Raw genomic sequence first — 55390 nt, 5'->3', positions numbered from 1 at the left:
ATATCCGACGCCGATGCCGGTGACCAACAGCACGCCCAGCGCGCCGTTGATCACGAGGGATCTGCGTCCGAGTAGACGTTTCACCTGACACAAGCTGGCGGAGGAAGGTTGGATCACCCTAATTTAAAAATGAAAATACGATGAGAGATCTTCCCCAGGAAACTCTCATTTAAGGCCCAGATTGGTCTCATCCGGGCTCGTCATCATGGCACGCCATGAGCTTTCGGGTGTCCGCGCCGAATTTCCGGCTGAAACGTACCCAGGTGGCGACCGGCCTAATCGGCGTCGCCGTGATCGGCGCGGTGACGGCCGTCGCCGTCGGCACCGGCGGTGGGAGCGGGGCGGCACCGACGTACGCGACGGTGGCCGAGGGCGAGGTGACCGCCACGGCGGGCGCGGCGGGGAACGTCACGAGCGCCGACAGCCGCGACCTGGCGTTCAGCACGTCCGGCACGGTGAAGAGGGTGTACGTCAAGGTCGGCGCGAAGGTGCACGCGGGTACCCGCCTGGCCCGCGTCGACCAGACCGTGGCTCTCGAGGACGTCGCGGCGGCCCGCGCCGCGCTGGCCGCCGCCGAGGCCGCCGAGTCCTCCGGGAGCGGTACGACGAGCGCCGACGCGGCCGCGGCGACGACCGCGGACCGCGCGACCATCGCCCTGGCCGCCTACCGGCCGACGGTCTCGCCGACCCCGACGCCCTCGGCGAAGACGAGCACACCGAGTTCGACGAAAAGCCCGTCGACCCGGCCGAGCACCCCGCAGAACACGCGAACGTCGAAAGCGCCGGCCTCCGGAAACTCCTCCGGCGGTGGTACGCCCCAGGGCGGCACGACCTCGGCGGCGCAGCTCGAGGCGCGGGTCATCCAGGCCAAGAACACCCTCACCCAGGCGGAGCGGGCGCTGGCCGGAACGGTCATCAAGGCGCCGATCGACGGCACCGTCCTCGCCGTGAACGGCCACGGCGGTGACACGGTCTCGGCGTCGAGCACGTTCATCACCATCGGGGACCTGAACGAGCTTCAATTGCAGGCGACGTTCTCCCAGAACGACGTGGCGCACATCCACGTCGGTCAGGAAGCCAAGATCACCCTCAGCACGGACAGCACGAAGACCTACGCCGGGTCGGTCACGCACGTCGACACCAACGCGACGACCAGCGACCAGCTCGTCAAGTACGGCGTGATGATCGCCTTCGACGACGTGCCGTCCAAGGTGCTGATCGGCCAGTCCGGAACCGTGTCGGTCACCACGGCGTCCGCGGCGGACGTGCTCCACGTGCCCTCATCGGCCGTACGGACCGCGGCGAACGGCACCTCCACCGTCCGGGTGCGGCAGGGCGACCGCACCGTCACCCGTACCGTCAAGGTCGGCGTGCGCGGTGACACGTACGTCGAGATCACCTCGGGCCTGTCGAAGGGCGAACGCGTCGTGACGTCCGGCTAGGTCACTCGATGGGCCGGCCGTGCTCCTTGAGCAGGCGCACCAGGTTCTGGATGAACGACGTCCGGTCGTCGGCCATCTCGTCCACCCATTCGAGTCAATTGATCGCGGACAACCGAAGCATAGGGTCGCGGTGAAACCGAATCACCGTTTCGTCCGCCAATCCGTGCTCGCCGATTCGCCGTTTCGCGTACACAGCCGGAATGTCGCGACGCAAGGGCCGGACGTGATCACAGATCCGCGCCACGGCCGTTGCCACTCGGTGGTGACGTGCGGCGGATCCCGGCCGCGGTGAGGCCGAACTCCTTCTTGAGGGCCCGGCTGAGGTGGCCGGAATCAGGAATGCCCCACCGAGCGGCGATGAATGCGGCGGTACGGGTCGCGAGAGCGGGGTCGGCGGGTGATCGAGCGGCCGTCTCGGCCGTGGCGACCCGTCCTCGCGACGCCTGCCCGAACCACTGGTGACCGAACCGCGCGCAGGCGCGACCGCCCGTGGCGCTCAGCCCGCCACCCGGTAGGCGCGCGAGACGGTCTCCGTCACCTGGTTCCCCGCGCTGTCGACGGCCGTCGCCCGCAGGTCGACATAGCCCGGCTCGGCCGGATTGGTCACGGACACCGTCCCGTTCACGACCGGGAGGGTCTGCCAGGTCTTGGACCCGTCTGTGGACGCCTCGACCGTCAGCGTCGTGACCGCGTGCGCGGTCGCGCCGGGGTTGGTCACGACGCGGACCGGGATCTCGGTGGTGGAGCCGGGCGCGGCGGCGTTCCGGTCGTCGAGGCCACGCGGCGCGAACCGTACGGTGCTGAGCGGCAGCACCGTCTTCTTCGACGTCCGCGCCGATGTGAACACCCAGCTCACCTGGACGCGGTCGGACAGCGTCGCCTCGGCGGCGTCGCGGGTGGCCGTCACGTCGAGGTGGTAGGTCGTCGCCGACTTCCCGAGGGTGACGTCCGGTTCGTACGCGTCGAGTCCGAGCGTCTTGGTGCCGGCCTGGAGCTTCACGTTCGCGATGGTGAACTGGTCGAATCCCCAGTTGCCGGGAGCGTCGGACAGCAGGTTGACCGGCGTGTAGTGCAACTGGTCGCCCGTCCGGTAACCACCGGGTGCGGCGGGCCCGAACACCGCGGCGTTCCAGGTCTCGGCGGGCGCCGTGCCCTTGGCGTACGTCCGGGTGGCCAGGGTGACGTTGCCGAACAGCGGGTGGGACGACGACTCGTACCACAGCTCCCGCTTGCAGGCCACCCCCGGCTGGACGTACTCGGTGAGGGTCGTGGGCGCGTCGAACCACAGCTCGTCGTCGCCGCCCCAGGCGGTGCCCTGGCAGCGCGGGTTCGCCTTCATCCCGTCGCCGAAGGACCGGTAGGTGACCTTGACCTCCGCGAGGTCGGCCTTGGTGACGTGCTGGGTGACGCCGGCGGGAATGCCCCCGGAGTAGGAGGTGCCGAGGCGGTACAGCGTGCCGGACCCGGTCCAGGTGCTGCCCTGCGTGAACGTCACCCCGGAACGCGTGACCGGCACCGCGTACAGCCGCCCGGGAACGTCGTCGGTGGTGAAGTCCATCGCGCCGTGCCGTACGTGCACCCGGATCCGGCCCTGCACGGACGGGTCGCCGACCGACAGGTCGATCGCCTTCCCGCCCTTGGCGCTGAGCGTGACGTGGTCGTGGCCCTTGGACAGCTTGTACGTGGCCAGGACCACGGTGTTCTCGGGCGACTCCCCCGGCTCGTTCCGCGCGAGCGTCGCGTAGATCTCGTACGTCCGCTTGTCCGGCAGCTTCGCCACGGCGTTGTCGCGGCCCATCACCGGCCAGGACTTCTTGGCCGCCGGGTCGTAGATCTGCGCGGTGATCCAGGGCACCTTCCCGGCGCGGCTCAGCCCCTTGATCGTGAGGTACCGCCAGGTCGTCGCCGAGGCGGTCGCGGGCAGCGAGCCGAGGACGAGAGCACCGGCGACCCCGGTGATGAGCGCACGTCTCGCCGACCCCATGGCCACCCTCCACCACACCGCAGAATGAAGATCACAAACCTTACATTCCGGGCATCACGCACACAGCGTTTGGCCGAACCAGGCCAGGTCTGCCGTCACGCCGCGATCGGCGTCAGCGGATAGGCCGGTGCGTCAACACGACGGCGCGGCTTCGGCGCGCCGAAGGGTGCCGAACACCGGCGGGGTCGTCCAGCCCCGCAGCGTCGCGAGGATCGTCGATCGAAATACCGTCTCGGCCGTGGCGGCGTCGAGCGCCCCGCCCAGTTCGAGAGTCACGAGTCCGTGCAGGGTGACCCAGATGGAGATGGCGATGGATGTCGCGTCGCCGGCCAGTACTGACGCCGCCACGGCGCGACCTATCGCGTCGATGAGCGGTCGTACCGGGTCGGCGGCACCGACCGCGCCCGACGGATCGAAGGACTGCACGCCACCGAACAACACGGTGTAAAGGTGGCGGTGCTCGCGCCCCCATCCCCGGTAGGCGACGGCGAGCGCATAAAGGTCGGCGAGGGAGTCGTCGGAGGCGGGCACCGCCGACAGGTCCTTGAACAGCCCGGCGACCGCCCTGTCGCGCACCTCGCCGATCAGCCCGTCCTTGTCACCGAACAGCGAGTACAGGGCCGCGGTGGATGTCCCGGCGGCGGCGGCCAGGGCGCGCACGGTGATCGACTCCCGCGGGCGGGTGGCGAACATCTCGGTCGCGGACTCGACGAGCCGCTCCTTGACGGTGTCGTCGTTCGTTCTCGGCCTACCCACGACGACCAGCTTAGCGAAGCTGCTAACGTTGTTTTGAAACAGTGTTTGGAAACTATTGCGAGGACCGCCGATGCCGAAACCGTTCATCCGTCCTGTCCGCTTCGCCGGTCGTCTCGGCCTGAGCCTGGTTGCGGTCATCGCGCTGGTCGTCCTGTTCCTCGCACTGATCGTCCTGACGGACGGGGCGGGCTCGGGACTCGCCGCCTGGCTGACGACGCTCGGCATCGGCGCGGCCGTCGTGCTGTGGCGGAGCCGTCGGCGTACCTGGCCGACCCGTCTGGTGCGGCTCCTGCCGGTGATCGTCGTCGCGGCACTGACGGCATCGGTCTGCGTTCCGACCGTGCCCAGAGAACGGCGTTATCCGAGCGCCCTACCGTTCGTGGCGACGCGGTATTGGAGCCTGGCCACCGGAAGCCGGGTCGCGGTGTACCACTATCCGCCCGCCCAGGACGGCACCCGGCATCCACGGCCCCTCGTGTACCTCAACGGCGGACCCGTCCGCGGCATCTCGGTGCTCGACCACCGGTTCCTGCAACTCCTGGCACACCAGGGTTACGACGTCTATACCTACGAACAGGCGGGCGGCGGACGAAGCCATCTGCTCCCCATGGGGCAGTACACCATTTCCAGGTCGGTCCGCGATCTCGGCGCCTTCGTCGACCGTCTGGGCAAGGGCCCGGCCGACGTCCTCGGGTTCTCCTCAGGTGCGGTGGTGCTCACCCGGGCGCTCGCCGACCCGCACGTCGCCGCCCACGTGCACCGGGCGATCATCGCAGAGCCCGGCCCCATGGACGGACCCACCGCGCGGATCACCGGGCAGCGGGGGCGGCCTTCCGCGCGTGGTCTCGCACCGGCCATGACCGGACCACGATCGACGCGTGTCCCCCGATACGCCGTCGCGTTCGGCCTCATGCGACTAGGGCTCCTCAGCCCCAGCACCGGCCTGATCGGGCAGGCCGAAGGCGACAACGCGTTCAAGGCCGCCGATCTCGGCAGCGACACCGCGTCCGGCTACTGCGCACGGGACGCGCACCGCATCCCCACCGAGGACACGGCGGCGAACTTCTCCTTCAGCGCCGCCGCGAGCCTCCACGTCGATCAGACGATCAAGGACTCGCCCTCCATCGCTCCACAGCTGGGCCGCTCTCACACCCCCGCGATGCTCATGATCGCCGAGTGCTCCGCGCAAATCCGCCAATGGGAGACCACCGTCCTCGCCGACGACCCCGCCATCCAGCGCACCCAGTACATACCCGGCGTCGGACACCACATGTGGAACGGCCTGGACGACAACAACGAACGAGCCGCCGCCGTCATCACCGCATTCCTTGCGAACGAACCGGCCCCCTTGCCCAACTACCCGACCCGCGCCGACATACCCGCGTTCCTTCAGGCTCACAAATGATCCCCGCAGCAGGAAAATGTCTCGCGCGCAGGGCTCTCAGCCGAGCCAGGCCAGGCCCGCCGCGAACGGCGGTGCCCCCGGCATCGCCGATGCGGCCGAAAGCCAGCCTGTTCCGCCGATTGCCCTCTGCGCTTCCGGCGTCGAGCCGACGCCGACGGAGCTGAGCGCCCTGACCGCTCAGGCAGATCTCTTGAGCTCGGCCCGCGCCTCGCCCGCGAGCTCGTGGATCTTCCTTTCGGTCTCCCGCAGTCTCGCCTCGGCCTGGGCGGTCCGCTCGGCGGCGCGGCGCTCCCGCCTCGTCGGCTTACGATGCGTCCGGACCTTCGACTTCGAGCGGGTGAACAGTCCCATCACACTCACTCCTTCGGCTGTGCCGCGCTGGTGCCGCCAGGAGATTCCCCGTATCGAACCGTTCATTCCGATCGCGGGTCACCCGACGCGGGCCCAGAAGCCGGGCCGAGATGTGCTCCTGGGCCAGGAGCCGGAGGGCCGTGATGAGCCTCTCCCCCAGGATGGTCCCGATGACGACGCTCTCGGCGATGCGGTCGGGGTCCGGGCGGGAGGCGACCGCCGCGACCTCGCGCTCGGCGAGCCGTTCGACGGCATCGGCGTAGGAGTCCAGGTCGGCGGCCAGGTCGCCCTGGCCGAGCGTGTGGAGAACGGCGATGGTCTCGGCCAGCGTCGCGATGGCGGGCGCGTCCGGCTCGATCGCCCAGCCTCTCTTCTCGATCAACTCACGGACCTGGGCCTCGGCGCGGGTGTCGTCACTCTCGACCGGTTGGCGCGGCGGGGCGAGGGCGCGGTGCACGGCCCCGATTCGGTGGTGCAGGGCCTCATCGCCGGCGTCGAGCGACTCCAGCACCTCCTTGACGCGCACCACCGGAAGACCGGCCAGATCGATGAGGGCCCGGATCAGCCGGAGCCTGCGCAGGTGCCCATCGGCGTAGTCCGCCTGGTTGGGGCTGGTCAGCTCGCCGGGCGGCAGCAGGCCCTCCCGCAGGTAGAACTTGATCGTCGGCACCGAGACGCCCGATCGCCGACTCAACTCCCCGATACGCATCCTTGCCATCCTCTCCGACTTTATGGATAGTATCACTACCCATATAACGGATAGCGGGACTATCCACTCTGATCGGAGGGGTCGTGGTCTACCTAGTCCTCGGCGGTTCCCTGCTGGGCTTTCGTCTCCTTGGTGCGCTCGGTGTGCGACGGTTCGCGGGCTGGTCCGTCAGCGCGGCGCACGCGCTGGCGGTCATGCTCGTCGTCACGGCGAGCGCGCACTTCGTCCCGGCGAGCGTGACCGTGATGCCGAACCACGGCGACATGGTCCGGATGGTGCCGCCGTTCGTCCCGTTCGCCGACGCGATGGTGTACGTGACGGGCGTTCTGGAACTGCTCGGCGCGGTCGGCCTGGTGGTCACCGCCACGCGGTGGGCGGCCGGGGTCGGACTGGCCGCGCTGTTCGTCCTGCTGCTTCCGGCCAACATCTACGCGTCCGTCGCTCACGTGCCCTTCCACGGCGGCGAGGCGACTCCGCTGTGGCAGCGGATCCCCGAACAGGCGCTCTACGTCGCGGTCGCCGTCTGGGCGGTCCGGGCGTCCGACGGCGCGGCGGCCCGGCGTCTCGCGCGCCGGCTCCGCGTCGTTCCCGCGAGGCCCGCCTCCGTGTCCCGATAGCCCTCTCACCACCAAGGACTTCGCCATGCACACTCTGGCCCTCAGCACCGAGTCCCGGATGATCGCCGGGGCCGTGCTCCTCACGATCGTCACCATCGAGTTCGGCGGCTGGTTCATGACCCGGATCGCGCGCGGCGGCGTGCCGATGACCGACTTCCAGCGCGCCTTCGCGCGCGCCGGACACGGCCACGCCGGCGTCCTCGTACTGCTCAGCCTGATCGGCCTGCTCTACGCGGACGCCACCGGCCTGACCGGCGTGCTGCTGTGGACCGCCCGGCTGGGCGTACCGGTGGCCGCCATCCTGATGTCCGGCGGGTTCTTCGCCGCCTCCGCCGGTCGCGGCGCCACCGCGCCCAACCGATTCGTCTGGATGCTGTGGATCGGCGCGCTGTCCCTCGCGGCGGGCGTCCTCAGCCTCGGCCTCGGCCTGCTGACGGCATGACCTGGTGCAGTGATCACTGGCGATCGCTGCGCATAGGGCGCAATGATCGCCGGTGATCAGGAGCCGAGGTAGCGCAACACCACGAGGACGCGGCGGCTGTAGCCGCCACTCACTGGGATGAACGGGAACACGGTGTCGACCGCGTTGGCCAGGCCGGCTCCGGGCGCGCCGAGGGACTGCATGATGTCGGCGGCCAACCCGGCGATCCCGCCGGCCGGCTCCGCCGCGGTGCTCATCTCGATCATGCCGACGACGCTAGAGACCGTACGGACGTGGCGTAATGCGGGCGGCCGCCCGGCCAGGGTGCGGAAAACCGCAGGGTCTGTCCGCCCCGCTCTGCCGTGCCGGCCGGTGTCCTAAGCTGCGCGGAATGGACATCCCCACGCTGCCCCCGACGGAAGAAGACCTGCGGCTGGTCGAGTTCGCCCGGCGGATCGTCGAGGAGAACGGTGACGGCGAGGTGCACACCGTCGGGGCGGCGGTGCGGGATGCGCGGGGACGGGTGTTCGGCGGCATCAACGTGTACCACTTCACCGGCGGGCCCTGCGCGGAGCTCGTGGCGCTGGGGCACGCCCGCGCCGCCGGCGCCCGTGAGCTCACCACGATCGTGGCGGTCGGCGGGCAGGGGCGCGGCGTGCTCGCCCCGTGCGGCCGGGACCGGCAGATCCTGCTCGACCACCACCCGCGCATCCGCATCCTGATCGACACGGCCGAGGGCGTCCGCAGTGTCGCCATCGGCGACCTGCTGCCCTGGGCCTATGTCTGGGCGGGTCACGCGGGGGCCGCCGGGCAGGAGCCCGCCGCTCACGCGGAGGCCGCCGGGCGGGATCCTGCGGCCGTTCCGTCCCTGCACTTCCACCGCGACTACCTCGACGCCGTACGGGCGGGCACGAAGGTCACCACGATCCGGTTCCGAGACCCGGGGACGATCGGGCCGGTGAACCTGGTGTTCGAACTGGACGAGGAGGTCACGCTGCCGGGCCTGATCACCGAGGTCGTCGGCAAACGCGTCGCCGAGCTCACCGAGGCGGACGCCGTCGCGGACGGTTTCCGCGAGCTCGCCGAGCTACAGGCCCGGCTCCGGTACCACTACCCGGAGATCCAGCCGACCGACGAGATCGTGATCGTCCACTTCCGGCTGACGTGACGGGCTTCTAGCGCAGGCCGTGGCGGTCCGCCCAGTCGGAGACGGCGGCGGCGATCTCCTCCGGGCGGTCCTCCGGGGCGTGGTGGCCGGACTTGCCGCAGGCGACGATCTCCAGGGCGGCGATGTTGGCCGCGCACCAAGCCGCCAGCTCGTCGCCGATGAGCAGCGTCGGCGAGCCCTCGAAGGTCATGAGCAGCTTCGGGACGTCCGGGCTGGTCGCCAGCCACTCGTCGTACGCCTCGATGCGGGCGACCAGCTCGGCCGGCTCACCGCCGAGCGGAAACTGGCGAGCCCAGGCGAGGATCGGGCGACGGCTCTCCGGGGTCGGGTACGGGGCGAGGTAGGTGGCCAGGTCCTCGTCGGAGACCGGGGTGAGGACGCCGCCGGTGAAGGCCTGGCGGACGAAGAGGTTCTGCTCGAGGACCATCTCCTCGCCGACTCCGGGAGTGCGGATGGTCTCGGAGCGCTTGCGGGCCTGCGGCGACAGGTCCTCCCAGGCCATCGGCCTGACGAAGGTCTCGAGAAAGGCCAGGCCGAGGACGCGGTCGGGATGGCGGGCCGCCCGGTCGAAGGCGAGCGCGCCGCCCCAGTCGTGGCCGACCAGGACGACGCGGTCCAGGCCGAGGGCGTCGAACCAGGCGTCGAGGTACCGGGCATGGTCGGCGAAGGCGTAGGGGATGTCGGGCTTGCCGGAGCGGCCCATCCCGATCAGGTCGGGGGCGAGCAGGCGGCCCGGCCCCACGGCGCGCATCACGTCGCGCCACAGGTGGGACGAGCCCGGATTGCCGTGCAGGAAGACGAAGACCGTCCCGTCACCTCCCGTGTCCTCGTAGTGCATGGTCGAGTCGAGTACCCGGATCTCTGGCATGTCAGGAGTCCTTTCGTGGCAGGTCGAGGGGGGCGTCCAGGAGGGCGCTCAGGTCGCGGACGAACGCCGCGGCGCGCGGATCGTCCTGGCCGCCGAGCGGGGTCAGGAGCCGGTCGAGCAGCTCCTGGACCTGGCTCAGGGCCGGCCGTACGGCCTCGCGGCCCCGGTCGGTGAGGGCGAGACGTACGGCGCGGGTGTCGGCGAGGTCGCGGGTGCGCTCGATGAGGCCGTCGGCCTCCAGCGTCCGGGCGAGCTTCGAGACGTACAGCGCCTCCAGGCCGGCGTGGTCGGCCAGCTCACGCTGGCTGGGCCGCCGCCCGGCACTCTCGATGCCGTACAGCGAGGCCAGCAGCACGTACTGCGCGTGCGTCAGGTTCAGCGGCGCCAGCGTGCGGTCGACCGCGACCCGCCACTTGTTCGCCAACCGCCAGACGAGGTAGCCCGGCGTCGGCACCATCGGTGTCCCGCTCATGAGAAACAATATACATGGCTACTATGTACATGGCAACTGTTCTCCGCCATCGGTCGCGCGACGGAGCGCCGGCGGCCCGCCTCCGCCGTACGGGCGAGGGGGAAAGATCGGTGGTCTCGGCGATCCGTCGGCCGCTCCCGGCGCGGAGCATGAGGCGCATGAAGAGACCGCTGTCCCTCCACGGCCTTCGGGCCGGGCCTCGGCTAGCGGTCCGCGTCCTGGGCCCGCACGAGGCGCTTGGGGGCGGTGAGGCGCCAGGCGTCGGTGAGCAGCTCACGGAGATGGTCGACGTCGACCCGCGGCACGTCGACGCCGATCCAGCCGTGCCGCCCGACGTACGCCGGGAAGGAGAAGATCTCCGGCTCCTCGGCGAGCAGCGCCGTCTGCTCGTCCTTCGTGGCCTTCACGCTCGCGAAGGCGCCGTCCTCCGACAGCATCGCGAAGATCCGGTCGCGGACCCGGAAGGTCGGCCTGCCCCACGTCTCGCGCTCCTCGGCCTCGGGCAGCGCCAGCGCGATCTCACGCACCTGTTCTGTGGACGCCATACGCCCCTCCCGTCTCGGTCAGCCGCCGCACGAAGCATGGCAGCCGCCACCGACACTCAGATGCGCGAGGCGTGCCGGTGGTCGTTCTCGTCCTCCGGGCCCTTCGGCACGCGGCAGGAGTACTCCAGGAAGAGCGCCGCGCCGATCAGCGCGATGCCGGCCAGTGCGGTGCCGCCGCTGACGAAGAAGTCGCGCCGGGGCGTCGGCTTGTCCAGCGACGAGATCAGGTAGACGGCCATCCCGGCGAAGCCGCCGGCCAGCACGGCGGCGGCGTGCGAGCTCGCCTTGGCCAGGGCCGCCAGCCGGGCGGCGACCAGCGGCTCGATCGGCTTCGTGCCGGACCGGCGCTGGATGCGGGCGCGCGTGAAGAACGCCGTGTACAGCTCGCCGAGGGCGAGCAGCAGCAGCGACGGCACCATCGTCCAGGGCAGGACCGGCAGCGAGGTGTACAGAAAGCGCACCACCGCCCACACGACGACGGCGACGCCGATCAGTACGGCGGCCAGGACCGTGATCCGGGTCGGCTTCACGCGGGCGGCTGCAGGGAGAGGTCGTCGCGGCGCCGGAGCTCCTGCCCGGCGACCGCCGGCAGCAGGTCCGCGACGCGGCCCCGGCCCGGCAGCAAGGCGTCCGGGTCGACGTCCGCCCAGGGCACCAGCACGAACGCCCGTTCGTGGGCGCGCGGGTGCGGCAGGACCAGCTCCGGGGCGTCCGAGGTCACGTCGTTCACGGTGACGATGTCGATGTCGAGCGTGCGGGGCCCCCAGTGGACGTCCCGGACACGGTCCATCGACTCCTCGATGTTCAGCACGCGTTCGAGCAGCGACTGCGGCGCCACGCTGCTGTCCGCGACGATCACCACGTTGAGGAAGTCGTCCTGCTCCGGGCCACCGACCGGTTTGGTCTCGTAGACCGGGGAGATCGCGATGAAGTCGAGGCCGGGTGCGTCGAACAGCGCGTCGATGCCCTCCTGCAAATTGTCGAGGCGGTCGCCGAGGTTGCTGCCCAGCGACAGCACGGTCCGGCTTTTCTGCTCAGAAGTCGTCATGAGCGGCTCCGGTGGATGGTCACGGCCACGTCGGTGAAGGGATGGGGCACAGGGGCGTTGGGTTTGTGCACGGTGATCTCCACGCTCTCGACCTGTGCCACGTCGAGACAGCGGGCCGCCAGTCGCTCGGCCAGCGTCTCGATCAGGTTGACGGGTTCGCCTTCGACCACGGACACGAGCCGGTCGGCCAGTGCCCCATAGTCGACGGTACGCAATAGATCATCTCCGGCCGCGGCCGGGCGGATGTCAAGACCCAACGTGACATCGATGACGAACTCCTGCCCGAGTTCGCGTTCGGCGGGCAGGACGCCGTGCCGGCCCCACGCGCGCAGGCCGCGCAGCACGATCCGGTCGCCATTCACTGTCACTCGGTCTCTTCCTCCCTGCCCAGGACGGGCGAGCCGTGGTGAAGCCACAGCCGCCACCCGGCCTCCGTACGTACGAACACGTTGGTGGTCACCACGCTTCCCCCGGAGGTCAACCCGATGTCGGTCTCCTCAGCGGCGGTGATGATGTTCTCCGCGCAGCTGACGACGGCCTGATCGCCGGAGATCTTGATCTGGGTGTCGGTCAGCACGAACTGGATGTACGGGGTGTTTGCCATGATCAACGCCCATGAGCGCAGGACCGCGCCACGGCCCCGGATCACCGGCCAGCCCGGATGGACGCAGACCACGTCGTCGGCGTACGCGCCGTCCGCCCAGACCGCGCCCATCCGGTCGAGGTCCGCGGACTCGAACGCGGCGTAGAACTCGGCGTGCACGCCCTCGATCGCCCGTACGTCCAGCTCGGTCACCGGGCGGCTCCCCAGGCGGCGGCGACGCGTACGGCGTCCGCGCTGGGCCGGACCTCGTGCACGCGGACGCACCATGCTCCGGCGGCGGCGGCGAGCGCGGTGATCGCGACCGTGGCGTCGTCGGACTCGTCGAACGGGCGGGGCGTTCCGTCGGGGGCGGCGAGCAACCGGCCCAGGAACCGTTTGCGCGAGGCGGCCACCAGGATGGGGTGGCCCAGGGCCAGCAGGGCGTCCAGATGGGCGAGGAGCGTCCAGTTGTGGTTGTCCTCCGGCCGCTTGGCGAAGCCGAGACCGGGGTCGACAATCAGGAGGGCCGGGTCGACGCCCTCGTCGACGACCGCGTCGATGCGGGCGCGCAGCTCGTCGCGCACCTCGCGTACGACGTCGGCGTAGACGGCGCGCTTGTCCATGTCGTGGCTGTGCCCGCGCCAGTGCATGACGACGTACGGGACGGCCGCCTTCGCGACCGCGCGCGGCATGGCGGGGTCGGCCAGCCCGCCGCTCACGTCGTTGACCAGCCGGGCCCCGGCCGCGACGGCCGCCTCGGCGACCTCCGCCCGCATCGTGTCGACGCTGACCGGCACCCCCTCGGCGGACAGCGCCTCGATCACCGGGACGACCCGGCGCAGCTCCTCGCGCAGGGACACCCGCTGGGCGCCGGGCCGGGTCGACTCGCCGCCGACGTCGACGATGTCGGCGCCTTCGGCGACGAGATCGAGGCCCCGGCGGATGGCGGCGTCATGGTCGAACCAGGCGCCGCCGTCGGAGAACGAATCGGGCGTGACGTTGACGACGCCCATGACGAGGCAGCGCCCGGGATCGGGCAGGCCGGCGACGCTCATGGTCATATCGCCAGACTAGAGGGTCCCGGTGATCATGGTCGTTTCAGACCGGGGATGCGCAGGCGCGGCCAGACGATGAACGCCTCGGCCTCCAGCGCCGCCAGCGCGATGCGGGGCGCGTCGTTGAGGCTCGGGTAGACGAAGAACCTCGGCTGCCACTCCGGCTGGAACTTGGCGTTGAACTTGTACAGCGACTCGATCTGGAACCAGCGGGACAGGAAGATCAGCAGGCCGCGCCACGCCTTGAGGACGGGACCGGCGCCGATCCGCTCGCCGCGGGCCAGCGCCGCGCGGAACACCGCGAAGTTCAGCGAGATCCGCTTGACGCCGAGGTCCGGGGCGGCCTTGAGCGCCTCGACGATCAGGAAGTCGTTGAGGCCGGGCTGGGCGGACCGGTCGCGCCGCATGAGGTCGAGGGACAGCCCGTCGGCGCCCCAGGGCACAAAGTGCAGGATGGCGTGCAGCTCGCCGTCGTTCTTCGCGGTGGCGACCACGCACTCCTCGTCGCCGGGCTCGCCCACGCGGCCCAGCGCCATCGAGAACCCCCGCTCGGTGTCGGTGCCGCGCCAGGCGTCCGCCTGGGCCCACAGCGCCGTCAGCTCCTCGGGTGCGTAGTCCTTCTCGCGGCGGACCTCGGCGGTGTAGCCCTGGCGGGCCACCCGGTTCACCATCTGCCGGACGTTGCGCATCGTCCGGCCCTCCAGGGAGAACTCGGCAACGTCCACGATCGCCTCGTCGCCGAGCTCGAGCGCCGACAGGCCCGTGTCGCGGCACCAGACCTCCGCGGCGAGCTCGCTGCAGCCCATCACGGCGGGCGCCCAGGCGTGCCGGGCCGCCTCCTCCAGGAACGCCTCGATCGCGCCGGGCCACGCCTCCGGGTCGCCGATCGGGTCTCCCCCGGCCAGCATCACGCCGGACACCACGCGGTACGTGACGCACGCCTTGCCGGTCGGCGACCAGATCACGCTCTTGTCCCGGCGCAGCGAGAAGTAGCCGAGCGAGTCACGGGTGCCCTGCCGGGCGAGCAGGTCCCGGATCCGCTCCTCGTCCTCGGCGGACATCGAGGGGGCGGGCTCGGCCGGGCGGAGGAACAAGAAGGCGGTCGTCCCCGCGGTGAACAGGCCGAGCGTGCCGAGGATCAGGCTGAACAGGTCGTTCCGGCGGTCGGAGACGAACGTCACCGGGCCGGAGGCGCCGAACAGGCCGGTGACCACGTGCCACAACTGCTCGGAGAGGGAGTAGTCGCGGACGAGCCCGTGCCGGTTCACCGCGATGAACAGCAGGCCGACCCCGACGCTGGCCGCGGCCAGGAACGACCCGACCCACAGCGCCCGCCACCGGGTCCGCGGGTCGCCGGTCGCGTAGAACTCCCGGCGGAAGTAGATCAACGCCCCCAGCAGCGCCGCCGCGACGATGGCCGACAGCGCGAAGTCCTTGACGACGTGGGAGACGATCGTGAAGGCGAGCAGGCCGACCACCGCGCGCCACGCGCGGCGCTTGCGGCGGCGCAGGCCGTGGGACAGCAGGAGCAGGAGCAGCCCGGCGACGAGCGTCGCCGTACGGGCCGCGTTGTTCACCGAGCCGGGGACGTACTCGTCAAGCCGCACCATCCGGCGGTGCCACTCCGGCAGCAGCGCCCCGACGACGTCGTGCAGGCCGATCAGGAAGGACAGCCAGCCGGCGACGGCCGGCACCCAGCGCCGCTGCCGGCGGCGCTCCGGCGCGCGCCCGCCCGGCTCCGGGCGGGTCGGCGCGTTCTGCTTCGTGTCTCCCATCACGGCCCCACAGCGTCGTCGTCACCCGGGTTCGCCCGGTTCGCCATCAACACCGCCATCGATTCCTCGGAATCCGGCCGCAGCAGTCTCCCGCAACGCTGAACTACTCGTTCGACGATTGCTCAAGGCGTGGAGTTCGCCACTCGCCCGCTCGGTCAGGAGGTCGTCACCTTGAGGGCAGGTGCCGCCGGCCCGAGGCCGACGGCACACGTGTCAGCCGCCCAGGTGTCAGCGGCCGAGGATGAGGCTCATCGCCTCCGCGCGGGTGCTCGGCGACTCGCGGAAGTCGCCCCGCACCGCCGAGGTCACCGTCCGCGCGCCGGGCTTGCGCACCCCGCGCATGGTCATGCACAGGTGCTCGGCCTCGATCACGACGATCACGCCGCGCGGCTTCAGGATCTCCATCAGCGCGTCGGCGATCTGCGACGTCATGCGCTCCTGCACCTGGGGTCGCCGCGCGTACACGTCGACGAGCCGGGCCAGCTTGGACAGCCCGGTGATCTGCCCGCGGGCGTTCGGCGTGTAGCCGACGTGCGCGACGCCGTGGAACGGCACGAGGTGGTGCTCGCAGGTGCTGTACACCTCGATGTCCTTGACGAGCACCATCTCGTCGTGGTCGGCGTCGAAGACCGTGGTCAGGACGTCCTCAGGCTCCTGGCGCAGCCCCGCGAACTGCTCGGCGTACGCGCGGGCGACCCGCGCCGGGGTGTCGAGCAGCCCGTCGCGGTCGGGGTCCTCCCCGACCGCGATCAGGATCTCCCGTACCGCCTTCTCGATCCGTGCCTGGTCGACCGGCGGCCCGTGGAGAACGGGCTCCTCACTCACGCCTTGCCTTCGGTGTCGCTGTCCTTGTGCTGCTCGCCCAGCGCTGGGCGGGACGAACCGCTGCCGTTGCCCTGGGTGAGGTCCTGGACGTCCTTCGGGCCGAGCAGCGCCAGCTCCTTCGGCGTCAGCACCGGCGGGCGGTCCGACGGGAGCCGCTTGCCGTAACCGCTGTACGACGGGGCGGCCGGGCGCTTCTGCACGGGCTCGAAGATCTCCAGCACCTGCTGCTTGGAGAGGGTCTCCTTCTCCATGAGATGCAGCACCAGGTCGTCGAGCACGTCGCGGTACTCGACCAGGATCTCCCACGCGATGTCGTGCGCCGACTCGATCAGCCGCCGGACCTCGTCGTCGATCGCCGAGGCGATCTCCTCGGAGTAGTCACGGTTGTGCGACATCTCCCGGCCCAGGAACGGCTCGCCGTTGCCCTCGCCGAACTTGCGGGCGCCGAGACGCTCGGACATGCCGTACTCGGTGACCATCTTGCGGGCGATCGAGGTGGCCTTCTCGATGTCGTTGGCCGCGCCGGTGGTCGGCTCGTGGAAGACCAGCTCCTCGGCGGTACGACCGCCGAGCAACATCGCCAGCTGGTCGAGCATCTCCGACCGGCTCGCGAGGAACTTGTCCTCCATCGGCAGCGTCATCGTGTAGCCCAGCGCCTGCCCACGGGACAAGATTGTGATCTTGTGCACGGGGTCGGCGTTCGGCAGCGCGTGCGCCACGAGCGCGTGACCGCCCTCGTGGTAGGCGATCGTCTTCTTCTCCCGGTCGGACATGACCCGGCTCTTGCGCTCCGGGCCGGCCATGACCCGGTCGATCGCCTCTTCGAGGGTGTTCATGTCGATCTGCTTGCGGTCCATGCGCGCCGTCAGCAGGGCCGCCTCGTTGATCACGTTGGCGAGGTCGGCGCCGGTGAAGCCCGGAGTACGGCGGGCGATGGTGTCCAGGTCGACGTCCGGCGCGAACGGCTTGCCGCGGCCGTGCACCCGCAGGATGCCCTTACGGCCCTCCAGGTCCGGCCGGTCGATGACGATCTGCCGGTCGAAGCGGCCCGGGCGCAGCAGCGCCGGGTCGAGGATGTCCGGCCGGTTGGTCGCGGCGATCAAGATCACGCCGCCCTTGACGTCGAAGCCGTCCATCTCGACGAGCAGCTGGTTCAGCGTCTGCTCGCGCTCGTCGTGACCGCCGCCGAGCCCGGCACCACGGTGCCGGCCGACCGCGTCGATCTCGTCGACGAAGATGATCGAGGGGGCGTTCGCCTTGGCCTGCTCGAACAGGTCACGGACGCGCGAGGCGCCGACACCGACGAACATCTCCACGAAGTCCGAACCGGAGATCGAGTAGAACGGCACACCGGCCTCACCCGCCACGGCGCGGGCCAGCAGCGTCTTACCGGTACCCGGCGAGCCGTACAGCAGCACGCCCTTGGGGATCTTCGCCCCGATCGCCTGGAACTTGGCGGGGTTCTGCAGGAACTCCTTGATCTCCTGCAGCTCCTCGATCGCCTCGTCGGCCCCGGCGACGTCCGCGAAGGTCGTCTTCGGCGTGTCCTTGGTGACCAGCTTGGCCCGCGACTTGCCGAAGTTCATCACCCTCGAGCCGCCGCCCTGCATCTGGTTCATGATGAACAGGAAGATCAGCACGACGACGACGATCGGCAGGAAGCTGAACAGCAGGCTCAAGAAGACGTTCTGCTTCGGCACCGAGGTGTTGTAGCTCTTCAGCTGGCCCTGGTCGGCCTTCTGCTGCAGCAGCTTGGCCAGCTCGTTACCCTGGCCGCTGACCCAGTTGGCCTGGAGCTGCTTGCCGTTGTTGAGCTTGACCTCGATCCGCTGATCCTTGTCGATGATCTGGGCGGACTTGACCTGATTGTTCTGGATGGCCTGGACGACCTTCGAGGTATCGGCCTTCTCGTACGAGCCGCCGGGATTGATCCCGTACATGACGAGGAGCACCAGCGCCCCGAAGGCCAGAATCCACAGCAACGGCCCACGAAAGTAGCGCTTCAGATCCATTTATGCGGTGCCCCACGATGGGGCCCGTCCCTCCTGACCAGCGTCTCCAAGACCCCGCCGCGTAATGCGACGAGGCGGCCTTCCCGAGTGTGGCTCCCCGCATTGCAGCCGGGATACCGAAGGTACACCGGTCTCACGGAAGACCGCAGCACGACGACCGGTGTCCTACTTCGCAACTAGCAACGTACTGAACTAACCCTCTTGTTCCCCACTTCCACCGTAGACGTGTGGGGCAAGTGTTCCCACGAACGGAAGGTTGCGGTAGCGCTCGTCGTAGTCGAGGCCGTAGCCGATCACGAACTCGTTCGGGATGTCGAACCCGACGTACTTCACGTCGACCTCGATCTTGGCGGCGTCCGGCTTGCGCAGCAGCGTGCAGACCTCCAGTGACGCCGGGCCGCGCGACTCCAGGTTGCTCATCAGCCAGTGCAGGGTGAGCCCCGAGTCGATGATGTCCTCGACGATCAGGACGTGGCGGCCCATGATGTCCGCGTCGAGGTCCTTGAGGATCCGTACGACGCCGGAGGACTGGGTCCCGGAGCCGTACGAGGAGACGGCCATCCAGTCCATCGAGATCGGCGCGTGCAGGGCGCGGGCCAGGTCCGCCATGACCATGACCGCGCCTTTGAGCACTCCGACGAGCAGGATCTCCCGGCCCGCGTAGTCGGTGTCGATCTGGGCGGCGAGCTCCCGGATCTTGTCCTGGAGCTCCTCCTCGGGGATGAGCACCTTCTCCAGATCTGCCCGCATGTCCGTTTCGTCCACCGCAGAGCCTTTCGCGATCATGCCGTCCGCTTCACGCCTGTCCGAAAACTGCAGGTTGCCTAGATTTCTGAGGATTCGGACGGTCCGAAGAGCAGCTTTTCATACCGGCGACGAGCCTGAACGCGGCCGGGTAGGTCCACGTGGGACTGGCCCCGCCAGGCCGTGACGAGGGCGTCCACCGCGTCGACGTGGACGGCCGCCAGAGTGCCCGGCGGGCTGCCCGCGGCGATCGCCGCCCGGCGCAGCACCCGCGTCCGCACCGCCCGCGGCAGCCCGGCCAGCACCTCGACGGACAGACCGAACCCCCCGGCGCCACCGCCGGTCTCGGCGTCACCGCCGGTATCCGCCTCCTGGAACGCGCGGTCGGCCCAGGCGTCGAGGGCGTCGGCGTCGTCGCGGAGCATCCTCGCCGTACGGGCCAGCGCGCCCGCCACGCCCGGCCCCAGCTCCTCCTCGAGCAGCGGCAGGACGTCCTGGCGGATCCGCGCCCGGGCGAAGGCCGGGTCGCCGTTGTGCGGGTCGTCCCACGGGTCCAGGCCCATGGCCAGGCAGGCGCGGCGGACCAGGTCGCGGTCGAGGCCGAGCAGCGGCCGGCGGTAGCGGCCCGCCGCCCTCGGCATCCCGGCCAGGGACCGGGCACCCGACCCGCGCGCGAGGCCGAGCAGCACGGTCTCGGCCTGGTCGTCCAGCGTGTGCCCGAGCAGGACGGCGGTGGCGCGATGGCGCGCGGCGGCGTCGGCGAGCGCGGCGTACCGGGCGTCGCGGGCGGCGGCCTCGGGGCCGCCGGACGTCCCGACGGTCACACGCACGGCCTCGGCCGGCTCGAGACCGAGCCGCGTCATCGTCCGTACGACCTCGGCCGCGCGCTCGGCCGAGCCGTCCTGCAGGCCGTGGTCGACGGTGACGCCACCGGCCCGATGGCCGGATCTGGTCGCCTCGAAGGCCAGCGCCCCGGCCAGCGCGAGCGAGTCGGCACCGCCGCTGCACGCGACGAGCACCAGATCGCCCGCGTCGATCTCGCGGAGGGCGCCGCGGACCGCGAGGCGTACCGCCGCGACCGCCGGATCAGGTCCCACGCCCCCATTCTCCAGCGCGACGGCCGCCCGAGGAGACGGTCCCCGCGAAAGGACGGCCGGCGGGGCCCCTCCCCGGGACAGGCGGGGTCACTCGGCGGACGGCAGCTCCGGCTTGCCGACCACCCGGTTGATCCACAGGGCGGGGTCGGAGATCTCCGCGTGCGTCGGCAGGGTGTTCGGCGAGGTCCAGACGCGGTTGAACTGCTCCATCCCGACCTGCTCGATGACGGCCCTGACGAACCGGGAGCCCTCGGCGTACTGCTTCATCTTCAGGTCGAGGCCGAGCAGGCGGCGCATGACCCGGTCCACTCCGGAACCGCCCTCGCGCCGGTGCTGGAACTTGGCGCGGATCTCCGCCACGCTCGGCACGACCTCGGGACCGACGGCGTCCATCACATAGTCGCCGTGCCCCTCGGCCAGCGTCATGACGGCGGTGAGGCGGTCGAGGATCTCCCGCTGCTCCGGCGTCTGGATCGCGTCGATGAGGTTGCCCTCACCGCCGCGCACCGCGTCGGCGACGGCCTCGCCCACGTCGCGCAGCCGGTTGAGCAGCGCGCCGGGATCGAGGTCGGCGGCGAGCAGGAAGGCCGTCATCTGGTCCTGGACGTAGGCGCGCAGCCACGACACGGACGCGAACTGCGCCCGGTGCGTCTCCTCGTGCAGGCAGACCCACAGCCGGAAGTCGTGGGTGTTGACGTCCAGCTCCTGCTCGGCACTCACGATGTTGGGCGCGACGAGCGTCAGGCGCCCCGTCGGCGCGCGGCCGGCCGGGTCCGGCGGCAGGAACAGCTCGTACTGGCCGAGCACGCGGCTGGCCATGTACGCGAGGATGGCGCCGACCTGGGCGCCGGTGACCCGCGAGCCCACGGCCTGGATGACCGCGCCGCCGGCGCCGCCGCCGAGCCCGTCGAGCATCCCGCCGCCACGGCGCTCCTGGAGCTGCTCCATCAGGGGCTCGAGGACGACCCGGAAGCCGTCGACGTTCGCCTTGATCCACCCTGGACGGTCGACGACCTTGGCCGGGGACGGGTCGAGTCCGCCGTCCATCCCGGTGAACTCACGGACGTGGCCCTGCGCGATCCGCGACAGGTCCCTGAGCTCGGCGACGACCTGGTGGGCCTCGGCGGGGCTCACCTGGGGTCCCGAGCGGACGAGACGGGTCCCCGTCTGTACGGCGACGTTCCAGTCGATCATGGATGCTGGCATCACGTAACCTCTCCGGCCGGGCACCTCTACCGTACGTCCCCGCTCTTCGCGGGGGCATGCCCATATTCGCCCAACGCGCGAAGGGGCCGGATCGACTCCCGGCGGCAGCCGCAGGTCACGCCCTCGCAGCCGGATCGACCGCCGAAGACCGCGGTCGGCGGCGGCCACCAGTCGCGAGCCCGCTACCGGAACGGCCGCCGGGAACCGGTCAGCGGCGGCCGCGCGTCGGCGAGGCCGCCGGCCGGGTGCTCTCCGCGGCCGGCCGGTCAGTGGCAGCCGCAGGTGGCGAGGCTGCCGGCCAGGCCGTCCAGCGCGGCCAGCGCGGCGCTGGGGTTCGCGACGTTGTTGGCCATGAAGGCGAACGCCAGCAGCCGGCCGTCGGCGTCGTACACCACGCCGGCGAGGGTGTTCACGCCGTTCAGCGTGCCGGTCTTCCCGCGGACGAGGCCCATCCCGGCGGCGGAGCCACCGGTGCGGTAGCGGCCCGCGAGGGTGCCGGAGAAGCCGCCGATCGGCATCCCGGACATCACCGAGGCCAGCTCCGGGTGGGCCCCCGAGGAGGCGGCCACGAGGATCCGGGCCAGGGCGTTCGGCGTGATCCGGTTGTCGGGCGACAGGCCGCTGCCGTCGACGGTCGCGACGCCGTTCGCGAGGCCGAGCCCGGCCAGCACCTCATGGACGGCCGCCGCTCCTCCCGCGAAGGACGCCGGCCGATGGCGGGCGAGGGCCACCTGGCGGGCCATCGCCTCGGCCATGTCGTTGTCGCTGTTGGTCAGCAACTCCTCCACCAGCGCCGAGACCGGCGGGGACTGCACGGCGCCGAGCTGCTGGGCGCCCTGCGGCGCGGTGGTCTGGGAGCCGATGGTCGCGGAGATCCCCTGTTTGCGCAGCAGCTTGGCGAACGCGTCAGCGGCGATCCGGGGCGGGTTCTGCACGCGTACGTGCGAGGACGGCGCGACCCGGCCCTCGTCCACCTCCAGCGCCCACACCGGGGAGACATCGCCCTCGGTGACGTAGTTGGGCTTCCAGCTCGGCCCCATCTGCTTCCCCGGGAACAGGGACACGTCGTAGTCGACGCGCACGCTCCGGGTGCCGGCCGCCTTCAGCGCGGCCGCCGTCTGCTTGGCCAGGTCGGTCAGCGAGGCCGGACGCGGGTAGGCGTTCTTGGCCGGTGACCGGGTCAGGAGCGAGTCGCCGCCGCCGACCAGGATGACGCCGCCACCGCCCTTGACCACCTTGGTGGTCAGCTGGTGATCGGGCCCGGCGGCGGCGAGCACCGCCGTCGAGGTGACCAGCTTGGTCGTCGAGGCGGGGACGGCCGGCCGGTCGGCGTTGCTGGCGTACAGCGCCCGGCCGCTGCTCGCGTCGATCACGGTGCCGGTCAGGTTGGCCCCCATCCCGGCATGCTGCATCAGGCCGTCCAGGCGCGAGGTCAGGCTGCCCGAGCTCGGCACCGGGGCCGTCGCGGCCAGCGAGCCCAGCGCCGGCGCCGCCGCCGTCACGAGCGCGCGCTGCGCGACGGTTGGAGGCCGCAGGGCAAGGGAACGGTCAGGTGTGAGCTTGACCACTGCCAGCGCGGCGGTGACGAGGAAGACGTTCAAGAGCGCCAGTGTGAGCATGGCCACAACGCGCTCGGGCCTCGGCACGTGCGCCCCTCCCCCATCGTCGTGCACTCGCTACGGTGCGAGATCCTTGTATGAGCCAACATCCAACCAGAACAACCTCGGCCCGCCCCGGGGAGCGGAGGACATTGTGGAATTCGACGTCACTATCGAGATTCCGAAAGGCCAGCGCAACAAGTACGAGATGGACCACGAGACCGGCCGGATACGGCTGGACCGGATGCTGTTCACCTCGACCCAGTACCCCGCCGACTACGGCTTCGTCGAGAACACCCTGGGCGAGGACGGCGACCCGCTCGACGCCCTGGTCCTGCTGCAGGAGCCGACGTTCCCCGGCTGCCTGATCCGCTGCCGCGCCGTCGGGATGTTCCGGATGACGGACGAGGCGGGCGGTGACGACAAGGTGCTGTGCGTGCCCGCCACGGATCCGCGCTCGGAGCACCTGCGCGACATCCACCACGTCCCCGAGTTCGACCGGCTGGAGATCCAGCACTTCTTCGAGGTGTACAAGGACCTGGAGCCCGGCAAGTCCGTCGAGGGCGCGAGCTGGACCGGCCGCGCCGAGGCCGAGGCCGAGATCGAGTTGTCGATCAAACGGGCGGCACAGCACGGTCACTGAGCGGCGATCGGGCGGGTGGCTCCGGCGTAATCCGGACGGAACGCCGGAGAGATCCGCACCCGCGCGCCGGTGAACGGCGCCTCGACCATCTGCCCGTTCCCGATGTAGATCCCGACGTGGTGGATCGTGTTCGGGTCTGCGGGGCTGTGCGCGAAGAAGACCAGGTCCCCCGGGCGCAGCTCGCCGCGTGACGGGTGCGGTCCGGCGTTGTACTGCGTGGTCGCGTAGTGGACCAGCCGGACCCCGGCCTTCGCCCAGGCGTACGTCACCAGGCCCGAGCAGTCGAACCCCACGGTGCCCGCGCCCTGCGCGATGCCCCGGGTCGGCCCGGTCTCGTTGCCCCCGCCCCAGGAGTACGGCGTACCGAGCCACTTGAGCGCGGCGGACGCCGCGACGGAGCCGAGGTCGGTGCCTCTGGCGAGCGCGCGGACGAGCGCCCGATCGCCCGAGCCGAGCCGGGTTCCGGCGGGGACGACCTGGTGCGACGATACGGTCCGCTCGGTCCCCGGAGTGGCGACGCGAGCCTGATCGAGGGCCGCGGTACGGGCCTCTTCGAGCGCCGCGACGTTCGTCCGGGCCGCCTCCAGCTCGGCAACGAGGGCGGCCTTCCGCTGCTGAATGAGCTGGACGGCCTCCTGCTGCCGCGCCACCGCCGCGTCGGCCACATGCCAGGCGTCCTCGGCGCTCCGCGTCGCCTCCTGGCGGGCCGCGAGGGCCTCGCGCGCCTGACGTTCGAAGACGTCCGCGACGGTCTTGACCGCGGTCTCCCGCTGGAGCACGGCGTGCCGCCGCTCGGTCAGCGCCTTCGTCGTCGCCCGCGCGAGGAACCCGGCCGGTCCGCCGGGCCCGCCCAGAGCGGCGGCCCTGGACAGCAGGCCGCCCTGGCCGCGATAGGCGTCGACCGCCAGCCTGGCCGCGTCGTCCCGTACCTGGGCGAGCCGCCGTCGCGCCTGCGCGGATCGCCGCGCCGCCGCCTCGTACGCGGCCTTGGCCTGGTCGAGCCTGACGCGCTCGCCGTTGTACTGCTCGACGGCGCTCTCCGCCTGGCCGCCGAGGTCGTCGAGCAACGCGTCGGCCTCGGCGAGCTCCGCGCTGATGCGCCCGACCCGGGCGGTCTCGGCGCGTACTCGCTCCCTGCCCCGCGCGAGATCACGGGCGCTGGGCCCAGGGCCCTCATCCGGCGCGAACCGGATGCCGGGCGCGTCGTGGAGAAGGACGTCGGCGCCGGCCGGGCCGGCCGACGGACCGGCCACCGCGCACGTCGCGAACACCACGGCGCCGAGCCGGCGCCGGACAACAGCTGACAAAGTGCCCCCTCGGATCCCGTTCCGCGTGAGCGATCTGTCACTCAGTTAGCCCCAGGAGTCACAACAGAAACACCGGTCACAGTCCGGATTCGCTCATGAAGGCCCGCAGCGGGACCCGGTGCGGCGCACCGGCCACCCGGCACGACCAGCCGATCAGGCACACCTCAGGAGGCGGCCGATCCACGGCCGTACGGCCGACTTGGGCGGCAGCGGCCCCCGGGGATACGTGAAGATCGGGACCTCGCCACCGTGGCCGGCGCGCAGCTCGGCCGCCTTGCACCAGTCGGCCGGAGTACGGGTCGCGGCCCACGCCAGGGCGAGCGCCTGGCGCACCTCGGGAACGCGTTCCCAGAGCTGCAGCAGCGTCACGGTCGCGTGCGCGGCGGCGTACCCGTCGTCGGGGTAGGCGCGGCTGGCGAAGAACGGGGCGGTCACCCGGCCGCCGTGGGTGGTGGCCAGCACCCACGTCCAGTTGGCGACGACCAGCTCGCGCACCGGGTCGGCGAGCCGCTCGGCCGCGTCGTACATCCGTTCCTGGCGCCGGCCCGTGAGCCGGTGGGTGTCCAGCAGCCAGTCGATCTCGCCCGGGGCGTCGCCCTCGGCGAGCCAGGCGAGCACCGTCAGGCCGCGCGCCGACTGCAGCCGGCACAGCTCGGCCACCTCACGGCGCATTCGGACGCCGGGCTGCAGCCACTGCGGCCACGGCGCCCGCTGGATCCGCTCCACCACGTCGACCAGCCGGGGCGGCACGGCGAGCGGGGCGACCAGGTCACCGCGCAGGTCGCCGGGGCGCAGGGTGTAGGCCGACACTAGGTGTTCTCCGCGGCGGACGGCGCCGGGTTCCGGGCCGGGTCGGAGCGCCGTTCGCCGACCTCCGACTGCTCCGTGCGTCGTTCGTCGCCCTGGCGTTCGTCGGTCTGTCGCTGGGGAGCGGGACGCCGCTCCGGCGGGCCGGACTGCGAGGAGCGCGCGGTGGCCGGCGGTGAGTCCGACGGGCGGCCGGACGGCGGCTCCGTCGACGGTGGCGGGGCCGGGGTCGCCGACGGTGGCGGGGCCGGGGTCGGCGGCGGGGACGACGGGGGCTGCGGCTGGGTCGGCGAGGGCGAGGGCGAGGGCGGCGACGGAGTCGGCTGCGGTGAACCGGGAGGCGGGGCGGACGGCGGGGTCGGCGGGGCCGGCGCGCTCCAGTCCACGACCACCCGCATCCCACCGGGCGAGAAGGTGATCACCGCCTCGCCCGGGCCGTCGCCGGGTGCCCGTACGACGGTCTTTCCGGTCGCTCCCGGGCCGAGTGAGCCGTCGGAGGGTTCGACGGTCACCGCGCCCGTCGTCGCGGCATGCCACTGCACCGCCCCGTCGACCGCCTGGAGCACGACCGTGCCCGTGCCGCCGGAGCCGAGCCTCAGCCGCCCGGGCACGGCATAGACCCATCCGTTGTCGGCGGCGGGCACGAGGGGCGCCGGCCGCGCGGTCGGCGCCACCGCCCCGTCACGCGGACCGAGCGCGAACGTCGCGGCCACCGGCCGTCCGACCGCGGGCGGCCCGATCAGACCGGGGCTGGGCACGCGGGTGCGTGGCCTGGAGGCGCCGCCACCGGCGACGACAGGCAGGTGACGGGTGTCCCGGCCGATCAACTGGCACACGGTCGCGACACCGACCGCCGTGACGACCGCGCCGGCCGCCGCGATCACTCCACGCGGCCAGCGTGCCCCGCGGGCGGCCGGGTCGGCGCGGCCCGGCCCCTGCTGCCTGGGGAAGCCCCGGGCGCCGAAGGCGCGCAGGCGGGCGGCGGCGAACAGCCGATAGCCGGCCAGCCGCGGGTCGGTGAAGCAGCCCGTGACCTGCCGGCGCAGCGAGTCGGACGGGACGGCGTGCGGCAGCAGCGCGCAGACCTTGGCGGTGGAGATCGTGCGCGGCAGGTGCGCCGCGCAGACCTCGCATTCGATCCCGTGACTCACGAGAGCCGCGCGTACGTCGTCGCCGAGCTCGCCCCGGCGGTGGCGCAGGATGGCCGCCCGGCCGTCGCACTCGAGCGTGTCCTCGTGGGCGAGGATCTCCGCGATCACGGCCGCCTCGAGCAGCTCCTCCGCCTGGCGGAGCAGGTCCGTGACCTCCCGGACCGGCAGGCCGACGACACCGGCGAGGTCGGACGTCTCGAGGGAGTGGCGGTGGTGCAGGTCGAGGAGCTCCTGGCTGAGTGCCGGCAGCCCGGTGACCGCCTGCCAGGCGATCACGCGCAGGTCCACGTCGTCCTGGTCGTGGCGGGCGATGGGCAGGTCGGGGTGCGGCACCCCGAGCGGCCGCCGGCGGCGGCACTCGATCCGCGCGAGGGCGTACAGCCATGGCCCGAACCGCTCGGGGACCCGCAGCTCGCCGATGTGGGCCTCGGCGGCGAGCAGCGTGTCACGGAGCGTCAGCTTCGCCGCCTCGCGGTTGCGCAGCTGGAACCAGCAGTAGTCGTAGAGACGATCGGCGTAGGCGTCGTACACCGCGCCGATCGCGCCGGGATCGCCCGACCGCAGGCCACCGACCATGAGGCGGTCTTCCATGGCGCGAAGGTAAAGCCTTTTCCGCCTCGCATTCAACTGTTTCCCGGAACCCTTGCGTAGATAATTTGGCCACGCCAGATAAATGATCTCCAAGCGCCTAACAAATAGACGAAAAAGACGGATTTCAGCGATTCGCCGGAAAGGTGCGGCGAAAGGCGTCTCGCCGTGATTCGGCGGCGCGATCGGCCCGTACAGAGCTCGACGGCACCCGTGCGGCCAGGGGTTCAGCCAGTGCCGCGCGACATCCGGCACCGGGCTTCAGCCGGTGATACGCGACATCCGGCGCCGAGGCTCATCCGATGACACGCAGTATCCGGCACCGGGATTCGGCCGGTGATACGCGACGTCCCGAGCCGGTGACGCGCGACTTCCCGCGCGACGGGTTCAGCCGGTGACGCGCGATATTCCGGCCATGGCGCAGCCGGCTTCCAGCTCGGACAGACCGAAAGCCGCGACCGGCCCCAAAGCCCCTGTTTCCGTCATTCCGCCGGCGGCCTGGCGGGCGCCCCAAGCGACGATTCCGGCCGTGAAATCGTACGGATCGCCGCCCGAGAGGTGGATCTCCGTGAGGAGCGTGCCCTGCGCGTCGTAGGCGGCGGCCACGATCCGCGACGTCAGCGTGCCCTTGCCGGCCCGGCGGCGCGCGATGCGGGCCAGCCCGCCTCCGCAGAACCCGATCACGGCGGACGCGGCCCGGCCGCGCGGCAGCCGGGCGGCGATCCGCGTGGCCGCGCCGAACCAGCCGAGATGGACGTTCACCTCGCGCAGCCCGGGATAGGACGCCGGCAGCGTGAAGTGCTCGGACGCCCCCATGGACATGGCGGCCCGCGACCGGCCCGCCATCTCGAAGTCCCGCACCCGCGACCGCGGCTCGTCCACGACGCCGTCCTGGTAGGTGAACATCCGTGTGGCCAGCAGGCCAGGCGCCGAGTCGAAGGTGCCGGCGGAAAGCCCGCGCGCGAGGGAACCGCCGCCGAGGAAGTAGCCGACGTCGACCCGTACGGCGTCCTCGCCGACCCGGTCGAGGGCGAGGGCGCCCGCGAGGTTGCCGGGCACGTGGTGGTAGCCGAAGGCGGGCAGCAGGGCGGAACTCGCCTTGGCGCCGTACTCCTCGAAGACCTCCCGTACGAACCGCGGCTCCCCCGCCGTGTCGAGGTAGTGCGCTCCCGCGTCGACCGCCGCGGCGAGGGCCGCGTGACCGTGCCGGGAGAACGGGCCGACCGTGGTGACGAGCACGTCCTCGCGTTCGACAAGGGAGCGGACCGTCCACGGATAGGCGGCGTCCGCGTACGCCGTCTCCAGGCCGCCCAGTTCGGCGGCGAGCGCGGCGAGGGCCTTGGTGTTCCGCCCGGCGAGGACCGGGCGTACGCCTTGGTCGATGAGCGCTCGGACGGTCAGCGTGCCGGTGTAGCCGGAAGCGCCGAAGATCACGATGCGCCCCGCCATGCGACCTCCCCGGCTGCGAAAAGATATCCGCCTGTCGCGCTGAGCGTACTAATCCGTCACCAAGCGTGCTGGTTTTTCGTTATATGTCGATCATCGGGGGAAGGATGCGTTCCGCCGCGGCGGCGATCGCCGCCACCTCCGCGGTGGTGAACAGCACGGGTTGCCGCTCGATGAGGCGCTTCACCCGGTCGGCCCGGTGCAGCAGCACCCCGTCGTACACGATTCCGCCGCGCGGCAGCCGTCCCCCGTGCACGGCGATCACCGGTGAGATCTCGACCTCGTGACCGGTCTCGGCGGCCAGGCGGGCCGCGACCGCCGAGGCGGCCCGGCGCGTCCGGGCGTGCAGGCGCGTCAGCGGCCGGGGCCCGGCCCACAGCCGCCCGTCCACCCGCAGCCGGGTGAGCGGCGGCCACCGCCGCGAGGAGATCGCGTACACACCGGTGTGGCCGACGACCAGGTGATCGAGGTTCTCCCGGAACCCGTCGGGGAGCGCCCGGTCGTGGAGTACGTGGAAGTACGCCGGGTCGAGCCGGGACAGCCGGCGGCCCATCCGCCGCTCGGCGGCCGCTCCCCGCCGCCAGTCGGTGAGCACGCCCGGCCGGATGCGGAAGTAGAGGAGTTGCGCGAGCAGCAGACCCAGGCCGACCGCCAGCCCGAAAGGCCAGCCGAACAGCCCGGCGGTCATCGACCCGGCGACCCCGGAGATCACGACCCGCGCGAGGGCGCGTTCCTGGCGCCGTTCCGCGCGCAGGGCGCGGTACCTGGCCTGCGCCGACGCGCCGGCCATGGACGCAACTCGTCCGGACACGGCACTCCTCCTCATCGGACAGGGTGCTGCGCGGACGTCGACCGTTCAAGGCACTTGAACGGCCTGTGCAAGCCGCTTGACGAAGTGCCGACCCGCCGGACATTGACACTGCAATAATTACAGTGTCATCGTGAGAGGCATGGACGGACCATGGACGCTCTCGGAGCTGACGACCAAGGCCGCCGCCGCCCTGGCCGACGGGCGTTCGCCACGGCCGAGCGGACGGGGCCGCGACCTGCCCAACGAGCGCACCATCCGGTGGTATGTCACGATCGGCCTGGTCGACCCACCACTGAGCCGACGCGGCCGCGTCGCCGTGTACGGTCCGCGGCACCTGCTCCAACTCGTGGCGATCAAGCGCCGCCAGTCGGAGGGCCACTCCCTCGCCGACATCCAGGCCGAGCTCACCGGCGCCACCGACGCGACCCTGCACCGAATCGCCCGCCTCGACCCCACCGCCGACCACCCGGCGGATTCCCGCGCAGCCGCCTCGACCTCGGCGCCCCGCACGCCGATCCCTGGATCCGGCCCACCGGCCCCGAATCCCGGCGCACAGCCGCCGGAGCACGCCGGAGAGCCGTCGATCCGGAAGTCCGACGTACGGCCGCCGACGCCGGGCGCCCGGCGGTTCTGGGCCGAGCGCCCGGCGTCACCAGCCGGTCCGCCGGCCCCAGCGCCGGCTCACCCATCCGGCCCGCCCATCCCAGAGCCGGCGTCGCCGGCCGGTCCACCGGCTTCGGAGTCGGTGTCCCCAGCCGGTCCGCCGGGCCCGGAGTCGGCGCCCGGCGTGCTCGTCCGGGGGGTCCGGCTGGCCCCCGGCGTGACCCTGCTCCTCGACTCCTCACCGTTCCCGGAGGACGCCGCCGCCATCGCGGCAGCCGCCGCTCCCCTGCTCGACCTGCTGACCGAAAGAGGTCTCCTATGAAGATCGAAACGTTGTCCGGCGAGGTGGAGCCGGTGCTGGACGCCGGGCTGGGCGCCCTGCGCACCGAGCGCGGCAACCTGCCCCTCGAGTCCGTCGACATACGGGCGGCGGTCACCGGGCTGTCCGCCCGCGTCACGATGACGCAGGACTTCCAGAACCCCTTCGACGTGCCGCTCGAGGCGACGTACGTCTTCCCGTTGCCGGACCGTGCCGCCGTCACCGGCATGCGGATGGAGGCCGCCGACCGCATCGTCGAGGGGGTGCTGAAGGAGCGCGGGCAGGCACGCGAGGACTACGCGGCGGCGCTCGCGGCCGGGCAGCGTGCGGCGCTGGCCGAGGAGGAGCGCCCGGACGTGTTCACGATGAGCGTCGGCAACATCCCACCCGGCGAACGCGTGACCGTGCGCCTCACCCTGAGCCAGCCGCTGCCGTACGAGGACGGCGAGGCGACGCTGCGATTCCCCCTCGTGGTCGCGCCCCGCTACATTCCGGGCACCCCGCTGGACGGCCCGCCGGTCGGCGCGGGGACGCGATCCGACACCGACGCCGTGCCCGACGCCTCGCGCATCAGCCCGCCCGTGCTGCTGCCCGGCTTCCCGTACCCGGTGCGACTCAGCCTGTCGGTGGACGTCGACCCGGCCGGCCTGTCCCTCGACGGCGTACGGTCGAGCCTGCACACCGTGACCACCGACGGCCGGACCCTGCGGCTGGAGCCGGGCGAGCGGCTCGACCGGGACTTCGTCCTGCGGCTGCGGTACGACGCCGGGGCCTCGTGCGCGGTGTCCGGCGAGACGTTCACCGTCACCGTGCTGCCGCCCGCCGGCCCGGCCGTGCCCCGTCCCCGGGACGTCGTCATCCTGCTCGACCGGTCGGGAAGCATGATGGGCTGGAAGATGGTGGCCGCGCGCCGCGCCGCGGCGCGCATCGTCGACACGCTGCGCGGCGGCACGGAGGGCGGTGACCGGTTCGCCGTGCTGTCGTTCGACCACGAGATCGAGCGCGCCCTCCCTGGCGAACTGTCCGCCGCGACCAGCCGCGCCCGGTACCGCGCCGTCGAGCACCTGGCCCGGCTCGAGGCGCGCGGCGGCACGGAGATGCTGCGCCCGCTGGAGGAGGCGGTCGCGCTCCTGTCCGGCGATGGCGACCGCGACCGGATCATCGTCCTGGTCACCGACGGCCAGGTGGGGAACGAGGACCAGATCCTCGGGCGACTGTCGCTGGACGGCATCCGTGTCCATACGATCGGCATCGACCAGGCGGTGAACGCCGGATTCCTGGGCCGCCTCGCCGCCGCAGGCGCCGGCCGGTGCGAACTGGTCGAGTCGGAGGACCGGCTCGACGAGGTGATGGACCACGTCCACCGCCGCATCGCCACGCCCGCCGTGACCGGCGTGTCCCTGGAGATGCCCACGGCCGTCCCCGGCACGCAGGCGCCGGCGCGGCCGGGCGACCTGTTCCCCGGCGTGCCCCTGGTCGTCCGGGGCCGGTGCACCGCGCCCGGTCCCGTGACCCTGCGCGGCGTCGCGGCCGACGGTTCCCCCTGGGAGCAGCGCCTCGAGCCGGTGGCGACCGAGAACCCGGCGGCCACCGCCATCTGGGCCCGTGCCCACCTCCGGGAGCTGGAGGACCACTACTCCTCGGGCGTCGCCGCCGCGCACCCGGACGTCGAGCGGATCATCGACACGTCCCTGCGGTACGGCGTGCTGTGCCGGTTCACCGCGTTCGTGGCCGTCGACACCCGCGTCGTGACCGACGGCGCGCCGACGCACAAGGTGATCCAGCCGGTGGAGTCGCCCGCCGGCTGGGACACGACCCTGGCCGCGCACACGCTCGGCGCCCCGGCACCCGCCCCAGGCGCATACGGGGCCCCGCCCGCAGCTCCGGGTTCCTACACGCCCCCGCCCGCCCCGGGGTACATGGCTCCCCCCGCACCGGCCGCTCCGCCGGCCGGCGGGGGGCCGGGCGGTCCGGCGCGGGGCTTCGTCCACGCCCGGGCGCGCATGCCGAGGCGCGAGCCGGCTCGGGCCGTGGACACCCACGGCCAGGTCGCGGAGGAACTGCGGCGGCTGCGCGCGGCCCGGCCCGCCTCGGAGGTCGAACGCCGCCAGGTCCTCGCCGACCTGGGCAGCCGCCTCGAGGTACTGGTTCCGGGCGAGTTCACCGAACTCGTCGCCGCGCTCCGTACCTGCGACGACCCGGCCGGTCCCCGAGGCCATGCGCTGGACGAACTGTGGGACCGCGCGCTCAGCGAACTCGCCGCCTACGCGGAGCCGAGCGAGCGCAAACCGTTCTGGCACCGCCGCCCGCGCTGACCAGAACGCCGTTATCGCCGAGGATTTCCGTCGCTACAGCAGCGAAAATCCTCGGCGATAACGGCCACCCACAGCAACGGGACGAGCTCCGCGACCAGAGTTACGACGCCCAGGTACAAATCCGGCGGCCCCCCGGGGGTCGCCGGCCGGTCTTCGTCGGCGGCGACGGCGGTCGGTCGGGTTGTTGTCAGCGGTCGGCTGCGGTGGTGGTGCGGATGCGGCGGGCGAGGGCGCGGTTGAGCGTGCGCGGCCAGAGTGGGCCGCCGTAGATGAGGCCGGTGTACGCCTGGACGAGCGTCGCCCCGGCGCGGAGGCGCTCCCAGGCGTCGTCGGCGGTCTCGACGCCGCCGACGGAGATCAGCACGAGATGGTCGCCGGCCCGGTCGCGCAGCCGGCGCAGTACCTCCAGGGACCGCCGTTTCAGCGGTGCCCCCGACAGGCCGCCGCCGCCCGCCGCCTCGACCTCGGCCGGGTCGGTGGCCAGTCCGTCGCGGGAGATCGTCGTGTTCGTGGCGATGATGCCGTCGAGGCCGAGTTCGAGTGCCAGGTCGGCGACCGCGTCGACGTCGGCGTCGGCGAGGTCCGGGGCGATCTTCACGAGCAGCGGCACGCGCCGGTCCGACACCCGGTCGGCGGCCTCCCGTACGGCGGTGAGCAGCGGCCGGAGGTGCTCGACGGCCTGGAGGTCGCGCAGGCCGGGAGTGTTGGGCGAGCTGACGTTGACGACGAGGTAGTCGGCGAGTGCGGCCAGCGCCTCCGTGCTCGCGACGTAGTCCGCGACGGCCTCGTCCTCCGGCACGACCTTGGTCTTGCCGATGTTCACCCCGACGATGACGTTCCGTGGTCCCCGGAGGCGGGCCGCCGCGGCTCGTGCGCCGTGGTTGTTGAAGCCCATCCGGTTGACGATCGCCCGGTCCCGTACGAGGCGGAACAACCGGGGCTTGGGGTTGCCGGGCTGCGGGCGCGCGGTGACCGTTCCGATCTCGACGAACCCGAAGCCGAACGCGCCGAGCGCCTCGTACGCCTCGGCGTCCTTGTCGAAACCGGCGGCGAGCCCGAGCGGCCCGGGGAACTCCAGGCCGAGGGCACGGACGCGCAGCGCCGGGTCGCGGGGGCCGAGGGCGCGGCGCAGCAGCGGCAGCGCGCCGGGGACCGCTCCGAGGAGGCGCAGCGCCGCGAAACTCATCCGGTGGACGGTCTCCGCGGGAAGGCGGCGCAGGATCAGCGAGAACACGAGTCGATACATCGGATGCGATTCTCTCAGCGTCCGCCGGTGCCGCGCCGGGCGGCCCGGCTCGCTATGTTGTGATCATGGCACCTGCTACTCCCCTCCGTGTCGAGGTGGACGGCGGGCCGGCGACCGCAGACCGGCTACAACACCTCGCGCTGGTGAACTACGGGCACCTGACCGTCATGCAGGTCCGCGGCCGGCGCACCCGCGGCCTGGGGCTGCACCTCGCGCGGCTGGATGCGGCGAACCGGGAGTTGTTCGGCACGGGTCTGGACGGCGACCGGGTCCGCGATCACATCCGGCACGCGCTCGGCGACGACTTTCCGGACGCCACCATCCGGCTCGTCGTCTTCCGGCCGGACGAGGCGGAGGACGTCTCGATCCTGGTGATCGTCCGCCCGCCGCACGACATGCCCGCCGCGCCGCAGAGCCTCCGGACGGTGCGCTATGAGCGACCGGTCGCGCACGTCAAGCACGTCGGGTCGTTCGGGCAGATCCACCATCGGTCGGTGGCCGAGCGCGCGGGCTTCGACGACGCGCTGCTGACCGGGCCCGGCGGCGTGATCTCGGAGACGTCGATCGCCAACATCGGGTTCTTCGACGGCGACTCGGTCGTCTGGCCCGACGCTCCCCTGCTGCCGGGGATCACGATGCAACTGCTCGAACCGGCGCTGGCGGCTCGTGGCCTCCCCTCGCGGCGGCGCACCGTCCGGGTGGCCGACCTGCCGTCGTTCGACACGGTGTTCGTCAGCAATTCCGGTGGCGTGGCACCGGTCGGCCGGGTCGATGACGTGTCGCTCTCGATCGATCCCGGGCTGGTCAAGACCCTCTTCGAGACGTACGAGTCCGTCCCCTGGGACGTGATCTGACGTCGCCCTTCCCGAGGCGTCTCACGGCATAATGCGGTGATTCACCGGGTATCAGGGCCGATTTCGGTTAATGCGGTTTCTGCGGTCGTTTCAAGGAACGACGAGTCTTTACCGTAGGAAACTTGACACGCCATGGCAAGATCGCCGACAGTACAGAGACCAGATCTGTCGCCGGGAGGCAGTAAGGCAATAACCGCCACGATCACCTTAAAGCACCATTTTAAGGCTGGTCATGGGACGCCCGGATGGGCGTCTTTTCTACTTTTCAGGGGGGACCCGATGAAAGCAACCACCGCCCAGGAAGTAGGGAGGACGGTGCGGCTCGCGCTGCGCACGTGGGGCCACACGTTCCGCCTGGTCACTCTGGTGATCGTGGTGACATGGCTGTTCATGGCCACCGAGCGGCTCCCGTTGATCACCTGGTGACGCCAGGTTCCGGGCGCCATTCCGCCGCCCGGAACACCGAATTCTTTGGTCTTCCTCCTCGACGCCGAGGAGGAAGACCGGTCCACGAACCCCGCCCCCGATGACCGTCACCGCAGGACCGCTCAGCGCGGTTCACCCCCATCCCCCTCGCCATTGAGCCGCATTTCCCGTCGCCGGATTCGGCGCCCTGACGCCCCGCTCCGGATGAGTTTCAACCGTGATCGCGCGTCGTACGGTTCCGGGCGGCCGGAGCCGCCCTCCAAGGATCATCGGCGGCGGCCGTCGACCGGGCCGTCGACGAGTGACGGCCCGCACACGCACCGCCTCCGCCGCACGAGCCGGCCCGCCTCGGCGTTGGCGTGAGCATCTGCTGTCATGTGTTACGTTTTGGCAAATTTCTAACTTTAGACCTTATGTACCTGATTGTCCGTAACGACAATCTGCCCTGGTTCACCATCGGCCGGGCTCCCCTCCCTCATGCCCGGCCCGAAAGGGGTCTCGTGAAGAAGCTTGCCGTCGTCGCCGCGACGGCCGGTCTCGGTATGACCGGGCTCGGCCTGATAGGCGCCACAAGCGCGTCCGCGGCCACGGACGCGTCCGATACCTTCCGCCCGGCGAGCCTGAGCTGGCACGCCTGCCAGGCGGACATCGTGAACGGAGCCAAGGCGTACGACGCCCTCGGCCCGGTCAAGGTGTCCACGATCATCCAGTGCGCCGAGCTCCAGGTTCCGCTGGACTACGCCCACCCGAACGGCCAGAAGATCACCCTCGAGGTGACCCGTACCCCGCACCAGGGCTCGGGCCCCGCCAAGGGCGACATCCTGGTCAACCCGGGCGGTCCGGGCGGCGAAGGCGCCCTGTTCGGCCCGCGCGTGTACGCGCAGAACTCGGCCGCGATGCAGCAGGCGTACAACGTCATCGGCTTCGACCCGCGCGGCATCGGATTCAGCACGCCCAAGCTGACCTGCGACGAGAACTACAGCAACGCCCCCCGGCCGAACTACGGCACGGGCGGCAAGGCGACCGACGCGGCCTGGCTGAGCAAGACCAAAGCCTACGCCCAGGCGTGCGCCCAGAAGTGGGGCAAGGGTTCTCAGCTGGACCTGCTCGACCACATCAAGACCATCGACTCGGTTCGTGACATGGACACGATCCGCAAGGCGCTGGGCAACAAGAAGCTGGACTACTACGGCGCCTCGTACGGCACCTACCTCGGCCAGGTGTACGCGACGGTCTTCCCGAAGCGCGTCGGCCGGATGGTCCTCGACGGGAACGTCAACCCGAAGCACGTCTGGTACGACGCCCAGCTCGACCAGGACCGCGCGTTCGACAAGAACATCGAGTACTACTTCGGCTGGATCGCCAAGTACGACAACGTGTACCACCTGGGCAACACCCAGCAGAAGGTGCACGCCTACTTCTACGGGCTCGAGAACACGCTGGCCAAGAAGGCCGTGACCTCCCAGGGTTCCGCGGTCGGCCCGGACGAGCTCGTCGACGGCATCCAGACCGCGGCGTACCGGCGCAGCCAGGCCGTCTGGCACACGTACGCGGCCGCGCTGTCCGCCTACAAGACGGGCGACGTCGCGACGTTCGTCGGCACCTACGGCGTCCAGACGACCGGCGGCAGCGACGACAACGAGTTCGCGGTCTACAACGCCGTCCAGTGCACCGACACCCAGTGGCCGCTGAACTGGAGCAAGTGGCACAACGACGCCGTCAAGGTCAACAAGACCGCGCCGTTCGAGACCTGGGGCAACGTCTGGTTCAACGCCCCCTGCCTGTACTGGGGCGCCAAGGCCGGCACGCCGGTCAAGGTCGGCCAGACCAAGGACCTGCCGAAGAACATCCTGATGTTCCAGGCCACCGACGACGCGGCCACGCCGTACGCCGGCGCGCTGGAGCTGCACAAGGTCCTCAAGGGCTCGCACCTCGTCGTCCAGGACGGCGACCGTACGCACTGCATCGTGCACCGCGGCGACCTGCGGCCGGGTGGCGTCGACTCCTACTTCGACGCCTACTTCCTGAACGGAACGCTGCCCAAGCAGGACACCGTGCACGTCTCGCAGCTCGGTGACCCGACCCCGCCGGCGTCCACCGCGAAGACCGCGGCGACCGCCCACAGCGAGGTCGTCAAGTAACACCCTCCACGGAGAAGGGGCCCTCGACCCGAGGGCCCCTTTTTCGCGCTCTCGCCCGAGGCACGGCCGCCGCCCGACGTGCGGCCGGGTCAAGATCCGGCAAAAGCGTCGATCCGCCCAGAACTGGGCGGTAAGGTCCCACCGGCCAAGATCATGTCCTGAGGAGCCCCCGTCCCATGCGGAAGACCCCCCTCGTCCCCCTCGGCCTCACCGTGGCCGCGAGCCTCGCCTGCGGCGCGCTGACCGGATGCTCGTCGAACGCTCCACGGACGGCCGGCGCGCGCCAGGACTCCGCCGTCGTCCAGCCGCAGGACGGCAGCGTACGCTCGGCGTCCCGGCCCAAGGGCCTCATCCCCGGCGTCGACGTCAGCGCCTACCAGCCCAAGGTCAACTGGGCGTCGGTCAAGGCGCGGGGGAACAGGTTCGCGTACGTCAAGGCGACCGAGGGCGTGCGGTACGTCAGCTCCACCTTCACGGCGCAGTACGCCGGCGCCCGCAAGGCCGGGCTGGACCACGGCGCCTACCACTACGCGACGCCGAACACCTCGAGCGCGAAGCGCCAGGCCGACTACTTCATCGCGCACGGGGGCGGCGGCAAGGCCGACGGTCACACCCTGCCCGGCGTGCTCGACATCGAGGACAACCCGTACGGCAAGAACAAGTGCTACGGCCTGAGCCACGCGAAGATGGTCGCCTGGATCGGCGCGTTCCTGAAGGAGTACCACGCCCGTACGGGCCGGCGGGCGGTCATCAACACGTTCAAGGACTGGTGGATCGACTGCACCGGGAACTCCACGGCGTTCTCCGCCACGGACCGGCTCTGGGTGAACGACCACAAGGCCACCGCGAGCAAGGTCCCGGTCCCGTCGGCGTGGAGCTCGTACACGATCTGGCAGTGGACCGACAAGGGCGTCTACGGCGACGAGGACTACGTCAAGTCGGCCACCGTCTACCGGAAACTGCTCACGAGCTGACCGGGCGCCGCGTCCTGGCTTCGCGACCGGCCCGTCAGGGATCATGATCCGGTGGCGTGGGGCATCGGCGGGGTGCCGCGGCCTGGCAGCCGACCGGCGACCAGGCCGCTGCTGTACGTGGACATCGACGGGGTGCTCAACCCGGCGGCCACGGACACCGAGGGCTTCACGGCACACCGGATCGGCGGGCTGACCGTCCGCCTCTCCCCGGCGCACGGGGACTGGCTCAGGGAGCTCGCGGACCGGTACGACCTGGTCTGGGCGACCACGTGGGAGCACGAGGCGAACGCCCACGTGGGCCCGTTGCTCGGTCTGCCGGAGCTACCGGTCGTGGAGTTCTCGGGCTACCAGCGGCGGCGTGACGATCCGAGGTTCCCGATCGTCCATCTCTTCGAGATGGCCAAGTGGGCCCCCATCCTCCGGTACGCCGACGGACGCCCCTTCGCCTGGATCGACGACGTCATCCCGGCGCGGATCCGGCGTCAGGCGTGGCCGTACCGCGGAATCCTGCTTCTTCCGGTCAATCCCCGCGAAGGTCTCACCCGGCGGCACGTCGACCGGCTCCTGGCCTGGCCCCGGGCGAACCGCGGAACGGGCAGCCGAAGGCTCGGTCAACGGCGTTGAGAACAAGGACATGGCGCCCGAATCGCCCGGCCGGCGCGTCGTTCGCCGAGCGTTCCGTACGCCGAGGAGCGGGCCGCGCTCGCGTGGGTAGGGACGGGGACGAGCCGGTGCCCCGCTGCCGGCGGATCCGGGGGACGCGATGCAGACCTTCCTTCCCTACGCGGACTTCGCCGCGACGGCGCGTGTCCTCGATCAGCGCCGCCTCGGGAAGCAGCGAGTCGAGGCGCTGCAGGTGCTGCGCGGGCTGACCGTGCCCGGCTACGGCTGGCGGCACCACCCGGCGGTCCGGATGTGGGCCGGGTACGAGGAGGCGCTGACGTGCTACGGCCTGGTGATCTGCCGCGAGTGGTGCAGCGTGGGCCGCCGGGACACCTGCGCCGCCAGCCTGCGCACCGAACTGCGCACGGCGAGATTCATCCCCGCCGCCCGCGACCAGGCCGGGCTGGCCGAGGCCGACGCCCTGCCGCCCTGGCTGGGCGATCCGGCCTTCCACCGCAGCCACCAGTCCGCGCTGCTCCGCAAGGACCCCGACCACTACGCCCGGTTCTTCCCCGGCGTCCCCGACGACCTGCCGTACGTCTGGCCCGTCGCCGACCGCCTGGGCACGGCGGAGCGCTCCGGCGACCCGTAGCAGCGGCGGCTCAGCTCTGCGGGACCGTGGCCACCGCCCGCCTCCGTCCGGCGGTGGCCACGGCGATCATCCAGATCGCCGACAGCAGTCGCCACAGCGGCTCGAGCCGGGTGACGGGCGTCACGACGATCGAGACCAGCGACACCGCGAGCAGGGGAGCCAGCACGAGACCGAACCGCAGCGCCCACCGGGGCCGGAAGCCCGCGGGGAGGCCGGTCCGGGAGACGAGCCAGACCAGGACCCCCAGCGCGGTCAGGTGCAGCGCGCCGCCACACGCCAACGTGAGCCGGCCGAGCGCCTTCAGCGTGCCGTCCCCGGCGTCGTCGGCGATCGCCACGAGCAGCAGCGACAACGCCACCGAGGCGCCGAAGGCCGCCGCCGCGGCCCCGCCCGCCCACCGGACGCGCCTGGCCACCGGTCCTCCGGGATCGAGGGTCCGGGCCAGACCGACGCCGAACCAGGCGAGGCACACCGCCGCGACCGCCTGCAGCGCCGCGGCGGTCACGACGGCGGCGGCGCTGCCGGTGTAGTACTCCCGCAACTGCGCGGCGGACGCGTCCGGCAGGTACAGGGACGTCTTGGCCAGCGCGCTGCTCGCCACCAGACCGGCCACGAACGTCACGACGAATCCGACGCCCGCCGGCCGCCATCCTCGCCCTGCCGCAGGTTCGAGCTCCATGGGGGCATCTCCCTTGCCGAGCCGCCGATCGGGCGGCGCTCTCCGAGTTCCCCCAAGATTCCCGAGCGGGTACGCGGCGCGTCGTCCCTCAGGAGCGGCCTCGTCCCGTACGGTCCCGGGCGCAGCCCGCGCGCCGGCCCGTACGCCACCGGACGTACGGACCGGCGCGCGGCTCCGGGCGTACGGACCGGTGCGCGGCTCCGGACGTCGTCGGCGCGCGGGACCAGGCGTCGCCCGCGCGCGGGACCAGACGTCCCCGGTGTGCGCCGGGCCGCGCCTCAGGTGTCGGTACGACCGGGGCTGATGAAGGCGAACACCGACAGGGGGTCGTACCCGGAGCGCAGCAGGCGGATGACGACGATCGCCATGGCCTCCAGGTGACGGGCCTGCGTCAGGTCGCCGGCGTCGAGGGGTGCCGCGCCGAGGTCGGTGATCAGAGTGCGCGCCACGGCCTTGCCCTCCTCGTCACCGGCGATCGGCACGGCGAACGGGCGGCCGTCGAAGGCCGGCGGCCGCATCCGCCAGACGCTGCTCTCCGCCTGGTTGAACGCCTTGACGACGTGCGCGCCGGGCGCCAGGCGGGCCACCTCCTCGGCCATCGACGTACCGCCTTCGAAGGCGATCCGCGAGAAGTCCGAGAAGTCGACGGCGTTCCCGCAGTCGATGATCGTCTTACCGGCCAGCGCCCCCTCGGGGCCGCCCGCCGCCACCAGCGTCTCCTCCAGTCCGGCGAGGAGCACGGCGAGCAGCAGCACGTCACCGAACTCGGCCGCCTCCCGCAGCGTGCCCGCCTTGGCGCCGACCCGCTGGGCGAGGTCCTCGGCCTTGGCCGGGGTACGGCCGCCGATCAGGACGTCGTGTCCGGCGCGTACCCAGCCGGGCACGAGCGCCTCGGTCATCCTTCCGGCTCCAAGCACACCGATTCTCATGGCAGTCCTCCTGTCACGTCGAAGTACTGCCTGAGACCGTAGGAAGCCGTGGGGAACCGAACGGTTCCCTACGCCGAGCGGACGGCCCCGGCGGCGCGGGCGTCGAGGAGGGCACCGGTGTTGTCCTCGGCCCAGCGGGACAGGCCGCACAGGGGTTCGAGGAGGCTGCGGCCGAGGTCGGTGAGGCGGTACTCCGCCCCGGGCGGCGCGGTCGCGAGGGCGCGCCGCTCGACCAGACCGTTGTCACCGAGCCGGCGCAGCGTCTGGGTCAGCATCTTCTTGCTGATGCCGCCGACCTTCTCGCGGAGTTCGGAGTAGCGGGCGGGACCACGGCCGAGCGCGATCACGACGACCACCGACCAGGTGTCGGAGACCAGTTCCAGAGTCGTCCGGGCCGGGCAGTCGGCGAGGAAGACGTCGTAGTGGACCACGACCGGATGGTACGCCGATCCGCCGGTCCCTCGGCCGGTGCGCCTGGCCGGATCTCGCCATTCCGCCGCGTCCGTCGTCTCTGGCACGAACCAAGATCGCGGGAGATCATCGATCGTCCGATCCGCTCCGCCGAACAGCCCCCGACCCCCTCTCCCACCGGAGCGGACCGATGAAGCTCGGCATCGTCGACCCGTCCAACGTCCTGAGCCTCTCCCGGGAGGGGCTGACCGGGTCGGGTGTCGTCGTGGCCACGGTGCGGCCCGCGAGGCCCAACCCGGATCCGGGGTCTGACCGGGATCAACCTGGCGATGACCGCGATCCCGCCTGCGACGTCTCGACCGATCCGCTGTGCGACGGCGGCGGCTATGACAACTACACCCTCGAGGTCGTCGACCGCATGGGCTTCGACTCGTTCACCCCGGACAGCGGGGTCCTGCTCGCCAAGACCAAGAACCGCGCGCCGGGCGTCGGCGTCGCGGCGCCGCAGCGGGGATGGGCCCGGTGCACGCTGCCGCTGCGCAACACCGGCACGGCCGGGACCGCCCCGTACGGCGACTCCGACGTCTACCGCCTGTCCGCGACCACGGTGGGCCGGGGCTGGACGGCCTGGCTGCCGAACGCCCTCGCCACGGCCAAGGCGGGTGAGCGTACGGCGGTGCGGGTGTACGCGAAGCGCGGTGCGGGCGCGGCCCACGCCGGCCAGGTCAGGCTGACCGCCACCTCGGAGAGCGACCCGACGAAGAAGGCCACCACGACCTGCACGGTCGTCGGCTGACCGGAACACCCGGCGGAATCGCCGGAGGAGGAAGGCCCCTCCTCCGGCGGCCACCCGGCTTGCCTGCCACACCGTCCCTGTGGTCGCCTTGGCGCGTGCCGACCTTCTCCTCCCATGACGGGACCGTTCTGGCGTATCACCTCGCAGGCCAGGGTGATCCCCTCATCTGCCTGCCGGGCGGCCCGGGGCGGCCCTCGGGCTACCTCGGCGATCTGGGCGGCCTGACCACCTCGCGCCGATTGATCCTGCTCGACAACCGGGGAACCGGCGGCTCGGCCGCGCCCGCCGACCCGAGCGGCTACCGGGCCGACCGGCTCGTCGCCGACGTCGAGGCCCTGCGGGAGCATCTGGGCCTGGCGGCGATCGACCTGCTCGCCCATTCGGCGGCCGCCGATGTCGCCGTCCTCTACGCCGCGCGCCATCCGCACCGCATCCGCCGGCTCGTCCTGGTGACGCCGAGCCCCCGCGCGGTCGGACTGGAGCCGACCGACGAGGAGTGGCTGGCCGGGATCCACCGCCGGTCGGCCGAGCCGTGGTACGAAAAGGCGCTCGCCGCGCTGGAAGCGTGGGAGTCCGGCGATGAGCGCGAGGAGACCTATCTCGCCGCCCGGCCGTTCCTCTACAGTCCCTGGGACCGGACGGCCGAGGCACACGCCCGATCATGCCCACCCGTACGCGCGGCGGCCGAGGGCTTCCACGGTGAGGGGGCGTTCGACCCGGACGCCACCCGTACGGCCGTCAAGCGGCTCCCGGCGCCCGTCCTGGTGATCTCCGGAGAGAACGACCCGTCCCCCACCTCTGACCAGGCCGCCGCGTACGCCGCGCTCTTCCCCGAGGGGCGGAGCACCTCAGTGCCGGGCGCGCACTTCCCCTGGGTCACCGCTCCCGAGCGGTTCGCCGCGTCGGTCGAGCGTTTCCTCGCCTCCTAATGGGAGCTATCGCACCGGCATGTCGCGGAGACCGTCGCTACGCGCTGTGGAGGGCGCGCTCGGCCACGGGCCAGTTCTGGCGCAGCCGGTCGAGGTAGGACTGGGCGACCGATCCGGGTCGGGCACCTCGGGCGAACGCCAGCATGTTGCCCGGGCCCGCGTTGTATCCGAGGGCGAGCAGTTCGTTCCGGGTGTAGTGGCCCGACCGCCGGGCGGGCAGGCGGACGGCCAGGTCATGGAGGTACCAGGCCGCCGCGGTGATGGCGAGGTCCGGGTCGTCCGGCAGCTCGTCCCATCGGCGATCGGCGAAGGAGCGACCGCGCTTGACCTCGTCGAACGCGGCCCTGTGCATGTCGGCGATGCCGAACGCGGCGTCCGGCTTGATCTTCTGCCAGGCCCGCTCGAACCCCGGGTCGTGCGGCTTGTCCGACTCGTTGTACAGGATCGCCATCAGCAGTTGCGGGGAGATCTTCGCCGTGCGCGCGTGCTTGCGGACCTGCGCGGCGAACCGGACGGGGTCGTACGCCGAGGTCGGCGTCGCGGCGGGCCGGCCGGTCGCGCCGGACCGCTTCGACGCGGTGGCACTGGGCGTCGCGGACCGATGCGGGGACGCGTCGCCGGAGTCCCCTCCGCCGCACGCCGACGCCCAGCCCGCCACGGCGAGCACGACCGGCACGACCAGCCATCGTCCCCGATGCCCTCGCACTGTGTTCCTCCCCTGCCGCGTGGCCCGATGTGTCCAGTGTCGCCGCCGGCCGGGCCGATGCCATCCGTCTGGAGAATGACGCCACGGGATCCGGTGCCCGCGGGCGGAGGGCGACCGGTACGCGCCAGGACCCGACTTGAGCGGGGGTGACGCCTTCGGCGGCGGGTGACTATCGGGGCGCGGCGTCCGGGGCGACGATGGCGGAGCCGAAGACCCACGGGGAGTTCTGGGCGATGAAGTCGCCCGGGAATCCGAGCGTGAAGCCGGTCGCCTCCTCCAGGCGGGTGACGGCCTCCGGGGGCAGGGCGAGGTCGGCGGCGGCGAGGTCGTCGCGGAGCTGGTCGACGTCGCGGGCCCCGACGATGGGGTGAACGGCGCGGGAGCGGCTCATCACCCAGGCGAGGGCCACCTGGGAGGGCGTGGCGCCGAGGCCGTCGGCGATCTCCTGTACGACCCGCGCGACGGCGTGGTCCCGCTCCGAGAGCGAGTCCGCCGACAGCCGGCCGCGGGCCGCGGCCCCGTCCGGGCGGGTGTACTTCCCGGACAGCACCCCGCCGGCCAGCGGGCTCCACGCCCTCACGCCGATCCCGAGGGCCTCGGCCATCGGCAGCAGCTCGCGTTCGACGTCGCGCTGCAGCAGGCTGTAGGGGACCTGCAGGCCGATGAACGGGCTCCAGCCGTGCCACTGCGCCAGCGTGTTCGCGCGGGCCACCACCCAGGCGGGGGCGTCGGAGATCCCGACGTACAGCACCTTGCCGGCCTGGACCGCGTCGTCCAGGGCGCGCATGGTCTCCTCGATCGGCGTGTCACGGTCCCACATGTGCACCCAGTACACGTCGACGTGGTCCGTGCGCAGCCGGCGCAGGCTGGTCTCGAGCGACGCGCGCAGGTTCTTGCGGTGGTTGCCGGCGGCGTTCGGGTCGGCGGGGTCCCGGGACACGGAGTACTTCGTGCCCAGCACGAATGACTCCCGCCGGCCTCGCAGCAGCTCCCCGAGGAACTCCTCGCTGGCGCCGCCGCGATAGTTGACCGCGGTGTCGATCATGTTGCCGCCGGCCTCGGCGTACAGGTCCAGCATCCGGCGGCATTCCGGCAGCGGCGCGCCGACCCCGCCCTGCTCGCCGAAGGTCATCGCGCCGAGGATCAGTTCGGGGACGCGCAGGCCGCTGCCGCCCAGGGTGCGGTACCTCACGCCGTCACCGAGCCGTCGAACAGCTCCGCGGCGCGGGCGGCGATCTCCTCCTGCGGCACGTCCCGTACGTGCTGGTCCAGCGCCCAGCGGTGCCCGAAGGGATCCAGCAACTGGCCCGTACGGTCCCCCCAGAAGGCGTCGTGCACCGGCTCGAAGACCGTGGCACCGGCCGCCATCGCCCGCGACCAGGCAGCGTCGGCGTCCGGGACCCGTACGTGCAGGGCGGCGGAGGTGCCGCCGAGAGCGGCGGGGGCGCGCATCCCCAGGTCGGGCAGCTCGCCGGCGACCGCCAGGACGGTCTCCCCGAGCAGGAGCTCGACCGTCAGCGTACGGCCGTCGGGCAGGGTGAGCCGGCTCGTCTCCCGTGCGCCCAGGGCGTCGGCGTACCAGGTGGCGGCCTGGTCCGGGTCGGTGACGACAAGGTGGATCGCTATCCGATTCATGGGGCGGACCATACACTGTGTATGGACATGGAGTCCATACAATCCATCCGTGCTCGTTAGGATGGACGGCATGCCTGCCAAGCGGACCGCGTCCTCTGCCCGCCGATCCAGGCCCCAGCCGGCCCCCGCGGAGCTGCGCGAACGCATCCTGTCCGCGACGCGCGAGCTGCTGCGCGGGCGTCGCTTCGACGATCTCAGCGTCGCCGACGTCCTGACCGCCGCCGGGGTCTCCCGGGCCAGCTTCTACTTCTATTTCCCGAGCAAGCAGGCCGTGCTCGGCGAGCTGGTGCGCGACGCGGTCGCGCAGGGGCAACAGGCGGCACGCCCCTGGATCGCCCAGGAGCAGGACCCGGTCGCCGCGCTCCGGGCGGGCGTCAGCGACGGCGCCCGGCTCTGGCGTGAGAACGCGGGCGTGCTCATGGCGATCGTGGAGAGCTGGGGATCCGACGAGGGGCTGCGGAACCTCTGGCTCGAGCAGATGGACACGTTCACCGAGGCCGCCGCCGCGCGGATCCACGCCGATCCACACGCTCGCGAACGGCTCGGCTCGATGGACGTGCGCGCGGTGGCCGCCTCGCTGACCTGGATGGGTGAGCGCCTCTACTACCTGGCCGCGGCCGGCGTTCCGCCCTTCGACGACGAGCAGGTCCTCATCGACACCCTCACGAACGCCTGGACGTCGGCCCTCTACGGTGTCACGGTGACCGGCCCGGAAGAGCCCGTACGAGACCGGGTGGACGAACCGCGCAGCGGTGCGTGACGGGACGGCTCGCTGGTTGACTGCTGTGACCTCGTCGTCGTCGCGCAGGCCCGGCGAACGGCATGATCGAATCGAAAGGCTTAAGGATGGAACACCGGCCCCTCGGCCCCACCGGAACCCTCGTGTCCACGCTGTGCCTGGGCGCCATGACCTTCGGCAAGGAGAGCGACGAGAAGACGTCCCACGCGCTGCTCGACCGGTTCGTCGAGCGCGGCGGCGACTTCATCGACACCGCGGACGTCTACTCGCAGGGCCGTTCCGAGGAGATCATCGGACGGTGGTTCGCGGCTCGGCCGGGCGTCCGGGACCGGGTCGTGCTCGCCACCAAGGGACGCTTCCCGATGGGCGACGGACCCAATGACCTCGGGCTGAGCCGTACGTACCTGACGCGGGCGCTGGACGCCAGCCTGCGCCGGCTCGGCGTGGAGGCCATCGACCTCTACCAGGCGCACGCGTGGGATCCGCTCACCCCGATCGAGGAGACCCTGCGCTTCTACGACGACGCCGTACGCGCCGGCAAGATCCGCTACGTCGGGGTCAGCAACTTCGTCGGCTGGCAGCTGCAGAAGGCCGCCACGCTCGCCGAGGTCCGCGGCCTCACGCCGATCGCGACCCTGCAGCCGCAGTACAACCTGATCAGCCGGGACATCGAGTTCGAGCTGGTGGACGTCTGCCGGAACGAGGGCGTCGGCATCCTGCCGTGGTCGCCGCTGGCCGGCGGCTGGCTGACCGGGAAGTACCGGCGGGACGAGGTTCCGACCGGAGCGACCCGGCTGGGCGAGGACCCGGAGCGCGGAATGGAGGCGTACGCGCCGCGCAACGCGCAGGAGCGGACCTGGCGGATCGTGGACACGGTCCGCCAGGTGGCCGAGGCCCGTGGCGCGTCGATGGCGCAGGTGGCGCTGGCGTGGGTCGCCGACCGCCCGATGGTCACCTCGGTGATCCTCGGCGCCCGGACCCTGGAGCAGCTCGACGACAACCTGGGCGCGGCCGGCCTGCACCTGTCGGAGTCGGAGACCGCGCTACTGGACGAGGCCAGCGCCCCGACGGTCGCCGACTATCCGTACGGCGGACCGGGAGTGGACCAGCGCTCCCGGTCGTTCTGACCTTCGTCGGAGGTCCGGGCTCCCGGCCCGGACCGCCGGCGGGTCAGTCGACGCCGAACTCCATCGCGGCATTGTCGAGCAGCTCGTCGTCGACGGCGACCGCCCCGGCGGCCGACTCCGCCCGGCCGGAGGCGATCGCCTCGGCGCCGCCCTCGGCCATCGCGCCGATCAGCCCGGTCGAGGCCGCCTGCTCCGCGCCGATCAGGGTCGGGTGCGGGCGGCTGCTGCCGACCATGCCGAGCGCGGCGTACTGCTCGAGCTTGGACCGGGAGTCGGCGATGTCGAGGTTCCGCATCGTCAGCTGACCGATCCGGTCGACCGGCCCGAACGCGGCGTCCTCGGTCCGCTCCATGGACAGCTTGTCGGGGTGGTAGCTGAACGCCGGCCCGGAGGTGCCCAGGATGGAGTAGTCCTCACCGCGCCGCAGCCGCAGCGTCACCTCGCCGGTGACGGCCGTGCCGACCCAGCGCTGCAGCGACTCGCGCAGCATCAGCGCCTGCGGGTCGAGCCAGCGGCCCTCGTACATCAGCCTGCCGAGCTTCCGGCCCTCGTTGTGGTAGCTGGCGAGGGTGTCCTCGTTGTGGATGGCGTTGACCAGCCGCTCGTACGCGGCGTGCAGCAGCGCCATGCCCGGCGCCTCGTAGACGCCCCGGCTCTTGGCCTCGATGATGCGGTTCTCGATCTGGTCGGACATGCCCAGGCCGTGCCGGCCGCCGATGGCGTTGGCCTCCAGCACCAGGTCGACGGCGGAGCCGAACTCCTTGCCGTTGATCGTCACCGGCCGCCCGGCTTCGAAGCCGATCGTGACGTCCTCGGTGGGGATCTCCACCTCGGGGTCCCAGAACCGGACGCCCATGATCGGGTCGACGATCTCGATGCCCGCGTCGAGGTGCTCCAGCGACTTGGCCTCGTGGGTCGCGCCCCAGATGTTCGCGTCGGTGGAGTAGGCCTTCTCCGTGCTGTCCCGGTAGGGCAGGCCGTGAGCGAGCAGCCACTCGGACATCTCCTTGCGGCCCCCGAGCTCGTTCACGAAGTCCGCGTCGAGCCACGGCTTGTAGATCCGCAGGGAGGGGTTGGCGAGCAGGCCGTACCGGTAGAACCGCTCGATGTCGTTGCCCTTGAAGGTGGAGCCGTCGCCCCAGATCTGCACGTCGTCCTCGAGCATCGCCCGCACCAGCAGCGTGCCCGCGACGGCCCGCCCCAGCGGGGTGGTGTTGAAGTACGCGCGGCCGCCGGAGCGGATGTGGAACGCCCCGCAGGCCAGGGCCGCCAGGCCCTCTTCCACGAGGGCCGCCCGGCAGTCGATCAGCCGGGCGACCTCCGCGCCGTACGCGGTGGCGCGCCCGGGCACCGAGGCGATGTCGGGCTCGTCGTACTGCCCGATGTCGGCGGTGTAGGTGCAGGGAACCGCACCCTTCTCGCGCATCCACGCGACCGCAACCGACGTGTCGAGGCCGCCGGAGAAGGCGATCCCGACACGTTCGCCGACAGGCAGGGAGGTCAGCACCTTGGACATGAGCACAAGTATGCATGAGGATGCATCACTATGCAAGCGACCGAGGCCACGACCTGAGAAAGGGACAGACCGAAGCCGGGAGACCGGCCCGAACTCCGCCGATCGGCCGGGCGGCCGTACCGACGACCCGGAGTCGCGGCCCCGCCGAGCGGTCGTACGGGCGACCCGCGCGGGGCGGGGCCGCGGTCCTCAGACGGCGCGGTGGTACTGATCGGGCCAGGTGGGCTCGGCGCCGAGCACGCGGGCCGCGCGGTTCGGCCAGAACGGGTCGCGCAGCAGCTCGCGTCCCACGAGCACCGCGTCGGCCTGCCCCGAGGCGATGATCTCCTCGGCCTGCCGGGGCTCGGTGATCTCACCGACCGCGGCGACCGGCACGTCGGTCTCGGCCTTGATCCGCGCGGCGAACGGGACCTGGTAGCCCGGCCCGGCCGTGATCCGCGCGTCGGGGGCGATGCCGCCGCTGGAGACGTCGAGGAGGTCGACGCCGTGGGCCAGCAGCTCCTTGGCCAGCCGCACGCTGTCGGGCACGGTCCAGCCCTCGCGGCCGTCCTGGGGGTTCTCGCTCAGCCAGTCGGTCGCCGAGATCCGGTAGAACACCGGCAGCTCGTCGGGCCAGACCGCGCGTACGGCGTCGACGACCTCCAACGAGAGGCGGATCCGGTTCTCGAACGAGCCGCCGTACTCATCGGTGCGCCGGTTGGCGTGCGGCGAGACGAACTCGTGCAGCAGGTACCCGTGCGCGCCGTGGATCTCGGCCACCTGGAACCCTGCCGCGAGGGCCCGCCGGGCGGCGGCCGCGAAGTCCTCGACGATGCGGCCGATCTGCTCGCGGGTCAGCTCGGCCGGCACGGGACCGTCCGCGGTGAACGGCAGCGGGCTGGGAGCCACCGGCCGCCAGCCGTACGGCTCGTCGGGAGCGATGGGAGCCCCGCCTCGCCAGGGCCGCTCGGTGGAGGCCTTGCGGCCCGCGTGGGCGAGCTGGATGCCGGGCACGCTGCCGTGCGCGCGCAGGAACGCGACGACGCGGGCGAGTCCGTCCTGCTGACGGTCGTTCCACAGGCCGAGGTCGGCCGGGCTGATCCGGCCCTCCGGGTTGACCGCCGTCGCCTCGGTGATGATCAGACCCGCGCCGCCCACCGCGCGCGCCGCCTGATGCGCCAGGTGCCAGTCGCCTGCGACGCCCGTGTCCGGCCCTTCGTCCGGGGCGGAGTACTGGCACATCGGCGACATCCACGCGCGGTTGGGGAACGTCAGCTCCCGCAGAGTGAGGGGCTCGAACAACGCACTCACGGATCATTCTCCTTCGGCCGGGTTCCTTAGTACGATATACGCCGTAGTACGTAAGACGTCAAACTACGAAGGTCGTCGTACTTAATCGACGGGCCGGGAAAGGAGCTGCCGTGCCGACCGCCGGCCGGGTCCTCGATCACCCCGCACGCGCGGACATCCGACTCGAGTCGGTGCTCCACGCGCTGTCCGACCCGGCGCGCCTCCAGGTGGTCCGCTTCCTCGCCGAACTGCCGCCCGGTGAGGAGGTCGCGTGCTCCGCCATCGACCTGGCGGTCACCAAATCGACCACCACCCATCACTTCCGCGTCCTCCGGGAGGCGGGGCTGATCAGCCAGGTCTACCGGGGCACCGCCAAGATGACGGCCCTGCGCCGAGCCGACCTGGGCGCGCTGTTCCCCGGTCTCCTCGACGCCGTACTGACGGCCGACGCCGCCCAGCGGCACCGCTCCGCGACCCGTCAGGACGGATGAGCCCGCGCCACCTCACGACCACGCCGGCGTCCGGGCGCACCACCCGCCGCCCTGACGCCGGCTCTGAATCGCGGCCTCACGAGGCGTCGCCGGCGACGCGGTCGAGCCACTCGCGCAGCAGGGTCTGCTCCCCCTCGGTCAGGACGGTCGCCTCCGGAAGGACCGCGCGGAGGGCGACCGCGGCGCCGACCGGGCCCCTCGACGCCGGAACCGGCACGTCCGTAGTGATCGCGGCGATGACGGCCTCCCGGGCGAGGTCGGACAGCCCCAGGTCACGGGCCTCTTCCGGCAGCGCGATGAGCGCCAACGTCGTCCCCGAGCCGGCGGCGTGGACGAGCTGCGCGGCGCGCTCTTCGCCGACCTTCAGGCGGCCCGCCCGGGCGATCCGGCCGATGTGCCCGGCCAGGATCTCGGCCGCGGCGACGGCCGCCGACGGCGGGGCTCCGGGGCGAGGGTCGGCGTACATCAGCGCGTAGAGCGCCGGATTGGCGAGGCCGAAGCCGACGTGCAGGTCCCACCCGGCCCGCAGGTCCTCGACCGGGTCGTCGCTCGGTTCGCGTTCCGTCTTGCGGCCCAGGTACGCGGTGAACCCGTAGGTCGCCAGCGCGTCGAGGAGCCCGCGCTTGTCGCCGAAGAGGCGGTAGATGGTCGGCGCCTGCACGCCGGCGGCCGCGCCGACGGCCCTGGTCGACACGGCCTCGTAGCCGCCTTCGGCGAGCAGGTCGGCCGCGGCGGCGAGGATCCGCAGCCGCGTTCCGTCACGCGCGCCGGCCGAGGCGGCGGTGCCCTGATCGTCCATGAATCAATGTTAACGGTCCATCGTTAGCGGCCTTTCGTTAACGGTGCTAACGTCGTCACGTTAGCGACGGCGGAGCAGGCCACCGGGCCGACACGGATTTGCCGCCCCGCGACTGGAGGTCGAGATGATCATCGTCACCGGAGCCAGTGGTCAGCTGGGCAAGGCGACCGTGGAGCGCCTGCTCGAACGCGTCCCTGCCCACCGGATCGGCGTCAGCGTCCGCGACCCGGAGAAGGCGTCCGAGCTTCGCGCGCGAGGCGTCCGCGTGCGCCAGGGCGACTTCGAGGACCCCGAGAACCTCGCGCACGCCTTCGAAGGGGCATCGCGGGTCCTCATCGTGTCCGTCGACGACACCGGCGAAACGGCGCTGCGCCGGCACCGTACGGCGATCGAGGCGGCCGCGCGGGCCGGGGCCGACCGCATCCTCTACACGAGCCACATGGGGGCGAACCCGTCCTCGCCGTTCGCGCCGATGCCCGACCACGCCGCCACCGAGGCCGCGCTGAAGGACTTGGGGGTGCCGTTCACCTCCCTGCGCAACGGGTTCTACGCGGCATCGGGGGTCATGCTGCTCGGCAACGCGTTGGAGACCGGCGAACTGGCCGCGCCCGAGGACGGCCCGGTCTCCTGGACCGCCCACGCCGACCTGGCCGAGGCCGCCGCGATCGCCCTCACCGACGACGGTGGTCTGGACGGCCTGACCCCCGCCCTCACCGGCGCGGAGGCCATCGACCTCACTCGAGTCGCCGAGATCGCCTCCGAACTGACCGGCCGCACGATCCGCCGGGTCGTCGTGTCCGACGAGGAGTACCGGGCCGGTCTGGTCGCCCACGGCCTTCCCGAGGCGCTGGCCGACCTGCTGCTGGGCATCTTCGTCGCGAGCCGGCAGGGCGAGTTCGCCGAGGTCGACCCGACCCTGGCCCGCCTCCTCGGCCGGCCGCCCACGTCGTTCAGGGACGTTCTCACCGCGACCGTGTCGCCGGCGCGATGAGTCGGCCGCCCGCCGCCGCCCGCCGCCACCCGGCGACGGGCCACGGCGGACCGGTCGGCCGCCGGCCCGCGCCGCGTCCGCGACCGAGGGCGTCCCCGCGCCGCGGTCGCGGCCCTGACCGCGTCGCGACAGAATGACGAGCATGAGCGAGCGCGGCCCGGACACCTGCCACTGCGGGCTGCCCGCACCGTACGACGAGTGCTGCGGGCGATACCACCGCGGCGACGCGAAGGCGCCGACCGCGGAGCGGTTGATGCGCTCGCGCTACAGCGCCTTCTGCGTCGGCGACGAGGCCTATCTCCTGCGTACGTGGCATCCGTCGACGCGGCCGCCGCACGTCGACTTCGACGAGGCCCTGCGGTGGGAGCGCCTCGAGGTCCTCCGGACCGCCGGCGGGAGCTACCTCGACACCGACGGAACCGTCCACTTCCGCGCCCACTACGTCGTACGGAACCGCCCGCGGCACCTGGAGGAGAACAGCCGCTTCATCCTCCGGGACGGCGCCTGGCTGTACGTCGGCCCCGTCGGCTCCCTGCCGGGAATCGGATAAAAAATCTGATGCCGGGGTGTCGATTCCTCGTGTCGTCGTTCGACGCCTAGGTGACGGCCGGCCATCGCGTCCGGAACCGACCGGACCCGGCCCGACACGACAAGGGAGAAAGTCATGCGATTCCTGATGATGCACCGGCTCGACGAGCGCGCCCCGGAGGCCTGGAACCCCAGCCAGGAGTTCATGCAGAAGATGGGCGAGATGATCCAGGACTGGACCGACCGGGGCATCCTGATCACCGCGGAGGGGGTCCACCCGTCCGCGAAGGGCGCGCTGGTCCGTAAGGACCGAGGCGCGGCGACCAAGGTCACCGACGGGCCGTTCACCGAGGCCAAGGAGGTCATCGGCGGCTTCGCGCTGATCAACGCCGAGGACCGGGCGCAGGCCGTGCGGTACGCCGAGGAGTACGCCGACCTGTTCGAGGAGATCGAGGTCGAGGTGCGGCAGGTCGTCGAGTTCGACGACCTCCCGCCCCAGGCCTGACCCGACGACCGATCGAGGTGCGTTGGTCCGCTCGTGGTGCCGAGCGGACCAGCGCGCTGCTGACCGTTGTCCCTCGCACAGGTGGCCGGGCACGACGGCGCGGTATTCCGCCGACATCTCAGCTTCAACGCGCGGCTGAACCTGGCCTCGGGGCCATCAGTTCGTGGATGATGACGACGCAGAAGGCGATTACGATGATCGACCACACCGGGCGGGCGTTCAGGAAGGCGAATTGCCCGATCACGACGAGCACCGTGAGCGCGATCCCCGGCATCTTGGCCCACGTCTGCCCGGCCAGAATCGCCCCGCCGACGACGAACTGCGCAACACCCAGGATGAGCCAGATCACGCCCCAGGCCGGGTAGTTGAAGACCAGCAGCCTGCTCGATGTGACCAGGTAATAATCCGTCTTGAGGAGGGCGGTGAGGCCGTCCAGAATGTTGAAGAAACCCGCCACGGAGACCATCAAGCCGACGAATGACAACCGGGTCGATGTAATCGCTTCGCGGGAAGAGTGATCTCCAGCAGCACCCGGCATGGCAGTCCTCTGGTCGGCAGAGTCGTTCAGAAGCCGTCGTTCCCGGTCTTCTATCAGCCCTAAACAGTACGGGTCCCGCAATTGCCGATCCTTCGAGGCGCTCTTGACGCGCATTTACCGTAGGGGGCTGGGGCCTGGCCGCGCTTCCGATGGGGTCCCTCGGGTGGGCCGGGACGAGAGAACCGATCTCGTCCCGGCCCACCGGTGGGTCAGGCCAGGAGCGGATGCCAGCCGTCGCGGTAGCGGACGCCGCCGCGACGGAGCCGGACCTCGTCGTGCCAGGCCCCGGAGACCGGTTCGGTCAGGACCAGTTCGGGCCGCTCCACGACCACGCACACGTCCTCACCGGGCCACCACCAGCCGCACGAGCGTGTCAGCGCGGCCCAGTCGCCGAGGTGCTCGAGGTCGTCCGGCCGGTAGGCGGCCAGCCCGAGCCGGTGCAGGGTGTCGTAGTAGGCGACCCATCCCGCGTCCTGCTGCCCGTACCAGCACACCGGTACGGGCCCGCGGCCCGCGAGCGTGTTCCGAACGGGTGTCCGGAACCCGTGGGCGAGGCTCCGGTGCAGTGCGGCGCGGACGCCCCGGTGCAGTACGACGCCCAGCGGAACGCCCGCCTCGATCGCCTTGAGCGGTGGCAGTTCGGGCCACTGCCCGTTGCGCTTGTCCTTGCGCGCGGGTGACAGTTCAGGGTCGGCGTGGGCGACGCCGGCGCTGAGCGCACCGCGCAACTGCGAGCCGACCATGGCGAGATCGCCGGCCAGTGGAGGTGTCCCCCGCGGCCGAGAATCTCGGATCCACTCGTACAGCCGGTCGAGGGTGGGCAGGCCGGTTACCAGCGGGATCGCCCGTTCCGGAGAGTCCACCCAGACGAACCGCGGCCGTCCGCGCGAGAGTCTCGCGTAGATGCTGGTCAGGCTGTGTTCGGCGGTCCGTCGGTCGGCCGGCTGCGTGGACAGGCCGTAGGCGAGCCACTCCTGCCGGATCTCGACGGCTTCCTGCCATAGGCCGTAAGCGCTCCTACTGCGGAGGGCGGCCTTGGGATCTGCGGCGTCATGGCGCCGCAGGGGCGCGATCAAAGCGCCTGGGCGTCGCCGCCCTTTCGGTTGGAGATCATGCCCCGATGATGGCCCGCGCTCCACGCTTCGCGCAACCTCCGATGTCGGCGTAGCCGTACTCGGCGATCTGCCGCACCTTGAGCGCGTTCGTGTACGACACCGGCGGCCGTACGGTCCTGG

Annotated in this window: 59 protein-coding genes (1 of these 59 cut by a window edge); 21 read left to right on the top strand and 38 right to left on the bottom strand. The window is 71.7% G+C overall.

Annotated features, from left to right (window positions below; genetic code table 11):
* On the bottom strand, positions 1-84 hold the 5' portion of the coding sequence (locus AB0L00_RS00295; RefSeq protein ID WP_364426328.1) for an HlyD family efflux transporter periplasmic adaptor subunit. It extends 1134 nt beyond the left edge of the window; only the first 84 of its 1218 coding nucleotides appear in the window; it begins with the start codon at positions 82-84; its stop codon lies off the left edge, out of view.
* Between the two features lie 131 nt (positions 85-215).
* On the opposite strand from AB0L00_RS00295, the gene AB0L00_RS00290 reads away from it, so the two are divergent.
* Positions 216-1442, top strand: coding sequence for an efflux RND transporter periplasmic adaptor subunit (locus AB0L00_RS00290; protein ID WP_364426325.1), 1227 nt, complete (start codon positions 216-218; stop codon positions 1440-1442).
* 496 nt (positions 1443-1938) lie between these two features.
* Here the strand turns inward: AB0L00_RS00290 and AB0L00_RS00285 are convergent, their stop codons facing one another.
* Complete coding sequence (locus AB0L00_RS00285) at positions 1939-3426, bottom strand: hypothetical protein (protein WP_364426322.1); 1488 nt, start codon at positions 3424-3426, stop codon at positions 1939-1941.
* A gap of 132 nt (positions 3427-3558) precedes the next feature.
* Complete coding sequence (locus AB0L00_RS00280; RefSeq protein ID WP_364426319.1) at positions 3559-4182, bottom strand: TetR-like C-terminal domain-containing protein; 624 nt, start codon at positions 4180-4182, stop codon at positions 3559-3561.
* 70 nt (positions 4183-4252) lie between these two features.
* Here AB0L00_RS00280 and AB0L00_RS00275 point away from each other — a divergent pair, with 70 nt between their 5' ends.
* On the top strand, positions 4253-5587 hold the full coding sequence (locus tag AB0L00_RS00275) for an alpha/beta fold hydrolase (protein ID WP_364426316.1): 1335 nt from the start codon (positions 4253-4255) through the stop codon (positions 5585-5587).
* Positions 5588-5891: 304 nt separating this feature from the next.
* Here AB0L00_RS00275 and AB0L00_RS00270 read toward each other — a convergent pair whose 3' ends face one another.
* A complete protein-coding gene (locus AB0L00_RS00270; RefSeq protein WP_364426313.1) occupies positions 5892-6656 on the bottom strand; it encodes a MerR family transcriptional regulator in 765 nt (254 codons plus the stop codon).
* A 433-nt stretch (positions 6657-7089) separates the two neighbouring features.
* Positions 7090-7137: a hypothetical protein gene (locus AB0L00_RS00265; protein WP_364403257.1), complete on the bottom strand. Its 48-nt coding sequence runs from the start codon at positions 7135-7137 to the stop codon at positions 7090-7092.
* Positions 7138-7289: 152 nt separating this feature from the next.
* Between AB0L00_RS00265 and AB0L00_RS00260 the strand changes: the two genes are divergently transcribed.
* A complete protein-coding gene (locus tag AB0L00_RS00260) occupies positions 7290-7706 on the top strand; it encodes a hypothetical protein (RefSeq protein WP_364426310.1) in 417 nt (138 codons plus the stop codon).
* A 56-nt stretch (positions 7707-7762) separates the two neighbouring features.
* On the opposite strand, the gene AB0L00_RS00255 is transcribed toward AB0L00_RS00260, so the two are convergent.
* A complete protein-coding gene (locus tag AB0L00_RS00255) occupies positions 7763-7951 on the bottom strand; it encodes a hypothetical protein (protein ID WP_364426307.1) in 189 nt (62 codons plus the stop codon).
* A gap of 125 nt (positions 7952-8076) precedes the next feature.
* On the opposite strand from AB0L00_RS00255, the gene AB0L00_RS00250 reads away from it, so the two are divergent.
* Positions 8077-8853 (top strand): ASCH domain-containing protein, encoded by a 777-nt coding sequence (locus tag AB0L00_RS00250; RefSeq protein ID WP_364426304.1) that lies wholly within the window; start codon positions 8077-8079, stop codon positions 8851-8853.
* Positions 8854-8860: 7 nt separating this feature from the next.
* Here the strand turns inward: AB0L00_RS00250 and AB0L00_RS00245 are convergent, their stop codons facing one another.
* The 15 genes from AB0L00_RS00245 to dacB form a co-directional block, all read right to left on the bottom strand.
* Positions 8861-9721 carry a haloalkane dehalogenase gene (locus AB0L00_RS00245; RefSeq protein WP_364426301.1) on the bottom strand — a complete coding sequence of 287 codons (861 nt, stop codon included), beginning with the start codon at positions 9719-9721 and terminating at the stop codon, positions 8861-8863.
* A 1-nt stretch (position 9722) separates the two neighbouring features.
* Complete coding sequence (locus AB0L00_RS00240) at positions 9723-10193, bottom strand: MarR family transcriptional regulator (protein ID WP_364426298.1); 471 nt, start codon at positions 10191-10193, stop codon at positions 9723-9725.
* 203 nt (positions 10194-10396) lie between these two features.
* Positions 10397-10738: an MmcQ/YjbR family DNA-binding protein gene (locus tag AB0L00_RS00235; RefSeq protein ID WP_364426296.1), complete on the bottom strand. Its 342-nt coding sequence runs from the start codon at positions 10736-10738 to the stop codon at positions 10397-10399.
* Positions 10739-10794: 56 nt separating this feature from the next.
* On the bottom strand, positions 10795-11268 hold the full coding sequence (locus tag AB0L00_RS00230; RefSeq protein WP_364426293.1) for a DUF3180 domain-containing protein: 474 nt from the start codon (positions 11266-11268) through the stop codon (positions 10795-10797).
* Positions 11265-11786, bottom strand: coding sequence for a 2-amino-4-hydroxy-6-hydroxymethyldihydropteridine diphosphokinase (gene folK / locus AB0L00_RS00225; RefSeq protein ID WP_345351788.1), 522 nt, complete (start codon positions 11784-11786; stop codon positions 11265-11267). The genes AB0L00_RS00230 and folK overlap by 4 nt, the downstream gene beginning before the upstream one ends.
* Positions 11783-12148 carry a dihydroneopterin aldolase gene (gene folB / locus AB0L00_RS00220; protein WP_345353664.1) on the bottom strand — a complete coding sequence of 122 codons (366 nt, stop codon included), beginning with the start codon at positions 12146-12148 and terminating at the stop codon, positions 11783-11785. The genes folK and folB overlap by 4 nt, the downstream gene beginning before the upstream one ends.
* A 2-nt stretch (positions 12149-12150) precedes the next feature.
* Positions 12151-12582 (bottom strand): nuclear transport factor 2 family protein, encoded by a 432-nt coding sequence (locus tag AB0L00_RS00215; RefSeq protein ID WP_345351785.1) that lies wholly within the window; start codon positions 12580-12582, stop codon positions 12151-12153.
* Positions 12579-13382 (bottom strand): dihydropteroate synthase, encoded by an 804-nt coding sequence (gene folP / locus AB0L00_RS00210; protein ID WP_364428921.1) that lies wholly within the window; start codon positions 13380-13382, stop codon positions 12579-12581. The genes AB0L00_RS00215 and folP overlap by 4 nt, the downstream gene beginning before the upstream one ends.
* Positions 13383-13456: 74 nt before the next feature.
* A complete protein-coding gene (locus AB0L00_RS00205; protein WP_364426290.1) occupies positions 13457-15199 on the bottom strand; it encodes a phosphatidylglycerol lysyltransferase domain-containing protein in 1743 nt (580 codons plus the stop codon).
* A 228-nt stretch (positions 15200-15427) separates the two neighbouring features.
* Positions 15428-16024 (bottom strand): GTP cyclohydrolase I FolE, encoded by a 597-nt coding sequence (gene folE, locus AB0L00_RS00200; RefSeq protein WP_364426287.1) that lies wholly within the window; start codon positions 16022-16024, stop codon positions 15428-15430.
* Positions 16021-18036, bottom strand: coding sequence for an ATP-dependent zinc metalloprotease FtsH (ftsH, locus tag AB0L00_RS00195; RefSeq protein ID WP_364426284.1), 2016 nt, complete (start codon positions 18034-18036; stop codon positions 16021-16023). The genes folE and ftsH overlap by 4 nt, the downstream gene beginning before the upstream one ends.
* Before the next feature lie 192 nt (positions 18037-18228).
* Positions 18229-18801, bottom strand: a complete 573-nt coding sequence (hpt, locus tag AB0L00_RS00190; protein WP_364426282.1) for a hypoxanthine phosphoribosyltransferase — start codon at positions 18799-18801, stop codon at positions 18229-18231.
* A gap of 59 nt (positions 18802-18860) precedes the next feature.
* Positions 18861-19877: a tRNA lysidine(34) synthetase TilS gene (gene tilS / locus AB0L00_RS00185; RefSeq protein WP_364426279.1), complete on the bottom strand. Its 1017-nt coding sequence runs from the start codon at positions 19875-19877 to the stop codon at positions 18861-18863.
* An 87-nt stretch (positions 19878-19964) separates the two neighbouring features.
* Complete coding sequence (locus AB0L00_RS00180) at positions 19965-21071, bottom strand: zinc-dependent metalloprotease (RefSeq protein ID WP_364428918.1); 1107 nt, start codon at positions 21069-21071, stop codon at positions 19965-19967.
* Between the two features lie 278 nt (positions 21072-21349).
* Positions 21350-22729 (bottom strand): D-alanyl-D-alanine carboxypeptidase/D-alanyl-D-alanine-endopeptidase, encoded by a 1380-nt coding sequence (gene dacB, locus AB0L00_RS00175; RefSeq protein WP_364426276.1) that lies wholly within the window; start codon positions 22727-22729, stop codon positions 21350-21352.
* Positions 22730-22835: 106 nt separating this feature from the next.
* On the opposite strand from dacB, the gene AB0L00_RS00170 reads away from it, so the two are divergent.
* Positions 22836-23324, top strand: a complete 489-nt coding sequence (locus AB0L00_RS00170) for an inorganic diphosphatase (RefSeq protein WP_345353659.1) — start codon at positions 22836-22838, stop codon at positions 23322-23324.
* On the opposite strand, the gene AB0L00_RS00165 is transcribed toward AB0L00_RS00170, so the two are convergent.
* The 5 genes from AB0L00_RS00165 to AB0L00_RS00145 form a co-directional block, all read right to left on the bottom strand.
* On the bottom strand, positions 23318-24631 hold the full coding sequence (locus AB0L00_RS00165) for an NlpC/P60 family protein (protein ID WP_364426273.1): 1314 nt from the start codon (positions 24629-24631) through the stop codon (positions 23318-23320). The genes AB0L00_RS00170 and AB0L00_RS00165 overlap by 7 nt on opposite strands.
* Before the next feature lie 153 nt (positions 24632-24784).
* A complete protein-coding gene (locus tag AB0L00_RS00160) occupies positions 24785-25441 on the bottom strand; it encodes a hypothetical protein (RefSeq protein WP_364426270.1) in 657 nt (218 codons plus the stop codon).
* Entirely contained in the window at positions 25441-27180 is a 1740-nt protein-coding gene (locus AB0L00_RS00155) for a sigma-70 family RNA polymerase sigma factor (RefSeq protein ID WP_364426267.1), read from the bottom strand. The genes AB0L00_RS00160 and AB0L00_RS00155 overlap by 1 nt, the downstream gene beginning before the upstream one ends.
* A gap of 384 nt (positions 27181-27564) precedes the next feature.
* Positions 27565-28626, bottom strand: coding sequence for a saccharopine dehydrogenase NADP-binding domain-containing protein (locus tag AB0L00_RS00150; RefSeq protein WP_364426264.1), 1062 nt, complete (start codon positions 28624-28626; stop codon positions 27565-27567).
* A 79-nt stretch (positions 28627-28705) separates the two neighbouring features.
* Positions 28706-29434, bottom strand: coding sequence for a nuclease-related domain-containing protein (locus tag AB0L00_RS00145; protein WP_364426261.1), 729 nt, complete (start codon positions 29432-29434; stop codon positions 28706-28708).
* Positions 29435-29573: 139 nt separating this feature from the next.
* Here AB0L00_RS00145 and AB0L00_RS00140 point away from each other — a divergent pair, with 139 nt between their 5' ends.
* Both AB0L00_RS00140 and AB0L00_RS00135 read left to right on the top strand, forming a co-directional pair.
* Positions 29574-30359, top strand: a complete 786-nt coding sequence (locus AB0L00_RS00140; protein WP_364426258.1) for a MerR family transcriptional regulator — start codon at positions 29574-29576, stop codon at positions 30357-30359.
* Positions 30356-32671, top strand: coding sequence for a VIT domain-containing protein (locus AB0L00_RS00135; RefSeq protein ID WP_364426256.1), 2316 nt, complete (start codon positions 30356-30358; stop codon positions 32669-32671). Before AB0L00_RS00140 ends, AB0L00_RS00135 begins: the two co-directional genes overlap by 4 nt.
* A gap of 187 nt (positions 32672-32858) precedes the next feature.
* Here AB0L00_RS00135 and AB0L00_RS00130 read toward each other — a convergent pair whose 3' ends face one another.
* On the bottom strand, positions 32859-33917 hold the full coding sequence (locus AB0L00_RS00130; RefSeq protein ID WP_364426253.1) for a quinone-dependent dihydroorotate dehydrogenase: 1059 nt from the start codon (positions 33915-33917) through the stop codon (positions 32859-32861).
* Between the two features lie 65 nt (positions 33918-33982).
* Between AB0L00_RS00130 and AB0L00_RS00125 the strand changes: the two genes are divergently transcribed.
* The 6 genes from AB0L00_RS00125 (at position 33983) to AB0L00_RS00100 (ending at position 39567) form a co-directional block, all read left to right on the top strand.
* Positions 33983-34771, top strand: a complete 789-nt coding sequence (locus AB0L00_RS00125) for an aminotransferase class IV family protein (protein WP_364426250.1) — start codon at positions 33983-33985, stop codon at positions 34769-34771.
* Between the two features lie 279 nt (positions 34772-35050).
* The gene (locus AB0L00_RS00120; protein ID WP_345351737.1) at positions 35051-35197 is read left to right on the top strand and encodes a hypothetical protein; all 147 of its coding nucleotides are present in this window, start codon (positions 35051-35053) and stop codon (positions 35195-35197) included.
* Positions 35198-35697: 500 nt separating this feature from the next.
* Positions 35698-37338, top strand: coding sequence for an alpha/beta fold hydrolase (locus AB0L00_RS00115; RefSeq protein WP_364426247.1), 1641 nt, complete (start codon positions 35698-35700; stop codon positions 37336-37338).
* Positions 37339-37514: 176 nt separating this feature from the next.
* Positions 37515-38312: a GH25 family lysozyme gene (locus tag AB0L00_RS00110; protein WP_364426244.1), complete on the top strand. Its 798-nt coding sequence runs from the start codon at positions 37515-37517 to the stop codon at positions 38310-38312.
* A gap of 51 nt (positions 38313-38363) precedes the next feature.
* Positions 38364-38936 (top strand): HAD domain-containing protein, encoded by a 573-nt coding sequence (locus tag AB0L00_RS00105; RefSeq protein ID WP_364426241.1) that lies wholly within the window; start codon positions 38364-38366, stop codon positions 38934-38936.
* A 139-nt stretch (positions 38937-39075) separates the two neighbouring features.
* The gene (locus AB0L00_RS00100) at positions 39076-39567 is read left to right on the top strand and encodes an MSMEG_6728 family protein (RefSeq protein WP_364426238.1); all 492 of its coding nucleotides are present in this window, start codon (positions 39076-39078) and stop codon (positions 39565-39567) included.
* 10 nt (positions 39568-39577) lie between these two features.
* Here the strand turns inward: AB0L00_RS00100 and AB0L00_RS00095 are convergent, their stop codons facing one another.
* The 3 genes from AB0L00_RS00095 to AB0L00_RS00085 all read right to left on the bottom strand — a co-directional run bounded on the left by AB0L00_RS00095 (position 39578) and on the right by AB0L00_RS00085 (position 41606).
* A complete protein-coding gene (locus AB0L00_RS00095; RefSeq protein ID WP_364426235.1) occupies positions 39578-40246 on the bottom strand; it encodes a hypothetical protein in 669 nt (222 codons plus the stop codon).
* A gap of 278 nt (positions 40247-40524) precedes the next feature.
* On the bottom strand, positions 40525-41175 hold the full coding sequence (locus AB0L00_RS00090; RefSeq protein WP_364426232.1) for an NAD(P)-binding domain-containing protein: 651 nt from the start codon (positions 41173-41175) through the stop codon (positions 40525-40527).
* A 68-nt stretch (positions 41176-41243) separates the two neighbouring features.
* Positions 41244-41606 carry a helix-turn-helix domain-containing protein gene (locus tag AB0L00_RS00085; RefSeq protein WP_364426229.1) on the bottom strand — a complete coding sequence of 121 codons (363 nt, stop codon included), beginning with the start codon at positions 41604-41606 and terminating at the stop codon, positions 41244-41246.
* Positions 41607-41776: 170 nt separating this feature from the next.
* On the opposite strand from AB0L00_RS00085, the gene AB0L00_RS00080 reads away from it, so the two are divergent.
* Together AB0L00_RS00080 and AB0L00_RS00075 are read left to right on the top strand one after the other, a co-directional pair.
* A complete protein-coding gene (locus AB0L00_RS00080) occupies positions 41777-42382 on the top strand; it encodes a hypothetical protein (RefSeq protein ID WP_364426227.1) in 606 nt (201 codons plus the stop codon).
* 95 nt (positions 42383-42477) lie between these two features.
* Positions 42478-43311 (top strand): alpha/beta hydrolase, encoded by an 834-nt coding sequence (locus tag AB0L00_RS00075; RefSeq protein ID WP_364426224.1) that lies wholly within the window; start codon positions 42478-42480, stop codon positions 43309-43311.
* A 37-nt stretch (positions 43312-43348) separates the two neighbouring features.
* Here AB0L00_RS00075 and AB0L00_RS00070 read toward each other — a convergent pair whose 3' ends face one another.
* The 3 genes from AB0L00_RS00070 to AB0L00_RS00060 all read right to left on the bottom strand — a co-directional run bounded on the left by AB0L00_RS00070 (position 43349) and on the right by AB0L00_RS00060 (position 45652).
* Complete coding sequence (locus AB0L00_RS00070) at positions 43349-44017, bottom strand: transglycosylase SLT domain-containing protein (protein ID WP_364426221.1); 669 nt, start codon at positions 44015-44017, stop codon at positions 43349-43351.
* 169 nt (positions 44018-44186) lie between these two features.
* Entirely contained in the window at positions 44187-45209 is a 1023-nt protein-coding gene (locus tag AB0L00_RS00065; protein WP_364426218.1) for an aldo/keto reductase, read from the bottom strand.
* Positions 45206-45652: a VOC family protein gene (locus tag AB0L00_RS00060; protein WP_364426215.1), complete on the bottom strand. Its 447-nt coding sequence runs from the start codon at positions 45650-45652 to the stop codon at positions 45206-45208. The genes AB0L00_RS00065 and AB0L00_RS00060 overlap by 4 nt, the downstream gene beginning before the upstream one ends.
* Positions 45653-45722: 70 nt before the next feature.
* Between AB0L00_RS00060 and AB0L00_RS00055 the strand changes: the two genes are divergently transcribed.
* The gene (locus AB0L00_RS00055) at positions 45723-46412 is read left to right on the top strand and encodes a TetR/AcrR family transcriptional regulator (RefSeq protein WP_364426212.1); all 690 of its coding nucleotides are present in this window, start codon (positions 45723-45725) and stop codon (positions 46410-46412) included.
* A gap of 86 nt (positions 46413-46498) precedes the next feature.
* Positions 46499-47518, top strand: a complete 1020-nt coding sequence (locus AB0L00_RS00050) for an aldo/keto reductase (RefSeq protein WP_364426209.1) — start codon at positions 46499-46501, stop codon at positions 47516-47518.
* Positions 47519-47561: 43 nt separating this feature from the next.
* On the opposite strand, the gene argG is transcribed toward AB0L00_RS00050, so the two are convergent.
* Together argG and AB0L00_RS00040 are read right to left on the bottom strand one after the other, a co-directional pair.
* Entirely contained in the window at positions 47562-49034 is a 1473-nt protein-coding gene (gene argG, locus AB0L00_RS00045; protein WP_345351686.1) for an argininosuccinate synthase, read from the bottom strand.
* Positions 49035-49223: 189 nt separating this feature from the next.
* Entirely contained in the window at positions 49224-50324 is a 1101-nt protein-coding gene (locus AB0L00_RS00040; protein WP_364426205.1) for an NADH:flavin oxidoreductase/NADH oxidase, read from the bottom strand.
* Between the two features lie 110 nt (positions 50325-50434).
* On the opposite strand from AB0L00_RS00040, the gene AB0L00_RS00035 reads away from it, so the two are divergent.
* Positions 50435-50794 carry a helix-turn-helix transcriptional regulator gene (locus tag AB0L00_RS00035; protein ID WP_364426202.1) on the top strand — a complete coding sequence of 120 codons (360 nt, stop codon included), beginning with the start codon at positions 50435-50437 and terminating at the stop codon, positions 50792-50794.
* 76 nt (positions 50795-50870) lie between these two features.
* On the opposite strand, the gene AB0L00_RS00030 is transcribed toward AB0L00_RS00035, so the two are convergent.
* Positions 50871-51593 carry a TetR/AcrR family transcriptional regulator gene (locus AB0L00_RS00030; protein WP_364426199.1) on the bottom strand — a complete coding sequence of 241 codons (723 nt, stop codon included), beginning with the start codon at positions 51591-51593 and terminating at the stop codon, positions 50871-50873.
* Positions 51594-51717: 124 nt separating this feature from the next.
* Here AB0L00_RS00030 and AB0L00_RS00025 point away from each other — a divergent pair, with 124 nt between their 5' ends.
* From AB0L00_RS00025 to AB0L00_RS00015, 3 genes are all read left to right on the top strand, one after another.
* Positions 51718-52584: an NAD(P)H-binding protein gene (locus tag AB0L00_RS00025; RefSeq protein ID WP_364426197.1), complete on the top strand. Its 867-nt coding sequence runs from the start codon at positions 51718-51720 to the stop codon at positions 52582-52584.
* Between the two features lie 142 nt (positions 52585-52726).
* Positions 52727-53134, top strand: a complete 408-nt coding sequence (locus AB0L00_RS00020) for a YchJ family metal-binding protein (protein ID WP_364426194.1) — start codon at positions 52727-52729, stop codon at positions 53132-53134.
* A gap of 114 nt (positions 53135-53248) precedes the next feature.
* The gene (locus AB0L00_RS00015) at positions 53249-53617 is read left to right on the top strand and encodes a YciI family protein (RefSeq protein WP_364426191.1); all 369 of its coding nucleotides are present in this window, start codon (positions 53249-53251) and stop codon (positions 53615-53617) included.
* Between the two features lie 124 nt (positions 53618-53741).
* Here AB0L00_RS00015 and AB0L00_RS00010 read toward each other — a convergent pair whose 3' ends face one another.
* Both AB0L00_RS00010 and AB0L00_RS00005 read right to left on the bottom strand, forming a co-directional pair.
* Complete coding sequence (locus tag AB0L00_RS00010) at positions 53742-54269, bottom strand: hypothetical protein (protein WP_364426188.1); 528 nt, start codon at positions 54267-54269, stop codon at positions 53742-53744.
* A 95-nt stretch (positions 54270-54364) separates the two neighbouring features.
* Positions 54365-55231: a DUF6745 domain-containing protein gene (locus AB0L00_RS00005; RefSeq protein WP_364426185.1), complete on the bottom strand. Its 867-nt coding sequence runs from the start codon at positions 55229-55231 to the stop codon at positions 54365-54367.
* Positions 55232-55390: the final 159 nt, after the last annotated feature.

Origin of the sequence: Actinoallomurus sp. NPDC052308 (assembly GCF_040679195.1) — a bacterium.
Lineage (GTDB): Bacteria > Actinomycetota > Actinomycetes > Streptosporangiales > Streptosporangiaceae > Actinoallomurus > Actinoallomurus liliacearum.
This window is presented reverse-complemented; position numbering and strand designations above follow the sequence as displayed.

Excerpts from the sequence above, each read along its gene's own strand:
- AB0L00_RS00290 (WP_364426325.1), top strand. The coding sequence starts at position 216 with ATGAGCTTTCGGGTGTCCGCGCCGAATTTCCGGCTGAAACGTACCCAG.
- AB0L00_RS00285 (WP_364426322.1), bottom strand. The coding sequence starts at position 3,426 with ATGGGGTCGGCGAGACGTGCGCTCATCACCGGGGTCGCCGGTGCTCTC.
- AB0L00_RS00275 (WP_364426316.1), top strand. The coding sequence starts at position 4,253 with ATGCCGAAACCGTTCATCCGTCCTGTCCGCTTCGCCGGTCGTCTCGGC.
- AB0L00_RS00270 (WP_364426313.1), bottom strand. The coding sequence starts at position 6,656 with ATGGCAAGGATGCGTATCGGGGAGTTGAGTCGGCGATCGGGCGTCTCG.
- AB0L00_RS00260 (WP_364426310.1), top strand. The coding sequence starts at position 7,290 with ATGCACACTCTGGCCCTCAGCACCGAGTCCCGGATGATCGCCGGGGCC.
- AB0L00_RS00255 (WP_364426307.1), bottom strand. The coding sequence starts at position 7,951 with ATGATCGAGATGAGCACCGCGGCGGAGCCGGCCGGCGGGATCGCCGGG.
- AB0L00_RS00250 (WP_364426304.1), top strand. The coding sequence starts at position 8,077 with ATGGACATCCCCACGCTGCCCCCGACGGAAGAAGACCTGCGGCTGGTC.
- AB0L00_RS00245 (WP_364426301.1), bottom strand. The coding sequence starts at position 9,721 with ATGCCAGAGATCCGGGTACTCGACTCGACCATGCACTACGAGGACACG.
- AB0L00_RS00240 (WP_364426298.1), bottom strand. The coding sequence starts at position 10,193 with ATGAGCGGGACACCGATGGTGCCGACGCCGGGCTACCTCGTCTGGCGG.
- AB0L00_RS00235 (WP_364426296.1), bottom strand. The coding sequence starts at position 10,738 with ATGGCGTCCACAGAACAGGTGCGTGAGATCGCGCTGGCGCTGCCCGAG.
- folK (WP_345351788.1), bottom strand. The coding sequence starts at position 11,786 with ATGACGACTTCTGAGCAGAAAAGCCGGACCGTGCTGTCGCTGGGCAGC.
- folP (WP_364428921.1), bottom strand. The coding sequence starts at position 13,382 with ATGGGCGTCGTCAACGTCACGCCCGATTCGTTCTCCGACGGCGGCGCC.
- AB0L00_RS00205 (WP_364426290.1), bottom strand. The coding sequence starts at position 15,199 with ATGGGAGACACGAAGCAGAACGCGCCGACCCGCCCGGAGCCGGGCGGG.
- ftsH (WP_364426284.1), bottom strand. The coding sequence starts at position 18,036 with ATGGATCTGAAGCGCTACTTTCGTGGGCCGTTGCTGTGGATTCTGGCC.
- AB0L00_RS00180 (WP_364428918.1), bottom strand. The coding sequence starts at position 21,071 with ATGATCGACTGGAACGTCGCCGTACAGACGGGGACCCGTCTCGTCCGC.
- AB0L00_RS00155 (WP_364426267.1), bottom strand. The coding sequence starts at position 27,180 with ATGGAAGACCGCCTCATGGTCGGTGGCCTGCGGTCGGGCGATCCCGGC.
- AB0L00_RS00150 (WP_364426264.1), bottom strand. The coding sequence starts at position 28,626 with ATGGCGGGGCGCATCGTGATCTTCGGCGCTTCCGGCTACACCGGCACG.
- AB0L00_RS00140 (WP_364426258.1), top strand. The coding sequence starts at position 29,574 with ATGGACGGACCATGGACGCTCTCGGAGCTGACGACCAAGGCCGCCGCC.
- AB0L00_RS00135 (WP_364426256.1), top strand. The coding sequence starts at position 30,356 with ATGAAGATCGAAACGTTGTCCGGCGAGGTGGAGCCGGTGCTGGACGCC.
- AB0L00_RS00130 (WP_364426253.1), bottom strand. The coding sequence starts at position 33,917 with ATGTATCGACTCGTGTTCTCGCTGATCCTGCGCCGCCTTCCCGCGGAG.
- AB0L00_RS00125 (WP_364426250.1), top strand. The coding sequence starts at position 33,983 with ATGGCACCTGCTACTCCCCTCCGTGTCGAGGTGGACGGCGGGCCGGCG.
- AB0L00_RS00120 (WP_345351737.1), top strand. The coding sequence starts at position 35,051 with ATGAAAGCAACCACCGCCCAGGAAGTAGGGAGGACGGTGCGGCTCGCG.
- AB0L00_RS00110 (WP_364426244.1), top strand. The coding sequence starts at position 37,515 with ATGCGGAAGACCCCCCTCGTCCCCCTCGGCCTCACCGTGGCCGCGAGC.
- AB0L00_RS00100 (WP_364426238.1), top strand. The coding sequence starts at position 39,076 with ATGCAGACCTTCCTTCCCTACGCGGACTTCGCCGCGACGGCGCGTGTC.
- AB0L00_RS00095 (WP_364426235.1), bottom strand. The coding sequence starts at position 40,246 with ATGGAGCTCGAACCTGCGGCAGGGCGAGGATGGCGGCCGGCGGGCGTC.
- AB0L00_RS00090 (WP_364426232.1), bottom strand. The coding sequence starts at position 41,175 with ATGAGAATCGGTGTGCTTGGAGCCGGAAGGATGACCGAGGCGCTCGTG.
- AB0L00_RS00080 (WP_364426227.1), top strand. The coding sequence starts at position 41,777 with ATGAAGCTCGGCATCGTCGACCCGTCCAACGTCCTGAGCCTCTCCCGG.
- AB0L00_RS00060 (WP_364426215.1), bottom strand. The coding sequence starts at position 45,652 with ATGAATCGGATAGCGATCCACCTTGTCGTCACCGACCCGGACCAGGCC.
- AB0L00_RS00055 (WP_364426212.1), top strand. The coding sequence starts at position 45,723 with ATGCCTGCCAAGCGGACCGCGTCCTCTGCCCGCCGATCCAGGCCCCAG.
- AB0L00_RS00050 (WP_364426209.1), top strand. The coding sequence starts at position 46,499 with ATGGAACACCGGCCCCTCGGCCCCACCGGAACCCTCGTGTCCACGCTG.
- argG (WP_345351686.1), bottom strand. The coding sequence starts at position 49,034 with ATGTCCAAGGTGCTGACCTCCCTGCCTGTCGGCGAACGTGTCGGGATC.
- AB0L00_RS00030 (WP_364426199.1), bottom strand. The coding sequence starts at position 51,593 with ATGGACGATCAGGGCACCGCCGCCTCGGCCGGCGCGCGTGACGGAACG.
- AB0L00_RS00025 (WP_364426197.1), top strand. The coding sequence starts at position 51,718 with ATGATCATCGTCACCGGAGCCAGTGGTCAGCTGGGCAAGGCGACCGTG.
- AB0L00_RS00020 (WP_364426194.1), top strand. The coding sequence starts at position 52,727 with ATGAGCGAGCGCGGCCCGGACACCTGCCACTGCGGGCTGCCCGCACCG.
- AB0L00_RS00015 (WP_364426191.1), top strand. The coding sequence starts at position 53,249 with ATGCGATTCCTGATGATGCACCGGCTCGACGAGCGCGCCCCGGAGGCC.
- AB0L00_RS00010 (WP_364426188.1), bottom strand. The coding sequence starts at position 54,269 with ATGCGCGTCAAGAGCGCCTCGAAGGATCGGCAATTGCGGGACCCGTAC.